Annotated in this window: 41 protein-coding genes and 1 tRNA gene (1 of these 42 running past the window's edge); 38 read left to right on the forward strand and 4 right to left on the reverse strand. The window is 65.7% G+C overall.

Annotated elements, in window-relative coordinates; translation table 11 throughout:
• Positions 1-350, forward strand: a 350-nt coding sequence (locus HPY83_14660) for an IS481 family transposase (protein NPV09185.1), incomplete at its 5' end; no start/stop codon positions are given.
• A gap of 437 nt (positions 351-787) precedes the next feature.
• The gene (locus HPY83_14665) at positions 788-3,034 is read left to right on the forward strand and encodes a response regulator (GenBank protein NPV09186.1); all 2,247 of its coding nucleotides are present in this window, start codon (positions 788-790) and stop codon (positions 3,032-3,034) included.
• Here HPY83_14665 and HPY83_14670 read toward each other — a convergent pair.
• Positions 2,979-4,226, reverse strand: coding sequence for a response regulator (locus tag HPY83_14670; protein ID NPV09187.1), 1,248 nt, complete (start codon positions 4,224-4,226; stop codon positions 2,979-2,981). The genes HPY83_14665 and HPY83_14670 overlap by 56 nt on opposite strands.
• A 189-nt stretch (positions 4,227-4,415) precedes the next feature.
• Between HPY83_14670 and HPY83_14675 the strand changes: the two genes are divergently transcribed.
• From HPY83_14675 to HPY83_14710, 8 genes are all read left to right on the forward strand, one after another.
• Complete coding sequence (locus HPY83_14675; protein ID NPV09188.1) at positions 4,416-5,612, forward strand: hypothetical protein; 1,197 nt, start codon at positions 4,416-4,418, stop codon at positions 5,610-5,612.
• Between the two features lie 2 nt (positions 5,613-5,614).
• Positions 5,615-6,574 (forward strand): carbohydrate kinase family protein, encoded by a 960-nt coding sequence (locus HPY83_14680; protein ID NPV09189.1) that lies wholly within the window; start codon positions 5,615-5,617, stop codon positions 6,572-6,574.
• A 144-nt stretch (positions 6,575-6,718) separates the two neighbouring features.
• Entirely contained in the window at positions 6,719-8,095 is a 1,377-nt protein-coding gene (locus HPY83_14685) for a hypothetical protein (protein ID NPV09190.1), read from the forward strand.
• A gap of 108 nt (positions 8,096-8,203) precedes the next feature.
• The gene (locus tag HPY83_14690; protein NPV09191.1) at positions 8,204-9,619 is read left to right on the forward strand and encodes an extracellular solute-binding protein; all 1,416 of its coding nucleotides are present in this window, start codon (positions 8,204-8,206) and stop codon (positions 9,617-9,619) included.
• 97 nt (positions 9,620-9,716) lie between these two features.
• Entirely contained in the window at positions 9,717-10,715 is a 999-nt protein-coding gene (locus HPY83_14695) for a sugar ABC transporter permease (protein NPV09192.1), read from the forward strand.
• A 40-nt stretch (positions 10,716-10,755) separates the two neighbouring features.
• Positions 10,756-11,634 (forward strand): carbohydrate ABC transporter permease, encoded by an 879-nt coding sequence (locus HPY83_14700; protein ID NPV09193.1) that lies wholly within the window; start codon positions 10,756-10,758, stop codon positions 11,632-11,634.
• A 128-nt stretch (positions 11,635-11,762) separates the two neighbouring features.
• Positions 11,763-13,172 (forward strand): hypothetical protein, encoded by a 1,410-nt coding sequence (locus HPY83_14705; GenBank protein ID NPV09194.1) that lies wholly within the window; start codon positions 11,763-11,765, stop codon positions 13,170-13,172.
• Positions 13,173-13,308: 136 nt separating this feature from the next.
• Entirely contained in the window at positions 13,309-14,496 is a 1,188-nt protein-coding gene (locus tag HPY83_14710; GenBank protein ID NPV09195.1) for a response regulator, read from the forward strand.
• Here HPY83_14710 and HPY83_14715 read toward each other — a convergent pair.
• A complete protein-coding gene (locus HPY83_14715; GenBank protein ID NPV09196.1) occupies positions 14,456-16,666 on the reverse strand; it encodes a hybrid sensor histidine kinase/response regulator in 2,211 nt (736 codons plus the stop codon). The genes HPY83_14710 and HPY83_14715 overlap by 41 nt on opposite strands.
• Before the next feature lie 245 nt (positions 16,667-16,911).
• Here HPY83_14715 and HPY83_14720 point away from each other — a divergent pair, with 245 nt between their 5' ends.
• From HPY83_14720 to HPY83_14795, 16 genes are all read left to right on the forward strand, one after another.
• On the forward strand, positions 16,912-18,192 hold the full coding sequence (locus HPY83_14720) for a DegT/DnrJ/EryC1/StrS family aminotransferase (GenBank protein ID NPV09197.1): 1,281 nt from the start codon (positions 16,912-16,914) through the stop codon (positions 18,190-18,192).
• A gap of 133 nt (positions 18,193-18,325) precedes the next feature.
• Entirely contained in the window at positions 18,326-19,732 is a 1,407-nt protein-coding gene (locus HPY83_14725) for a sugar ABC transporter substrate-binding protein (GenBank protein NPV09198.1), read from the forward strand.
• 83 nt (positions 19,733-19,815) lie between these two features.
• The gene (locus HPY83_14730; GenBank protein NPV09199.1) at positions 19,816-20,751 is read left to right on the forward strand and encodes a sugar ABC transporter permease; all 936 of its coding nucleotides are present in this window, start codon (positions 19,816-19,818) and stop codon (positions 20,749-20,751) included.
• Between the two features lie 20 nt (positions 20,752-20,771).
• Entirely contained in the window at positions 20,772-21,659 is an 888-nt protein-coding gene (locus HPY83_14735; GenBank protein NPV09200.1) for a carbohydrate ABC transporter permease, read from the forward strand.
• Between the two features lie 93 nt (positions 21,660-21,752).
• On the forward strand, positions 21,753-22,526 hold the full coding sequence (locus HPY83_14740; GenBank protein NPV09201.1) for a hypothetical protein: 774 nt from the start codon (positions 21,753-21,755) through the stop codon (positions 22,524-22,526).
• On the forward strand, positions 22,523-23,296 hold the full coding sequence (locus HPY83_14745; protein ID NPV09202.1) for an amidohydrolase family protein: 774 nt from the start codon (positions 22,523-22,525) through the stop codon (positions 23,294-23,296). The genes HPY83_14740 and HPY83_14745 overlap by 4 nt, the downstream gene beginning before the upstream one ends.
• Positions 23,297-23,333: 37 nt before the next feature.
• Positions 23,334-24,578, forward strand: a complete 1,245-nt coding sequence (locus tag HPY83_14750) for a DegT/DnrJ/EryC1/StrS family aminotransferase (protein NPV09203.1) — start codon at positions 23,334-23,336, stop codon at positions 24,576-24,578.
• Positions 24,579-24,698: 120 nt separating this feature from the next.
• Entirely contained in the window at positions 24,699-25,763 is a 1,065-nt protein-coding gene (locus HPY83_14755) for an iron-containing alcohol dehydrogenase (protein ID NPV09204.1), read from the forward strand.
• 29 nt (positions 25,764-25,792) lie between these two features.
• The gene (locus tag HPY83_14760) at positions 25,793-26,893 is read left to right on the forward strand and encodes a transglutaminase domain-containing protein (GenBank protein NPV09205.1); all 1,101 of its coding nucleotides are present in this window, start codon (positions 25,793-25,795) and stop codon (positions 26,891-26,893) included.
• A gap of 1 nt (position 26,894) precedes the next feature.
• Positions 26,895-27,866 (forward strand): hypothetical protein, encoded by a 972-nt coding sequence (locus HPY83_14765; protein NPV09206.1) that lies wholly within the window; start codon positions 26,895-26,897, stop codon positions 27,864-27,866.
• Positions 27,867-27,912: 46 nt separating this feature from the next.
• The gene (locus HPY83_14770) at positions 27,913-28,830 is read left to right on the forward strand and encodes a sugar phosphate isomerase/epimerase (GenBank protein NPV09207.1); all 918 of its coding nucleotides are present in this window, start codon (positions 27,913-27,915) and stop codon (positions 28,828-28,830) included.
• Position 28,831: 1 nt separating this feature from the next.
• Positions 28,832-29,836: a hypothetical protein gene (locus HPY83_14775; protein NPV09208.1), complete on the forward strand. Its 1,005-nt coding sequence runs from the start codon at positions 28,832-28,834 to the stop codon at positions 29,834-29,836.
• Positions 29,837-29,842: 6 nt separating this feature from the next.
• The gene (locus HPY83_14780; GenBank protein ID NPV09209.1) at positions 29,843-30,727 is read left to right on the forward strand and encodes a polysaccharide deacetylase family protein; all 885 of its coding nucleotides are present in this window, start codon (positions 29,843-29,845) and stop codon (positions 30,725-30,727) included.
• On the forward strand, positions 30,727-31,953 hold the full coding sequence (locus tag HPY83_14785) for a hypothetical protein (GenBank protein ID NPV09210.1): 1,227 nt from the start codon (positions 30,727-30,729) through the stop codon (positions 31,951-31,953). The genes HPY83_14780 and HPY83_14785 overlap by 1 nt, the downstream gene beginning before the upstream one ends.
• 442 nt (positions 31,954-32,395) lie before the next feature.
• A tRNA-Val gene (locus HPY83_14790) sits at positions 32,396-32,472 on the forward strand.
• Positions 32,473-32,747: 275 nt separating this feature from the next.
• Positions 32,748-34,478, forward strand: coding sequence for a threonine--tRNA ligase (locus HPY83_14795; GenBank protein ID NPV09211.1), 1,731 nt, complete (start codon positions 32,748-32,750; stop codon positions 34,476-34,478).
• Positions 34,479-34,556: 78 nt separating this feature from the next.
• On the opposite strand, the gene HPY83_14800 is transcribed toward HPY83_14795, so the two are convergent.
• Complete coding sequence (locus HPY83_14800; protein NPV09212.1) at positions 34,557-35,273, reverse strand: polyprenol monophosphomannose synthase; 717 nt, start codon at positions 35,271-35,273, stop codon at positions 34,557-34,559.
• Positions 35,274-35,409: 136 nt separating this feature from the next.
• Between HPY83_14800 and HPY83_14805 the strand changes: the two genes are divergently transcribed.
• The 11 genes from HPY83_14805 to HPY83_14855 all read left to right on the forward strand — a co-directional run bounded on the left by HPY83_14805 (position 35,410) and on the right by HPY83_14855 (position 53,824).
• The gene (locus HPY83_14805) at positions 35,410-36,375 is read left to right on the forward strand and encodes a DUF4349 domain-containing protein (GenBank protein NPV09213.1); all 966 of its coding nucleotides are present in this window, start codon (positions 35,410-35,412) and stop codon (positions 36,373-36,375) included.
• A gap of 114 nt (positions 36,376-36,489) precedes the next feature.
• Positions 36,490-37,905 carry an Asp-tRNA(Asn)/Glu-tRNA(Gln) amidotransferase subunit GatB gene (gatB, locus tag HPY83_14810; protein NPV09214.1) on the forward strand — a complete coding sequence of 472 codons (1,416 nt, stop codon included), beginning with the start codon at positions 36,490-36,492 and terminating at the stop codon, positions 37,903-37,905.
• Positions 37,906-38,023: 118 nt separating this feature from the next.
• On the forward strand, positions 38,024-39,286 hold the full coding sequence (locus HPY83_14815) for a Glu/Leu/Phe/Val dehydrogenase (GenBank protein NPV09215.1): 1,263 nt from the start codon (positions 38,024-38,026) through the stop codon (positions 39,284-39,286).
• Between the two features lie 779 nt (positions 39,287-40,065).
• On the forward strand, positions 40,066-42,279 hold the full coding sequence (locus tag HPY83_14820; protein ID NPV09216.1) for a DUF4129 domain-containing protein: 2,214 nt from the start codon (positions 40,066-40,068) through the stop codon (positions 42,277-42,279).
• Between the two features lie 105 nt (positions 42,280-42,384).
• Positions 42,385-43,998 (forward strand): S1 RNA-binding domain-containing protein, encoded by a 1,614-nt coding sequence (locus HPY83_14825; GenBank protein NPV09217.1) that lies wholly within the window; start codon positions 42,385-42,387, stop codon positions 43,996-43,998.
• Between the two features lie 250 nt (positions 43,999-44,248).
• Entirely contained in the window at positions 44,249-46,747 is a 2,499-nt protein-coding gene (locus HPY83_14830) for an ATP-dependent Clp protease ATP-binding subunit (GenBank protein NPV09218.1), read from the forward strand.
• Between the two features lie 86 nt (positions 46,748-46,833).
• The gene (radA, locus tag HPY83_14835) at positions 46,834-48,198 is read left to right on the forward strand and encodes a DNA repair protein RadA (protein ID NPV09219.1); all 1,365 of its coding nucleotides are present in this window, start codon (positions 46,834-46,836) and stop codon (positions 48,196-48,198) included.
• Between the two features lie 124 nt (positions 48,199-48,322).
• On the forward strand, positions 48,323-49,195 hold the full coding sequence (ftsY, locus tag HPY83_14840; GenBank protein ID NPV09220.1) for a signal recognition particle-docking protein FtsY: 873 nt from the start codon (positions 48,323-48,325) through the stop codon (positions 49,193-49,195).
• A gap of 20 nt (positions 49,196-49,215) precedes the next feature.
• Positions 49,216-50,314 (forward strand): peptide chain release factor 2 gene (locus HPY83_14845; protein NPV09221.1). Its coding sequence is split into 2 segments (ribosomal slippage): positions 49,216-49,287 and positions 49,289-50,314, totalling 1,098 coding nucleotides; the frame shifts between segments, so codons are not numbered across the junction.
• 115 nt (positions 50,315-50,429) lie between these two features.
• Positions 50,430-52,838 (forward strand): DNA topoisomerase 4 subunit A, encoded by a 2,409-nt coding sequence (locus HPY83_14850; protein ID NPV09222.1) that lies wholly within the window; start codon positions 50,430-50,432, stop codon positions 52,836-52,838.
• A gap of 221 nt (positions 52,839-53,059) precedes the next feature.
• The gene (locus HPY83_14855; GenBank protein NPV09223.1) at positions 53,060-53,824 is read left to right on the forward strand and encodes a metallophosphoesterase family protein; all 765 of its coding nucleotides are present in this window, start codon (positions 53,060-53,062) and stop codon (positions 53,822-53,824) included.
• Here HPY83_14855 and uvrA read toward each other — a convergent pair.
• Positions 53,783-56,674: an excinuclease ABC subunit UvrA gene (uvrA, locus tag HPY83_14860; protein ID NPV09224.1), complete on the reverse strand. Its 2,892-nt coding sequence runs from the start codon at positions 56,672-56,674 to the stop codon at positions 53,783-53,785. The genes HPY83_14855 and uvrA overlap by 42 nt on opposite strands.
• 406 nt (positions 56,675-57,080) lie before the next feature.
• Between uvrA and HPY83_14865 the strand changes: the two genes are divergently transcribed.
• Positions 57,081-57,671 carry the 5' portion of a hypothetical protein gene (locus HPY83_14865; GenBank protein NPV09225.1) on the forward strand. 723 nt of this gene lie beyond the right edge of the window, so only the first 591 of its 1,314 coding nucleotides appear in the window; it begins with the start codon at positions 57,081-57,083; the stop codon falls past the right edge of the window.

The following is a 57,671-nucleotide window of genomic DNA, read 5'->3' on the forward strand; positions in this document are numbered from 1 at the left end:
CCACCTTCCGCCATGACTACAACCACCTGCGCCCCCATGAGAGCCTGGACATGGACGTGCCGGCCCAGCACTACCAGGCCAGCCCCCGGCCCTACAACCCCACCCCTGCCCCCTGGCACTACCCCCCGGGGGTGGAGGTGCTGGCTCTCAATAGCCAGGGGATGCTACCCTACCAGGGACGTCGCTACTTCGTCTGTGAGGCCCTAGCTTGCGAGCCGGTGGGAGTGCAGCGCTTCGACAACAAGCTCCTGGTCAGCTTCCGCCACATGTTCATCCGCCAGATCGATCTAGCCACCAAGCACACTGTGCCTCTGGTGCAGCCGGTGTCCGATGTGTCAACCATGTCCTGATACATTGTGTCAGCGATGTCCTGATACCGGACACACAAGATTCGCCCCTACGGCAGGGATGGCAGGTGGGCGGTTTCGTGGCCGCGATTCGCCCCGAGATCAACCTTCACGCAGGCGTATCTCGAGGCAGGAGAGGGTCTCGGCGGTGCGGGCCCTGAGCCGGCGAGGACTGCGTCTCCGTGCTCCGCACGAGGGTCCCGGACCACTTCTCTCCTGGAGCCGACGGGCGCCGCGATGTTGCCGGCGGTCTGCGGTGCGCCCGGCCGGGGGCGTCTGGTATCATCGAGGGACAGGGCACCTGGGGCGCCCAACGGCGACAGATCGATGGACCTTACCGGGCCAGAGCCGGCGCTGATCCTTCGGACGGCGGGCTACGCGCCGGGAGGTGTGCGCCCAGAGGACGAGCACCTGCGCAACCAGGCGGGGAGGGGAGTGAGATGGCAGTCCCCGATGTTGCTGATCCCCTTGGCGGGGCCGATTCGGTTGAGGCGGCGCTGGCTGGCGAGGGGCGCCCCTGGGACGCTCTGCAGGGCACTCTCACCGTTGCTACCGCCTCGGCAGCCGGGCTGGGCTACCTGGGCTTGGTCTCCCTCATCGTGGCTCACCAGAGCGACCCCCAGTGGCGCCTCTATCTGGCTCCAGCGGTGCTTTTCACCGGTGGGGCGGTGGGTCTGGCCAGCCGGCGACCGTACCGCCTCCGGGCGGCCCTCCTGATCTTGACGCTATTTGCAGCCTGCTTGGTGGCGAACACTACAACCGATTGGCCCTACGCTCCGCTGCTCTACCCCACTCCCGTGTTACTGGCCGGCGTGCTCCTGGGGCCGGCGGCAGCGGGCGTGTACGCCGCTCTTGCCACTCTGGCGCTGCTGCGTCTGCCCGTGCCCGACCGCGTTCATGCGCTCGCCGCCCTGGGCCTGCTCTGGCTGCACACCGGGATCGTCTGGGCGGCAGTGGGCAATCTTTTCCGGACCGTCTGGCGCTCCCAGCGCAGTGAGGAGCGGGCCTGGCAGCAGGCTCGGGCCACCAGCCTGCGGCGAGGGGAGCTGGCCCGGGCCAAGAAGGCGTTGAGCGACATGTATGGCTTGCTGGAGCGCACCAACTACGAGTTGGCGGTGGCGCGGCAGGAGGCGGACGAAGCTCGGCAGATCAAGGCCCAGTTCGCCGCCAACATTAGCCACGAGCTGCGCACTCCCCTGAATCTGATCGTGGGCTTCAGCGAGATGATGTACCGCTCGCCCGAGGTATACGGCAACGTGCGCTGGCCGCCGGCTCTCAGCGCCGACATCCGGGAGATACATCGGGCCAGTCGTCACCTCCTGGGTATGATAGACGACATCCTCGATCTGTCCCGTATAGAGGCCCAGCGGCTTCCCCTCAGGCTCGAGCCCACCGACATCACCGAACTGGTGCGGGATGTGGCCGCCACCGCCGGGGGCCTCCTCCGGGGTAAGGAGGCGTCCCTCCGGGTGGAGACACCGGAGCGCCTTCCGGAGGTGCTGGTGGACCGGACCCGGATCAGGCAGGTGATGCTCAACCTGGTCAACAACGCCGTCCGGTTCACCGATGTGGGTGAGATCGCGATCGTCGCGGAGGCCCGGGACGGGGAGGTCTCGGTGGCGGTGTCCGATACTGGTGTCGGGATACCTCCTGGCGAGATCCCTGGCATCTTCGAGGAGTTTGGACAGGCCAGCGATTCCCTGTCCCACGGACGCGGCGGCGCCGGGCTAGGGCTGGCCATCTGTCGCCAGTTCGTCCGCCTGCACGGCGGGCACATCGAGGCGGAGAGCGAGGTGGGGCGGGGCAGCACCTTCCGTTTCTTCCTGCCCCTGCCCGATTCCGGGCGGGCGCTCTCGCGGCTGTCCTACTACGCCCCGGAGGGATGGTCGCCCCGGGTGCCCGAGAATCCCCTGGGACGGACGGCTCTCCTGCTCGGGCCGCGTCAGGCAGCGGACGCAGAGGGCGCCAGCGCCGAGGCGGTGCCCCTGCTGGCTCGCCGCATCGAAGGCTACCGCGTGCTGCCGGTGGAGTCTCTGGACCTTCTGGCAGCGAGGGTCGAGGCTGAGCACCCTGAGGGTATCATCGTCTTGACCGACCCGCTCCTGGGCGACCGCTTCGAGGCCGAGGCCATCTGGCGCGCGGCCGGAAGAGCCGACCTGCCCATCATCCGGTGCGAGCTTCCCCTGGAGGCCGAGGCGAAGCGCCACCTAGGTGTGGCCGACTACCTGGTCAAGCCGGTGGAACGGACTCGTTTGCTGGGCGCCATTCAGAAGGTGGCTCCGCATCCCGGCCAGATACTGGTGGTAGACGATGACCCCGGCTTCGTGGCCCTCATCGGGCGGATGATAGGCGCCGGGTTCCCTGGGGCCCGTCTTCGGCGTGCCTACTCGGGGGAAGAGGCCCTGGCCGCATTGCAGGAGGGGCTGGACCTGGTGATCCTGGACCTGATCATGGCGGATGTATCTGGGCTGGACGTGATCGAGGCCATGCGTCAGGATGAGCGACTGGCGCGGGTGCCGGTGATCGTGACCACTGGCTCCGGTTACGGAGAGGAGGTAGCCCAGACGCGGCCCGCCAGGATAGAGTTGCTCCTGAGAGCCCAGGCCGGCAGAGCCCAGCTGAGCACCTACGTCAAGGCGCTGCTAGAGGCGGCTCCGCCTGACTACTCTCGCCCAGCGCCGCCCTGATGGCGGCAAGCATCTGCTGCTGCGAGACCGGCTTCTTGAGGTAGTGCCGTGCTCCCAGAGCCGCTGCCAGTTCCGGCTCGTTGAGCACGGAGCAGACGATGACCGGGATCGTGCCCAAAGCCGCGTCGGACTGCAGCCTCTGCAGGAGCTGCCAGCCGTCCACCTCCCGCATCATGACGTCCAGCACGATGGCGTCCGGTCGGGCCTGATCGATCAGGGCCAGAGCCTGTGACCAGTCGGCGGCGCTGCTGACCGAGAAACCCTCCGCAGTCAGATAGCGTTCGAACAGCTGCTGCACTCTCTCGTTGTCGTCGATCACCAGCACGCGCGCCCCACGCGCCTGACCGAACTCCAGACGCACTTCTTCCAAGGGGCCGATTGCGGGGAACAGATGCACGGCGCCACCCTGACCCTGCATGAGCTCGGACACCGGCGTAAGCCGGGCATCCAGCCCGTGAGGGCCCTGGCGAAGGGTGGACGCGATGGGTGGAGTGACCATCAGCCGCACGATGAGCCGGTCGTGGCCGGCAGCATGCCGGATGGCGATGTGGTCCGGCCTGGGTAACACGAGGGCGCTCAGAGCCGCCAGCAGAGCCTGCCTGGTCAGCACCGGATCGGCCCACGCCCATACGGGTGCCGGCGGCAGGCTGGCCTCGACGTGGACGCCGTGGCCTCGAGCCAGGGCCTGAGCCGGTCCCAGTGCGTCCTGGATCAGGGGAGCAAGGTCCACCCTTCCCAACACGATCCCCAGGCTGGTCATCTCCTCCTGCAGCGTCTGGCTGACCGGCGGCTTCGTGTCCTGCCGCTCTTGCTGCCAGCGGTCGTATAGCATGCTGGCTGCGGCCAGGAGCCCTTTGCGATGCTCCCGCTGGAACTGGCGCAGGCTTATGTGCAGCTCCTCCATGATCTCTTCCGCCGGGAAGCCGTCCACGTAGCGACGAACCAGGACGCCATAGGGTCGCCACTCCTTGTCATTGCGCGAGAGACTGTCTCCCGGGTTCAACTGTTCCAGGGTGTCAAGCAGCAGGTTTCGGAGGGCGCGGGCGGAGTCGGTGGTCGTCTCGCCGGTGGATGCCAGAGCCACCAGCGGGTGCCGCTGCAGGTGGGCATAGTCGTAGAGGTGGGCGAGGGCGTCGCGCACCAACCCGACGAACTCTTCGGGCACGGCTGCCGGAACGGCCTCGGCGCTCATGGCTGTGGCCTCACGTCACGGCCGGTCCGCTGTGGCGGCAGAGTGGCGGGAAGTTGGCGCCAGACCCATTGAAGTGATCGCACACGTGTATTATACAGACTTGCGGAGACTAGTCACAGATAGACGCCCGGGCGCTGCCGCCGGGACAGGTTCTTGCAGTGCGGAGTTACCCGCCTGGGAGGTGGGGGAATGCCCGAGCTGCCCTCGTCGAGGGAGCGCCTGCTGGCCGCCATAGACCGGCAGCCAGTGGACCGAGTGCCCTGTGCCTTCATGAGCTTCTCCGCCCTGCGCGGTCGGGTACAGGACCCCTATGAGGCGGTCCTGCGCGAGCTGGAGATGGGGCTGGACGGGTGGCTCCTCATTCCCTCGGCCTGGCGGAATCAGCGCCCCAACCACCCCGACTTGCGCGGCCTGCCGGTACGACTGCCTCCCTCCGTGCGCACCGACTTGTGGTTGGAGCGACTTCCTGGGGAGCCCTTCCCCGTGTTCCATAAGGAGTACCACACCCCGGGCGGCACCCTTACCACCCTGGTGCGCAAGACGGACGACTGGCCCCATGGGAACTTCGTTCCCTTCGTGGATGACTACCAGATCCCCCGAGCCATCAAGCCCCTCGTCGGCGGCCGGAGGGACCTGGACGCGCTGCGCTCCGTCCTTCAGCCCCCGACCGAGGAAGACGTGCGGGAGTTCTACCGGGAGGTGGAGCGGGCCCGAACCTTCCGGGATGAGCACGGCGTGATGCTGGCCGGCGGATGGGGAGTAGGGGCGGACATGGCCGGCTGGCTGTGTGGCCTGGAGAACCTGATGCTCATGGCCATGGACGAGCCCGAGACCGTGGACGAACTCCTGGGCATCATCGCCGAGTGGAACGAGCAGCGCATGCGGGTGGTGCTGGAGGCCGGAGTGGACCTGTACGTCCGCCGGGGATGGTACGAGAGCTCCGACTTCTGGTCCCCGAACCTCTACCGGCGTTTCATCCTCCCCCGGGTCAAGCGGGAAGCCGAGCTGGCTCACTCCTACGGTGCCCGCTTCGGCTACATCATGACCACGGGGCTGCTTCCCCTGATGGATAGCATCGTCGAGGCGGGAGTTGACGTGAACCTGGGGCTGGACCCGCTGCAGCACGGCGAAGCGCCGCTGGCGGCGGCTCGGGCGGCGCTTGGGGGGAAGGTGTGTCTCTGGGGCGGGGTGAATGGGGCCATCACCGTGGAGGAGGGCACCGACGAGGACGTGCGACAGGCGGTGGCCTCTGCCCTTCAGGCCATGCAGGGCGTCAGCGGTTTCATCCTGTCGCCGGTGGACAACGTGACCGAGATCACCCTCAATGCCTGGCGGAACGTGGACACGTTTGTCGCCACTTGGCGGGAGCTGCGGAACGGCGGTTAGGCATGGGTCGCGAACAGGTGTCCCAGCGCCGCTTTGACGTCATCACCATAGGTGACATGTGCGTGGACCTGGTGCTGGACCTGGGCGAGGTGATGCCGCGATTCGGCCAGGTGGAGCAGTGGGTGCCGGACTACTACCTGGAGATGGGTGGGTCCACCTGCCTCTTCGCCTGTCAGGCGGCCAAGTTGGGGCTGCGGACGGCCATCCTCGGTCGGGTAGGCGACGATGCCTACGGGGAACTGGTGGTGCGTCGGCTGCGGGAGAGCGGGGTGGACACGGACCGTGTCGTCGCCGATAGCCGCCTCAAGACGGGGCTGGGAGTGGCCCTGTGCCGAGCGGGCGGGGACCGCTCCATCCTCACCTACGCCGGCAGCCTCAACGCGGTCTACCCATCCGATGTCACGGACGAGTTCCTGAGCAGCGCCCGTCACTTGCACTACGGTAGCTACTACCTTCAGACCAACCTGCTGCCGCGGGCGGCGGAGATCATGGCTCGGGCTAGGGAGTTTGGGCTCACAGTGTCGCTCGACACTAACTGGGATCCCGAAGGCCGGTGGGACGGCGGATTGACCCAGGCGCTGGCGCACGTGGACGTGATCCTGCCCAACCAGCAGGAAGCCCTGGCCATCACCGGCATGACGGATGTGGAGGACGCCGTGACTGCCCTTCTGACTCGGGTGCCGGTGGTGGCGGTGAAGCTGGGCGAGCGAGGCAGCCTGGCGGCGACTGAAGGAGAGCGCTCCCTGGTGCCGGTGCCGCCGGTGGCGCGAGTGGTGGACACCATTGGAGCGGGAGACAGCTTCGACGCCGGGTTCCTGGCCGGCTGGCTGAGCGGCCTCTCGCTCGCTCAGAGCGCCGCCATCGGCAATGCCTGCGGCCGCGCGACCACCCAGGCGGCCGGCGGCCTCCAGGGCCAGCTGCTCCTGCCGGACATCGCTCACCTGAGGGAGCTGATCGAGTGACCGTCTGATGGTGAGGGAGACCTCTCCACCGCGTTTGAGGAAGAGAGAGCCCGCCATCTGGTGAAAGCAGATGGCGTAGAACGGGGATCAGGTAGACGTCCGGCTCCCCCAGCTTGATGGTTGAGTTCGCCATAGGAGGCATGAATGACACCGCGGAAGAAGATCGTCCTCATCGGCGCCGGCAGCGCCGCCTTCACCCGGGGGCTGGTGGCGGACATGATCCTGGCCCGAAAGTCTTGGGACCTGAGGCTGGTGGATACGGACCCCACCGCTCTGGAGGTGGCCCGGGGCCTGGTGGAGCGCATGGTCGAGGCCAGGCAGGCGGACATGCGGGTGGAAGCGTCCACTGATCGCAGGGACCTGCTCCCGGGGGCGGACGTGGTGGTCACCACCATAGGGGTGGGGGGCCGCCGGGCCTGGGAGGCGGATGTCTTCATACCGCGCAAGTACGGCGTATACCAGCCGGTGGGCGATACCATCATGGCGGGCGGCATCTCTCGGGCCATGCGCATGATCCCGGCCCTGGTGGACATCGCCAACGACGTGGTGGCCCTCTGCCCTGAGGCCCGCTTCTTCAACTACGCCAACCCGATGACGGCCAACTGCTGGGCGGTACGTCGGGCCACCGACGCCGAGGTGGTGGGCCTCTGCATCGGCACCATCCATGTGGTGCACGAGCTGGTGCAGGTGATCGGTGCCCCGGCGGAGGAAGTGAGTGCCCTGGCTGCCGGCATCAACCACTTCACCTGGATCTACGACCTCCGCTGGAAGGGCGAAGATGCCTGGCCCCTGGTGCGCGCCCGGCTGGCTGAGGAGCGCTCCAGGGGAGGGCCGGAGGTCAGGGAGGACATCGCTCCTGGCGGCGACACCACTCAGGCTTCAGCCGCCTACCGCCACGTGGCCCACAACCCCTTCTGCTGGTCCCTCTTCGACACCTACGGGGCCTACCCGGCCGTCAACGACCGGCACGTGGTGGAGTTCTTCCCCGAGCGGTTCCCCGGGGGCAAGTACTACGGCAGGACGCTGGGGGTGGACATAATGGTGCTCGAGGACACCATCCGCCATGGCGACGAGGGCTACGCTTCCATGGCGGCCCAGGCCCGGGGGGAAGTGCCTCTGGACGGGCGGATATTCGAGCGTGGTGTGGGGGAGCACTCTCAGCTGGTCGAGATCATTGACAGCATAGATGGCGACAGCCGAGCCAACTTCTACGCTAACCTCCCCAACAACGGGGCCATCCCCAACCTGCCCTGGGACGCCATCCTGGAGATGACCGCGGTGGCTACGGGGAGGGGGCTGCTGCCCATTCAGGACACGGGTTATCCGGATATCCTGGCGGCGGTGCAGAGGCGGAAGATCGCGGGGACGCAACTGACCGTGGAGGCTGCCCTTACCGGCAGCCGCGAGCTGTTCGTGGAGGCGATACTGGCCGACGGGTGCATGGGCGACCGCGACGCGGCAAAGAAGATGGTGGAGGAGCTGATCGCAGCGCAGCGGCCGTACCTGCCCCAGTTCGCGTAGAGGGGCGGCCATGGGACGCCCGCCACGACTTCTTCCAAGGAGGTGGGTGGAGCGAATCGAGCGGGAGACAAGACAGGCCGTGCGAGAGCGAAGAGAGGAGGTGCGACGGTGACCCAAGAGCGACTGTCGAGAAGGGCCCTTCTTAAGGGTATGGGCGGAGGGATGGCGGTGCTGGCGCTGGCGGCTTGCGCTTCTGCGGGCCAGCCTGCACCCGTATCCGAATCTGCCGAGGCCACGCCGGCGGAGGGCGCGCCCCCGGTGGCCCCTGCGGAACGGGTTGACCTGGTCATGTGGACGGCGTGGGGCGGGCAGGACGACGTTGATCGGGTACGTATCATCCTCGACGAGTTTCAGGAGCTGCACCCAGGGATCATGGTGGAGCTCACTGGGGGCGGACCCGGTGGTGGTGACTACAACGAGCTGCTATTGACCCGCATTGCAGCCGGAAACGCTCCCGATGTCGCCAGCCTATTCACGCCGCCGGTGGGCTTCGCCGCTCGTGGCTCTCTCGATGTTATTGATGAGCTCATGGCAACGGCGGAGTACGCCAGGCCGGACAAGTTCTGGCAGCCGGTGCTCGATACCTGCAAGTTCCGCGGCAAGACCTACGGCCTGCCCTTCTCGGCCGCGAGCTACGGAATGTTCTACAATGTAGACTGGTTCGAGGAGGCGGGACTGCCAACCGACCGTGAGAGCTTTCCCCAGACCTTCGACGAGCTACGCGCCCTCTCAGCTCAGTTCGTGGCGTGGGAGGGTGATGAGCTCAAGACGGGTGGCTTCGTGCCCTGGAGTGAGCTCTGGACCTCGCCCGCCTGGTCGGGCTGCAACGGCGCCCAGTGGTTCGACTCGCGCAATGAGCAGTACACCATCAACGATCCGGGCAACATCGCTCTTCTCCAGTACTGGGTTGGGTGGTTGGACGAGCAGTACCGGGGCGATGTGGAGTACATTGCCAGCTTGGGCGCGTGGCATACCGGGCAGGATGGTAACTGGTTCCAGAAGGTCACTCCCCTCAGCCAGGGAGGAGCGTGGAATACCAGCTACTCGTACATGAAGTACGAGACCGCCGGCTTCCGCTGGGACGTCGCCAAGTTCCCCGTGGGCCCGGACGGCGAGAAGAGCCGTACCGCCTTCTGGCCCAACTGGTTCGCCATGCCCATCGGGGGCCCCCACAGGACCGAATCCTTCCTGCTGATGGAGTACATGTGCACCGTTGGCATGCCTACGTGGTATGCCGAGGTGTTCGATACTCCTGCTTGGCTGGATTTCCCGGACGACGTCATCACCCAGAACCTGATAGACAACGTGGGCGCGGACAAGGCGCTGGAGATGCATAACTTCTTCATTGACTACCTAGAGGACGCCGTGGAGGTCTGGACCTCGCCCATCGAGGACTTCGGCACCGACCAGATCAACCGCGCCATTGATCAGGTGATGCACAAGGTGAAGACGCCCCAGGAGGCGCTGGACGAAGCGCAGCAGATTGCGCAGACGAGACTGGAAGAGACACTGAGGAGCTTGTAGCTCGACCGCCCGCCCGGTGACGCGGCTTCCCCGGCGTGGCCGCGTCACCAGGCCGGGCCTACCGACCGGGGCGAACGCAGGGGTTCAGGAGCGGAGCATGATCGAAGCGGAAGCGCAGGCCAGAGCCGGAGTGCCCACCGACAGGGCGCGCCTCGGCCAGAGACGAGCGCGGCTCTTGCGTCAGAACGTGAAGGGCTACGCGTTCATCTCTCCCTGGATCATCGGCTTGCTGGTATTCAGTGCCTACCCGGTCCTGGCCTCGTTCTACTTCTCGTTCACCAAGTACACCGTGCTCAAGCCTCCCGTCTGGATCGGGGTGGCCAACTACGCAAACATGGTCACCCAGGATCCGGTGTACTGGAAGTCGGTGAGCAACACCCTCTACTACGGGTTGATCTCGGTGCCTTTGGGCCTAGCCTTCTCGCTGTTCCTGGCCCTGGTGCTCAACCAGGCCGTGGTCGGCATCGGGGTGTACCGGACCGTCTACTACTTGCCCGCCATCATGCCACCGGTGGCGGCCACCCTGCTATGGATGTTGCTCTTGGACCCCGGCAATGGGCTGGTGAACAGCGGGCTCCGCAGCCTCGGGATCGGCCGTCCGCCCGGCTGGTTCAGCGAAGCGGCCTGGGCCAAGCCGGCGCTGATCATCATGTCGCTTTGGGGCTCAGGCGGCACCATGCTTATCTTCCTGGCCGGCCTGAAGGACATACCCAAGACTTACTACGAGGCGGCAGAGATAGACGGCGCCAGCGCCTGGTACCGTCTGCTCAACATCACCCTGCCCTTGCTGACCCCGGTGATCTTTTTCAACCTCATCATGGGTATCATTGGTTCGTTCGGCGTCTTCACTTCGGCCTACATTGCGGGAGGTTCGTCGAGCGGCGGAGGCTACGGGCCGGGGGGCACGGCAGGAGGCCCCCTGGACTCGATGCTCATGTATATGCTGCTTCTGTATCGCAATGCCTTCCGCTACTTCGAGATGGGCTATGCCTCGGCCATGGCGGTAACCATGTTCGTGGCCATCCTATCTCTGACTTTGGTCCTGCTGAAGACATCCGGCCGGTGGGTGTACTACGAGGCGGCTGTCCCCTCGTAGCTCTCTGCGGGCCCCCGGTCGACTCGGGTAGGAGCGCGACATGAGCGTAGAGGCATTGGCCCTCAGACGGAGCCGATCCGGGGCCAGAACGGCCAAGAGGGTGGTGGCGCCGCTGCGGCACCTTCTCCTGAGCGGCGTGGCCCTAATATGGGTGATCCCGTTCCTCTGGCTGATCATAACCTCGCTCAAGCCGCTGGAGCAGGTGTTCACCCGACCGCCGAAGTGGATTCCCGAGCCCATCCTGTGGCGCAACTACATAGACGCCCTCAACAACCCCGGCTTCAACTTCGGCCGTCTCCTGCGCAACAGCATGCTCTACTCCGGTCTGTCCACCGTAGGCACCGCCATCTCCTGCTCGCTCGTCGCCTACGGGTTCGCCCGCATGCGCTTCTGGGGACGAGACGTGTGGTTCGTGGTGCTTCTGGCGACCATGATGATCCCCGGCGTGGTCACCATGATCCCCACCTACGTGCTCTTCCGGGTGTTGGGGTGGGTGGGCGGCTACGCTCCCCTGATCGTGCCCGCCTTCTTCGGGAGCGCCTTCTACATCTTCTTGCTGCGGCAGTTCTTCCTTAGCCTGCCCTGGGAGCTGACCGAGTCCGCCAGGGTGGATGGGGCGGGGGAGCTGCGCACATTCGGGAGCATCATGCTGCCGCTCATCCGCCCGGCGCTCATGGTGGCGGTGGTCTTCAACTTCCTGGGCACCTGGAACGACTTCATGGGGCCCCTCATCTACCTCTCCGACAACAGCAAGTTCCCCCTCTCGTTGGGCCTGTATGCGTTCCAGACGAAGTACCAGCGGGACTGGCACCTGATGATGGCCGCCTCCCTGGTGGTGACCATACCCATGATGATCTTGTTCTTCGCCGCCCAGCGGCAGTTCATCGAGGGCATCACCATCACCGGAATGAAGGCGTGAGTAGTGGGTAGTGGACAGTGGCCAGTGGTTAGTGGTGAGTGGGGCAGCGCTAACTGGCGGCCACATCGCTCCTGGAGAACATCTGCCACTCACCACTCACCACTAACCACTTCGCGGGAGCGTTTGCGTTGAGACTGCGAGCCGGCACAGCGGACGTCCTGAGTGAGGCCGAGGTTCATGCCATTCACAACGCCGCCCTTCGCATCCTGGAGCAGACGGGGATGTGGATCGAGAGCGACGACATCCTCCGCCACCTGGAGGGCTGCGGCGGCCGCGTCGACTACGCCCACCAGCGGGTGCGCTATCCGGCGAGGGTGGTAGAGCGGTTCCTCGCCGATAGCGACAAGGTGGATTGGGCCGCCATCCACCCTGGAGTCAGCGCCTCCGCAGGGGTCTACTACGGCCTCTATCACGACCCGGATTCCGGGGCCCTGGTTCCCTGGACGGAGGAGCGGCTGGCCGGATACTTCGCCCTGGCTCGGGCGCTGGAGCACGTGGGCGGACACAGCATGCTGGGCTGTCCGTTCTCGCCTGTTCCCCAGCTGGAGCCCCTGTACGAGAAGCTATACTGCTGGAAGTACGGGGGGCGCGAATCGGGCACCATCCACCTGGACGAGCTGTGCCCCTATCTCTATGACCTCTTCCAGTTGCGGGCCCAGCAGCTCGGCCGGCCGTTGAGCGACGTCTTCCGCGGGACGGTGTACCTGGTGCCGCCCCTCAAGCTCGGCCGCCACGAGGCTTACCAGTTTCTCTACTTCTGGAAGCGGGGGCTGCCGGTGCACATCGGGGACATGTACGCTATGGGCGCCACTTCGCCCGTGACCCTGGCCGGATCCATCGCCCTCAACCTGGCCGAGCACTTGGCCTTGGGCATCCTGCACCGGGCCTTCTTCGGGGGGACCGGCTTCAGGCTAGGGTCTTCGGTGTCCGTGATAGACATGCGCACCATGATCTACCCCTACGGCCGGCCGGAGATGGCCCTCACCAACCTCGCCACGGCTCAGATGGCCCGCCACTATGGGTTGCCCTTCGGCGGACACGCCGGGCTCTCGGATGCCAAGCTGCCGTCGGTGGAAGCCGGAGCGCAGAAGGCCCTCACCGCCATCCCCACCCTTCTGGCGGGCGGGCACGTGCACCTGGATGCCGGCCTGCTCAGCATTGACGAGGTCTGTTCGCCCCTGCAGATGATCCTGGACAACGAGTTCTGCGGCGCCCTCAAGCACCTGTGTCGGGATTTCGCGGTGACGGACGAGGAGCTGGCGGTGGACCTGGTGGATGAGGTAGGGCCGGGGGGGAACTTCATGGCCACCGAGCACACGGCGCGGCACTTCCGACAGGAGCACTGGGAGCCTGAGGTGTGGTCTCGCCTTATGGTCAGCCCCTGGTTGCGGGGAGAGGCGAAGCTGGACGTGGACTATGCTCGGGACCGTTACCACGACCTGGCCCTGGATCTGGATACCGCGCCCCGGCTCTCGGAGGAAGAGGAAGGGGATATACGCCAGGTGATCGAACGCGCCCGCCAGGAGCTCTCGTGGTAGACTGAGTCGTCCCGCGCCTCCGAGGGGCCGGCGGCGGTGCCGCTGCGGGCATCCCGCTTGGGGCCCGGCGCGACCTGCCGCTCGTGCCGGACACCGAAGGGACCCTCTGCCGGGCGCGGGGACAGGAGCGTGACCCATGCCGCAGTTGTCCCGGGAGCAGGTTCACGAGGCCCTGCGCTGGCTGTACGAGAGTGTGGAGCTCTGCCATACCGAGTTGGCGGCGGCCTTCCCTGAGACCGCCGCTGCTGGCCTCGAGGAGCAGGCGCTCCGGTTGCAGAGACTCCTGCTGCACGCCATCGAAGCCCTCTGTCCCGCTCGGCGTTACCCTTTTGGCTCGCTGGAATCCCGCTCCTACGACGTGCTCACCCTCCGGTACGTGGAGAACATGCCCATCCGGCAGATCGCGGAGGAGCTGGCCCTGAGCGAGCGTCAGGTGCACCGTGACCTATGGCGGGCTGAGGAACGGCTGACAGCGGTCCTGAACAGCCGGCTGCCCCCTGACAAGGATGAGCAGGGGGATGCCAGTCCCTTCGAGGACGAACTGGAGTACCTGCGCAGCCAGCCCACCCAGGTGTGCCTGGTGGATGTGCTCCGCTCCGCGATCCGCCTGGTGGAGCCGCTGACCCAGCAACTACCCGGCGAGGTGCGATTCGCGCCCGCCGACGAAGAGGCCTCCCTCGTCGCCGCCGACCAGGCGGTGCTCAAGCAGGTGCTGGCCCAGCTGCTGAGTGCCGCCGTTCAGGCTGCCAGCGGCGATGTGACCGCCCAACTGGCGCACGGTGAGGAGTCTGTCTCCGTCGAGCTACGGTTTGGGCTGGGTGACCGCCGCTTGCTGGAGACGCAGTTCCCCGCCGTTCAGCGTATCGCTGCTTCGCAGGGCTACCAGACCAGTCTCTGTGTAGACGCCACCGGTCAGGCGACGATGACGCTGAGCCTCTCGGCCTCTCCCCCGGTCCGGGTGCTGATAGTGGAGGACAACCCGGGGTCGGTCGAGCTGTACCGGCGGTACCTCGCTACCTCGAGCTGGCAGGTGCATGCGGTATCCGACCCACGCCACGCCTTCGCCGTGGCTCAGGAGCTGCAGCCGGACGTCATCGTTCTTGACATAATGATGCCCAAGATGGACGGGTGGAGCGTCCTGGAGCAACTGAGCAGGCGCGAAACCACCAGGAGCATCCCGGTCCTGGTGTGTTCCGTGGTGCAGGACGAGCGGCTGGGGCAGGCGCTGGGGGCGCGGGTCCAGCTGCACAAGCCGGTGTCGAGGGGTCAGTTCCTGGCGGCGATCAACCAATGCTTGCCGCGGACGCGGCCAGGTCCCCAGTAGCGGCGCCGGTGCGCTCTGAGAGGTTCAGCCTTCCGGTGGCACAGGCCAGCCCGGCGGCGATGAGGTGCACCAGTTCCCCCGGACGGAAGGGGCCGTTGCGGCTGATGTGGAAACTGGCCCCGCCCGTCTCCAGCTGGTCTTCCCCGGGCGTGGCGGCGGTGACGGCGACCACTCTGGTGGCTTCGAGGTCGCCATACTGGCGGAGGCGATTGGCCACCTCGAACCCGGAGATGTCGGGCAGGACTAGGTCCAGAAGGAGCAACCGGGGCCGGAGCCGGCGGAGCTTGCGCAGCGCCTCCTCGCCGCTGTAGGCGGCGATGACCTCGTGACGGGGGCCGGGCAGGGTCTCGATCAGTCTTCGCATCAGTTGCACGAAGCCGCGGTCGTCGTCCACCACCAGGATGCGGCTGCCGGCACCGTTGATGCCTGCCTCCGCCATGACGTGCGCCAACCCCTCCGCGGTGACCGGCTTGGTCAGCACGGCATCGAAGCTGCCCCGCGTGGAGAGCCAGTTGGCGCTGGGCAGGGGGCAGCGGATGAGGGGCAGGTCCGGGGACAGGCGCTCCAGCAGCGGCTCAGCGTCGCCGAATGCCTCGGCCCCGGCTGTCTGGTTGACCATCACCGCCACGGGCCGATGAGCCTCCAGCGCCGACTCGAGATCGCTCGGCCCGCCCACGGCGACGAAGTCGTACCCCTCCAGACGTCTCCGGAGGTAGGAGCAGGCGACACCGTCGTCGTTGAGCAGCAGCACGGCGGGGGCGACGGCAGGAACCGAGGTAGGCGAGGGCCGCCGCCCTAGGGAGACCTGCTTGGTTTCCGAAGGCAGGGAGAAGCTGAAGGTGCTTCCCGCTCCGACCTCGCTTTCGGCCCATATCCTTCCCCCGTGGAGCTGCACCAACCGCTTGGCGATAGCGAGGCCCAGGCCCTTGCCGGAATCCTCCTGAACCTTGGGCCGGCCGATTTGATAGAACTCGTTGAAGATGGTGGTCAGCTCCGACTGGGGTATGCCCGACCCCGTGTCGGACACCGATACCACCACCTCCTCGCCGGCGTCGGCCACGCGAACCACCACCCCGCCCTTCTGAGTATGGCGGATGGCGTTGGTGAGCAGGTTGAAGAGCACCTGGCGGATGCGGACCGGGTCCAGAGATAGGGGCGGTGGCGTGCCGCTGACCTCTACCCGGAGCTCGAGTCGCTTCTGCCTGGCCAGAGAGCGCACCAATTCCACGGCCTCCTCGGCGATGGCCACCAGATCCCCCGTCTCGCGCTGCAGGGGCAGGGCCAAGGCGTCGGCCCGGGCCAGGTCCACGATGTCGTCCACCAGGCGGGAGAGATAGCCAGCGTTGCGCTGGAGCTCGGCCAGGTCGCGCCGCAGCCCGTCGGGCCAAGCTGCCATGCCGTAGAGGTCGGGGTTGGAGTAGATCAGGCGGCTGAAGCCGAGGATGACGTTGAGGGGGGTGCGGAGCTCGTGGCTGAGGTTGGTGGCGAAACGGTGGCGCAGGTCGCGCAGGATGTCGGCCTCCCGGCACACCAGGGCCAGCTCCAGGTTGGTCTTCTCCAACAGGCGGTACGAGAGGTTGAGGTCCTTGATGGTGCGGCCAAGCTTGCCCCGCTCGTCCCGGAGTTGTTCCGACATGGCCACCGCTTCCAGCGTCTGGCGGGAGTAGCGCCATAGGAGGTCGTAGAGGGGCCGGAGGGCCAGCCAGATGCCGGTGGAGAGGGCCAACACCAGGGCGGCGGAGGAGGCAGATGGCTCCTGGCTGTGGAGTAGGGCGGCGCCCAGGGCGCCCACCACGGGCGCGGCTCTGGGCTGGAGGACAGCCCCCGCGGCCAGAGCCGCGCCGACGAAGATGAGGGCGGCCGCCGCCGGGCTGACCCAGGCCAGGTGGGCGGTGCCCAGCGAGAAGATCAGGGTCACGAAGAGCCAGCCGGCTAGGCGGGGGCTGGCCTGGGAGAGGGCGACGTTCAGGAGGAGCAGCAGGGTGAAGGCGATGCTCAGCCATTGAGTGACAGAGGGAGCGCCGCTGGCGGTCACCTGCTGCCACCAAGCCAGGCTGGAGAAGGCGAAGCTCATCCAGAGGAGCGAGCTCAGAGTGGTGTGGCGGATCTCCTCGGCGCCGGCGCGCTCGGCCCTCGCTACCTGCTCGGGTTGTAGTTCCGCTGCCTGCATGGCGCCCTCCCTCTCCGGCGTGAGACCGCACCCGGCGGCCGGGTGCAAGTGCCGACACGCAGTTGCATGTCAGGTACGCGTCCTATCGGCGTCAGGTTTTCGCGGCGGTGGCGGTCTCCATCGGCCTATAATGGTGGTGTCATCGCGGAGCGTAGGCGGTCTGGATGCGGACATTGTGCGCGCGGACGGCCGCGGTTGGCAAGCACCACCTGCATCTAGACTGGCGAGCGGGGCGGGGAGGAACGATGGCGGAGAAGCTGGCGATAGAGGGAGGGCCGAAGGCGGTCAGGGTAGGGCTAGAGGACCGCTGGCAGGTGGCGGGGGAGCGGGAGAAGGGCTACGTGAATGCGGTGCTGGAGGATCTGAGCACGGCCTACTCCCAGTTGGAGCTCTTTGAGGAAGAGTTTCGCCGGTTTGTGGGCACCAAGCACGCTTTGGTGATGTGCAACGGTACCGCCACCCTGCACTCGGCCATCTTTGCCGCTGGGGCCCGTCAGGGCACGGAGGTGATCGTGCCCTCGGTGACCTGGCACGCCTCCATCACCCCCATTTTGCACTGCGGGGCCACGCCGGTGTTTTGCGATGCCGACCCCGAGACCTACTGTGCCGATCCGGAGGATGTGGCCCGGCGTATAACCGAGCGCACCGTGGCCATTGTGGTGACGCACGTGTATGGCAACCCGGCGGACATGGACGCTCTGCGTGACCTAGTGAAGGGCACCAGCATCAAGCTGATCGAGGATGCTTCTCACGCCCATGGGGCCACCTGGGATGGGGCTCAGGTGGGGAGCGTGGGGGATGTGGGGTGTTTCAGTCTGCAAGCTTCCAAGGCGGTGACGGGGATCGAGGCGGGGGTAGCCACCACCGACGATGACGAGCTCTATGATGCCATGGTGGCCTTGGGCCACTATGGGCGCTGTGAGCGGTTGTTTGTGACCGAGCGGTTCAAGGAGTTGCGCAACATGGGGTTGGGCATCAAGTACCGGGCCAATCCTTTGGCGGTAGCCATGGCGAGGGCGCAGTTAGAGCGGCTGCCGGAGCTCAATGAGAAGCGGGGGGCCTGGTTTGGCCAGCTTGACCAGTTGATGGCGGGCATTCCTGGGGTAAGCGTACAGAAGACCTACGCCAAGGCCAAGCGGGGAGGGATGCTGCTTTACACTGGCCGGATAGACCCGGAGGTGGTGGGGGCGCCGGTGGACATAGTGCTTAGGGCGTTGGTGGCGGAGGGGGTGAGGACCACCCCTGGGATCACGCCCTTTGGGTATGGGGTGATGCACCTAGAGCCCTTGTTCAACCACTTCTCGTTTGAGGGGTTGGGGGGTCCGTGGGGGGATCTGCCTGTGGGGGCGAGGCGGCCGATGAAGCGGGGGGACTTGCCGGTAAGCGAGGCCATACATGATACCGCCTTTTGGCTCACCACTCCGGTGGACCCGCCGCAGGAGTGGGTAGAGCAGACGGCCTATGCTTTCCGCAAGGTGGCCGGGCAGGGGGAGAGGCTGGCGGAGCTGGCGAAGGCGGCGGTCTAGCGATCGAGCCCGGCGGGGATATCGGGTGGGAAAGGAGGTGTGAGCGGGGATCGAGCCGTACGTCCTGGAGTCGTAGCTATGGCGGTGCACTGCAGCCGACGTAGGTCGCCGAAAGGGTAAGGAGGGCAGGAAGATGGAATCGGCCAAGATGTATTCACGGCGTAGGGCGCTGAAGATCGGTGTCGGCATGCTCGGCTTGGGTGGTCTGGCGGCCTGTGCGCCCGCGGCCACACCCCAGGTGGTGGAGAGGGAAGTCACTGTCATAGTCCAGGGGACCCCGCAGATTGTGAAGGAGACCGTGGTAGTGCCGGCTGCTGCCGGTCCTGTCAAGATCCGCTGGGCGGTGAAGACCTGGGACGAAATGCGGATGAAGGTCATTGACGACTGCGCCCAGGAAGTCATGAAGCTGGACCCAGGTATCGAGGTAGTGGTAGAGCCCAGGCCGGGCCAGGGCTATTGGGAGAAGCTGCAGACCGAGTTCGCCGGAGGTGTGGCTCCGGACGTCACGTACAACCAGATGAACTGGGTCATCCCGGGGGCGGCCAGGGGGATGTTCCTGGACATCAAGCCCTTCATGGAGCGGGACAACTGGACCCTGGAGGACTACTGGTACCCCATGGACCTCGAGTGGGAATGGCAGGGCGGGCTGTACGGCACGCTCATGGTGGCTAACGGCCAGACCCTGTGCATCAGCACCACGCTCATGGAGCAGGCTGGCCTCGATCTTCCGGACGAGGACTGGACCTGGGACGACCTCCTGACCTACGCCAAGGCGATGACGGACAAGGAAGCGGGCCAATGGGGCCTCCTTGGGGCAAACTCCGCACCACCATATTGGTTGTGTGCCTTCATCCACGGCGCTGGTGGGTCAGTGCTCAATGAGGACTACAACAAGTGCACCATCACTGATCCAGTGGCAATGGAGGCAATCCAATGGGTCGCCGACCTGATGTTCACACATGAAGTACTTCCCACACCGGCTCTGCTTGAGGGTATGGAGAGTCCGTTCCTAACCGGCAAGGCCGGTATGTCTTTTGAGCTGGTGACCGCGGCCAGTACCATCCGTCCCACTTTCGAGGAGCAAGGCTTCGGTTGGCAGTACGTGCACATGCCCAGGCACCCCGTCACAGGGCTTCGTAGCGTTCAGATGGGATCGAACGTCTGGTCCATCATCGCTAACACGCAGTTCCGCGACCAGGCCTGGACTCTGTGCAAGTACCTCGGGGATGTCGAGGGTCAGAAGCGGTGGATGCTGTTTGGGCTGCCCGGCCAGCGGAGCCTGATAGCGAGTGACGAGTTCCTGTCCATGTGGGGTGATCAGGACATCACCATCCCCATTGCAGACCTCGACTGCTGCGGTCACGATTACTACCCGACCTCTGACTGCGGCGAGTGGTGGGGTCTGATGAACCAGGAATTGAGCGTCATCTGGACGGGCGAGGCCACAGTGGAAGAGGCCTGCCGGCGCGCTTGCGAGAAGTGCGATGAGGTCTTCGCACGTCGGCCTCCGCACTACGAGAAGAACCCTCAGGTGAGTTAGCTGGCCCGACGTCGCTGAGCCGGCTAGATGGGGGCCCGAGCCGCGTTCTCGGGTCCCCTGCCCGCAGGAGTGGAGGTTCGATCATGCAGGTAGCCGCCTGGCAGCCGCGGGTGCGTGGGATGTCGTCGAGCGCCAGGAGAGAGGAGTTGGAGGGGTACCTCTGCATCTCGCCCTGGCTCCTCGGCCTTCTCATCTTCACCATTGGGCCGATCCTGGCCTCGCTGTACCTCAGCTTCACCGAGTATGAGGTGGTCAAGCCGCCTGTATTCACCGGGTTGGCCAACTACGTGATGCTGGCCCGGGATGATCTGTTCTGGCAATCACTGAAGGTTACCAGCATCTATACGTTCGTGTCTGTGCCCCTCCGTATTACCCTGTCGTTCGCCATCGCGCTGCTCATGAACCAGCAGGTGAAGTTTCTGGGGCTCTTCCGCACTGCCTACTACATGCCGAATCTGGTGCCGGCGGTGGCCTCGGCGATTCTCTGGGTATGGATCTTCCAGCCCCAGTTCGGTCTCCTCAACGGTTTCCTGCGGGGCATGGGTATAGAGAACCCGCCTCCCTGGTTGGGAAGCACCAAATGGGCGCTTCCCTCCCTCATACTCATGAGCCTGTGGGGCGTGGGCGGTCCAATGTTGATCTACCTGGCTGGTCTGCAGGGCATCCCGACGGAGATGTACGAGGCGGCCGAGATAGACGGCGCGGGGCGAGTGTCGCGCTTCCGCCACGTAACACTGCCGCAGATGTCACCAGTGGTCTTCTTCAACCTGATTATGAGCATTATCGGGTCATTCCAGGTCTTCGCCGCCGGATACATCATGACCGGGGGCGGGCCTCGGTACGCAACCTACTTCTACGTGCTCTACCTGTACAACAACGCCTTCAGCTTCTTCAGAATGGGATACGCTTCTGCCCTGGCCTGGATTCTCGCTATCATCATCCTGTTTTTCACTGTACTGGTGTTTCGGTCATCAGCAGCCTGGGTCTACTACTCCGGCGAACTCAAGGGGAGGGCGTAGTGGTCACGGACGAGAGGCAGATGTCGGTCTCGCGCCCTGCCGCCTACAGGCCTGCGCCATCTCTTTGGGCGCGCAAGTCGGTGCAGCGAACGGTCGGCCGGTTGGTACTCTATCCCGTTCTTGTGGGCGGAGCGGTCATCTTGTTGCTCCCGCTGGCCTGGCTGCTTTCCAGTTCGCTGAAGCCTCTAGGGCTGATCTTCGTAGTTCCTCCCCAGTGGATCCCTTCGCCTATTAGGTGGCAGAACTACGTCGAGGTGTGGCAAGCCATTCCCATGGCGCTCTTCGCCCGCAACACGATTACCATCACCTTCTTCGCTGTGCTGGGCACGGTCGCATCGGCCTCGATCGTGGCCTTCGGCTTCGCGCGGTTGCGTTTCCGGATGCGGGACGTGCTGTTCCTTGTCCTTCTCTCGACCATGATGATCCCCGGTCAGGTCACGTTGATTCCCCAGTACATACTCTTTCGCACCCTTCGTTGGCTTAACAGCTTCCTTCCCCTGATCGTGCCATCCTACTTTGGCGGAGGCGCGTTCAACGTCTTCCTGCTGCGCCAGTTCTACATGACTCTGCCTCTGGAACTGGATGACGCCGCCCGCATTGACGGATGCAGCACCTTCCAGATCTACCGTCGGATCATCCTTCCGCAGTCCAAGCCTGCGCTGGGCGTGGTGGCCATCTTCGGGTTTATGGGACACTGGAACGAGTTCTTTGCCCCCCTCATCTACCTGAACTCGACCGAGAAGTACACCCTGGCTCTGGGCCTCAACTTCTTCCGCTCGGTTGAGTACAGCGCCTGGCACCTGCTGATGGCCGCTTCCCTCATGACGGCCCTGCCGTGCATAGTGGTATACTTCCTGGCCCAGCGCTACTTCATACAGGGGATCGTCTTCACCGGCATCAAGGGCTGATGTCAGTCGGAGGACACCGGACAACCCCGACCCGGCCGGCATGAGTTCGCCTGCCGCATCAGGGCATCCGGGTCGCCTTCCAGGAGCTCAAACATGACTCACCCCCTCCGCTTCCTCGACGTCAACTGCGCCATCGGACCCTACTACAACCCACCGACAGGCCACGACTGGTCGCTCGCCGGGTTGCTCGCCAAGATGGACCACCTGGGCATCGCCGAGGCCTGCCCCGCCTGCCTCCTAAGCCGCGACCTGGACCCGGCCACCGGCAACGAGTGGCTGGTCCAGCACGCCCCCGCCTCCGACCGCATCCACCCGGTGTGGACCGCCGCGCCCCACCATACGGGCGAGTTCCCTGCCCCCGAGGACCTTCTCACCCTCATGCGCCGGCACGGCGTCCGGATGTTGCGGCTCTGGTTCTATCCCAGCGCCTTCCTGGATCGGCTGGACCTGCCCTTGCTGGGGGAGCTCTTCGATGCGCTGGCTCAGCACCGGGTCCCCCTCCTGCTCGACGTGTCGGAGCCGAACCTGCTGCGGGTCTCCGACCTGGAGCCGGTCCTCCGCGGCTGGCCCGCGATGCCGGTGATCCTGAGCGTGCCCAAGCAGAGCCAGAACGAGCGCTGGTTCTACTACCTGTGGGAGAAGTATGACAGCTTCCACCTGGACCTGCCCGGCTACCAGATCCTGGGAGGTATCGAGGCCGTGGTGGCTCGCTTCGGCCCTGCCAGACTGGTATACGGCTCAAGGTACCCCTACTTCACCCCCCTCCAGTCCATGCTGCAGCTCATCTACAGCGAGGTAGAGGAGGAAGCCAAGAAGGCCATCGCCGGGGATACGGTGCGTCGGCTGCTGCAGGAGGTGGGGCTGTGAGCGCCATCATGGAGCGAGCTCTGCGGGGAGAGTCGCTGGCCGGCCTCGGGCTCATTGACTTCCACGTCCACCTGGGGAAGTGGTCCGGTCTCAACATACTGGCCCACCATCCGGAGGAGATCGTACGGCGCGCTATGGCCCTCGGGCTGGAGCGCATCGTGGTCAACGGCGTGATCCATCCCCAGCTCACGGCGAGCAACGACCTGGTGGGCGACCTGGTCCGGCGCTATCCGGGCTTCGTCATTGGCCTGGCGGTCACGAACCCCTACCAGCACGACATGGCCCACGAGGTCCGCCGTTGCTTCGACGAGCTAGGTATGCGGGGCGTGAAGCTGCATGCTATGCATGAGACCTACCAGTCGCCGCAGCCGCTCCTCGCCTACCGGGAACAGTGGGAGAGGCTGTTCGCCTTCCTTTCCGACCGCGGGGCCCCGGTGCTCTACCACGGAATCGTGACCGAGGATATGATCCGGTCCTGGCCGGACGTGCCCTTTGTGATGGCGCACGGGGTGAGCAGCCCGGAGCAGATGGTGAGGCTGAGCCGGTACCCCAACTTCCACGTGGACACGGCCTCCACCCAGAACCCGTACTTCGCCGTGACGCGGGCGGTGAGCCTGCTGGGCGCGTCGCGCGTGATCTGGGGCACCGACGCCCCCTGGGATGACTTCGCCCAGCGGCTGGGAGTGGTCCTGGACACGGACCTGCCGGTGCCGGACCTGCTGGCCATCCTGGGCCGCAACGCTGCCCGCCTGCTAAGACTCGAGGAGTAGCCCCTTCACGGAGCGGGGCTGCAAGGAGAAAGTGACTATGGCAACCGTGACGGTAATGACGGCCGAGGACCGCCGGGAAATCCTGCGCCGGGGCTCTAGCGGCCCCGTGCACCAAGGCCTCATCCCCCTAGGCGGCTGGTACGGCCAGGAGGAAATGGACGCCATCCGACAGGTGTTGGAACACGGCGCCCGCTACTGGGTGGGTTTCGGGGGCGGGCCGTACGTGTCCAGGTTCGAGGAAGAGTTCGCTGCCTACGTGGGCACCAAGTACGCCCTGGCCGTCAACTCCTGCGGCACCGGGCTGGACCTGGTGATGAAGATCCTGGACCTGGAGCCGGGCGACGAGGTGATCACTACCCCCATTACCTACATCGCCACCAGCCATGCCATCATGGCCGCCGGCGGCACCCCCGTCTTCGCCGACATCGGCGATGGCACCTTCAACATCGACCCCGAGCACGTCGAGCGCAAGATGAGCCCTCGTACCCGAGCCATCCTGCCGGTGCACAACAACGGCCTCTCGGCGGACATGGACGCCCTGCTGGACATCGCCGAGCGCCATCCTCACCCCAAGCATGGCCCGGTGCCCGTCTTCGGCGACGCCGCCCGCGCCTGCGGCGCCGGCTACAAGGACACCAAGGTAGGCAAGAGGGGCACGGCTAACGTCTTCTCCTTCCAGACCTCCAAGAACATGACCACCCTGGGTGAGGGGGGCATGATCACGACAGACGAGGAGTGGGTGGCCCGCCGCACCCGCCGGCTGCACACCTTCGGCTGGGACCGCTGGGAGGGCGAGAGCGTCCTGGTCGAGCCCGGCTTCAACTACCGCATGACCGGCATCCAGGCGGCGGTGGGCTCGGTGCAACTGGCCAAGCTGGATCAGATGAACGAGAGGCGGCGCGAGCGGGCGGCCAGGCTAACCGCGCTGTTGCAGGCGGCCGCGCCCGGCATCCAGACGCCCATCGAGCCGGAGGGGTACACCCACATCTACTACGGCTACACGGTGATGGTGCCCAAGGAGTGGGCGGGGGAGAAGCGGGACCGGTTCATCGAGCGGATGCAGCAGGACTACCAGGTGGGCGGCGTGGTCATGAACTTCGCCGTCACCAAGTACCCCATGCTGCGAAAGCTGGGCTACGACCCCCAGGACACCCCTCGGGCCCTGGAGCACGGCGACAGGCTCTTCTGCCTGCCCCTGCATCCGCAGCTGACCGACCAGGACCTGGAATACATCGCCGCCGCCGTAGGCGAGACCTTCGACAAGATGGCAATGGAACGCTGATGACCCTGATACTACGCGCATTCACGCTGATCACGAAGAGATGATGGAAGATCAGCGGAGATCAACGCAGTATCAGCGTTCATCAGCGTTCCATTCGCGGGGTGTCCAGGAGAGACGCCGATGATCAAGACCATGCGCAGCCCGCAGTACTTCGTGGTGGGGGCCGGCGCCAGCGGGCAAGTAGGAGAACACGCGGCCCAGTTCGGCACTCGGGCCCTGGTGATCGGGGGCAACCGTGCCCTGGAGGCGGCCAAGCCTACCGTGCTGCCCAGCCTGGAGGCCGGCGGCCTCACCTACCACCTCGAGCAGGGAGATCACGTCCGCAAGACGCTCGACTCGGTGAACCATCTGGTGGCGATTGGACGCCAGCAGAAGGTGGATCTGGTGATTGGCTGCGGCGGTGGGGCGGTGATGGACTGCGGCAAGGCCGTGGCTCACGATCTGGGGGTCCAGTATATCGCCCTGCCCACCACGGCCGGTGTCAACGCCGCCGGCACTTCGGGCGCGGGGATCGAAGGGGATCCCGGCCCCCGGCGTCGCTGGTACCAGGCGGTGGACGTGGTCATCGCCGACACTGCCATTATCGCCCGAGCCGGCGGCCGTTACCTGGCCTCGGGCATGGGGGATGCTCTGCCCTCCAAGTACGGGGCTCAACTGGCCCAGTGGCGGGGAGCCCCGGACGTCACCGCCAGCCGGCTGGCCTTCGCCCGCCTGTGTTCGGATACGATACTGGCCGACGGCGCGCGCGCCTATCGTGCCTGCCAGCGGGGCATGCCCACCGAGGAAGTGGATCGGGTGGTCGAGGCAGTCCTCTATCAGTCTGGGATGGGGGGCTTCGGCATGGGGGGTGACCACGTGCTGCATCCGGCTCGGATGCCGGGCGCCCGGGCAGACGTCATCCACGGAGAGTGGGTGGCCTTCGGTCTGCTGGTGCGGGTGGTACTGGGAGGTGAGTTCAGCGAGGATCTGCCCGCCCTGATCGCCTTCGATCGCTCGGTGAACCTGCCTACCACCTTCGCCGACTTCGGGCTGCACGACCCAGGCTGGCCCGACGTGCTCGAGGAGGCACGCCGGATCGTGGGGCCGGCGGGGCAGGCGGACTACGGCATTGGCCGGCCGGTGACGCCGGAGGACGTGTGCGAGGCCATGTTCGAGGTGGACTACCTGGGGCGGACCCTGGCCTGATCTGCGGGTCGCCACTTCAGGAGGAGAGAGTGGAAAGACGGGAGGTGCCGGGCGAGTTCCGGGTGATCAAGTATGAGGTGCCTGACTTCCGGGGCGATTACCACTGCATGGACTACGGCGACCCCAACGACGCTCGAATGGTGGCGCTAAGGGACGAGTTCGGGCTCGAGGCGGTAGTGGCGGGCGTTGAGACGGAGTTCGAGGGGTTCCTGGCCCTCAAGCGCTGGGTGCGCTCTCGCTGGGATCACGGCTACTCCCACCACAGCGTCGAAGTGAAGGATGGCCTGGACATCCTGCGGCAGGCGGCCAGGGGAGCGCAGTTCGCGTGCGGGCATTACGCTCGCACCTTCGTGGATTGCGCCTGTGCTCTGGGCTGGCCGGCCCGGGTCATCGGCATCTGCATCGAGCACGGCGAGTACCCTCGGGACTACAATGTGGGCAATGTCGGGCACAGCGTGGCGGAGATCTGGTCCAACGAACACCGCAAGTGGGTGGTTATGGACCCGGACGTCAACGTCTACTACCGCCGCGACGGCGTACCCCTCAATGCGCTCGAGATACGGGATGCCTGGTTGCGCCGCGAGGCAGACCAGGTGGAGATGATCCAGGACGAGCCGCTCTTCGTCATTCCAGGAGAGCGAGCTCTCCACGAGCTCAAGCGAGACGGGGCATACAGCTCCTGGACGCTGGAAGCCCTTCCCCTGCTCTTCGAGCGCTTCGGCAGGCATCGGGTGATGGACTACTACGCCCGGGTGCTGATCAACGGCTGGGAGTGGGTGGACGAGCGGGTGTTGCCCACGTTCATCAGCCACTTCAGCCCTCATGCGGTGAAGCCCACCGGCAACCCGGACCACCTCTACTGGAGCCTGAACCTGGTGCGTTTGGCGGCTACCCCCAGTTGGGAGGGAGGGCAGTCCCGGCTCAGGATCGAGCTCGAGCACTGCATGCCCTACTTCGACCACTACGAAGCCCGACTCAATGGAGATGGGTGGCTCCGGGTCGAGGAGTCGTTCGACTGGCCCATGCATGAGGGGGTCAACCGCCTGGAGTGCCGGGCGGTGAACGTACGGGGGCGGCCGGGGCCGGTGAGCCGGATGGACGTAGCCCACGCTCGCGCGCTGGAGTGGTAAGGTGAACGGCGGGCCTGCGCCTGCGGCTTCCGTAGAGCCCGCGTACGAGTGGACCCCAGTCACCCTCGAGGCGCCCTTCGCCCCTCGCGATGGCGCCGGGGCCCTGTCCTTCCGCGGCCGCATGTGGCTTCTGGGCGGCTGGAACCCGAGGGACAAGGTGCACTTCCCTCGTATCTGCAACAGCGAGGTATGGTCCTCGGCCGACGGGCTCGACTGGAGGCTGGAGACACCGCAGGCTCCATGGGAGGGCAGACACACGGCCGGATACGCGGTGCACCGGGGCCGGATGTGGATCGTGGGCGGCGACGCCAACCAGGGCCACTACCAGAATGACGTGTGGAACAGCGACGATGGCATCCACTGGGACCTGGTGTGCGACCGGGTGCCCTGGGCCGATCGGGTGCTTCACTGCACCGTGGTCCACGATGGTCGCATCTGGGTCATGGGCGGCCAGAGCATGCCCCTCAAGGTCCCTGGGCCGGATGTGTTCTACAACGACGTTTGGTGCTCTGAGGACGGAGTCGCCTGGCAGCGCATCATGGAGCACGCGCCCTGGCCTTCTCGAGGGATGATCGGAGGTAGCGCCGTGCTCCGCGGACGGATGTGGCTGTTGGGAGGAGGTACCTACGACACCCCTACCACGCCCACCCGGAGGTTCTACCAAGACGTCTGGAGCAGCCCCGACGGCATCGAGTGGACGAAGCACGTGGAATCGGCGTCGTGGGCGGCTCGGCAGTACCACGAAGTGGCCGTATGGGACGGGAAGCTGTGGGTGCTGGAGGGCTACGACGGCTATGGCAACCGCAACGACGTTCACTACTCTACCGATGGCGTCAATTGGCACGAACTGCCCGGCACGCCCTGGGCGCCCAGGCACGCGGCCAGCGTGTTCGTCCATGACGGCGCCCTCTGGGTGGTCGCCGGCAACAACATGTTCTCGGACGTGTGGAAGCTGACTCGGCGCGGCGCGTGACCCGGATTGGCATGCCCCGGCGACCAGACCATCCGCGGAGGTGACCATGAAGGTGGCACTGCACTCGATCAGCTATGCCGGCCTGTTCTATCGGGGGCCGGGCTTGAGCCTGGAGGAGATCATACCCAAGGCGGCCGCCCTCGGCTATGAGGGAGTGGAGGTGATGGGCAAAGCACCCGTGTGCTCGCCCTTCGACTTCGACGAACGGCGGGCGCAGCGGGCGGTGGAGCTGGCGCGGGAGCATGGTGTTGACCTGTGCTTCTTCGCTGGGTACTTCGACCTCAACCGCCCGGACCGGGTCGAGAGGGAGAAGGAACTCGTCTTCGCCCGCGAGAGCCTGCGGCTGGCGGGGCAGCTGGGATGCCCCTATGTCAGGGTGTACGCGGGCGGCGATCACGTGTACGAGGGAGCCACGCTCTGGCAGCAGTGGGACTGGACCATCGAGGGCATCACCAGGCTCCTTCCAGTGGCCCAGGAGGCAGGGGTGCGTTTGGCGCTGGAGGTTCACACTGGAGTGGCCCAGAACGTGGACACCATCCGAGCCATGATGCTGGAGGTGGGGTGGGATGCGGTGGACATCTGCCTGGATGCCCCGTTGCTCTATCTGCGTGGCGAGCCCATCGCCGAATCGGTGCGCCTGTTCGGGGGCAAGATCGTCCACTCTCATGCCACCGACCTGGAGATACTGCCTCCCATGATCCGCTACCACGACGTCCGCGGGCTGGCCATGAGCGAGTCTCCCCGAGTGGCCAGCCGCCTCATGGGACAAGGCAAGGTGCCCCAGGAGGAGTTCATGCGCGCCTGCTACCAGGTGGGCTACGACCGCTACTTCGCCTACGAGGTGTGCACTCCGTTCACGGTGGAGCATCGCCCTCCGACCATGGAGGACGTGGACCGCATGGTGGCCCAGGCCGCCGGTTGGCTTAAGGACAAGCGCGATGCCATCGTGAAGGAGGCGATGTAGATTGGAGAGCTTCAGAGGCAAAGGAGACCACCGATCGCTCGGCCGGGGCATGGGCCTCGCCTTCCGGGGCACCATCCACCGCATTCTGGCCGAGATGAAGGTGGTGGAGAAGCTGACCCCGGTCAGTGCGGGCCGAGTGCGCCTTATGGAGGAGCGCGTGGGTCGCGCCTACCCTCACCTGCTCGATGAGATGCAGGGGATCGCCGAGGGGGCGGGCCTGGACTATCTGCAGGTGCTGGCCTACAACTTCCTCACCTCTGTCAACTGGGCCTGCACCAATGTGGCCTTCTGCGATGGGGACCACGGGCCGATCATTGGCAAGACGAACGACATCGGCGAGGATCGGGCCTACTACCACGTCCTGGCCGACCTGACCTTCCCCTCCGGGGCCAGGCTGTTACATTTCACCTGGCCGGGCACGATCTGGTCCAACGCTGGCATCAACTGCCACGGCATTGGCCAGGCTGGGGCCAGCGTGGGCACCGAGTCGGTGAACGGGCGAGGGCTGGAGAGTAACCTGCTCCAGAGAGTGATCCTAGAGGAGAGCACCTGTCTGGAGGAGGCGGTGGAAATCGGCATGGCCTACCCGGCCAAGAACCACGCCGCCAACATCACCCTGGCCGACAGTGAGAGCGTGGTGGTGCTGGAAAAGGGAGTGGGGGAGTCGGGGCTGCGCTTCCCTCGCGGCGAGGCCATCTTTGCCACCAACCACTGGGTCACCGGACGTATGGCGCCCGTCTGTCATTTCTCCTCGGCGGAGTTCGAGCAGAACACTCGCGCTCGTTGGAGCAACCTAGAGCGGCTGGTGAGGGAATCACAGGGGCGGCATACGACAGACCGCATTAAGGAGATCCTCTGCGATCATGCCAGCCCCGGGGCCATATGCCAGCACGGGCCCCTCATGCACACGACCGTGGCTTACGTGCTGCAGCCAGGGCCGCGTCGCGTCGAGTTTGCCTACGGCAAGCCATGTGAGACGGGGTTCCGTCAGTTCAGTATGGAGTAGGCGTCTATGAGCAAGGCCGTGCTCTACGTCGTAGTCAGCATGGACTGCGAGCGGGTCACCGCGGAGTCCCTCATCGGAGGGACCGAATCCTGGGATATGAGCCGCCGGGCGGTGCTCGGGCTGGCGGAGATGCTGGAGCAGGAGGGCTTTCAGGGTACGTTCCTGCCTACGCCGGATACGGCGGCGCGACAGGCATCGCTCTTCGCGGAGGTGGCCGGGCGAGGGTTCGAGGTGGGGCTGCAGTTCCACTGCCGCAGCTTCGGCGATCTCCGCTACGATCAGGTGCTGGGGCACTACAGCCGCGATCGGCAGCGGGAGATCCTCTCGCTGGCCAAGGACGCTTGGGAGCAGGCGCTGGGACGGCCCATGCTCACCTACCGTTCCGGCTTTCTCTCGGCCAGCGACGATACCTTCCCCATCCTAGCTGAACTAGGGGTGAAGCAGACCTCCTGCAGCAAAGCCGGTCGGTATCGGCCTGACATCGGGGCCCGCTGGCTGGGGGCTCTGCCGTACGCCCACCGGGCCAGCGCCACTTGCCGTCTGGAAAGCGGGGACCTGGACTTGGTGGAGGTACCGGTTTCGTCTCACCCAGGGGAGAGGTTCTCTCTGGAGCCGCGGTTCGACCCCAAGGACCCCCGGCCCGATAGCGCCTACGCCCCGGAGGTGTACACCGGGATCGTGGACGCGTGCCTACACGAGATGGCGCTGCTGTCGCCCAAGGTGGCCACTTTCGTCATCCTCACCCACAACACGCTCGACTACGGGTCCAGCGAAGAGCCCCGGCGGGCACTCATGCTGGGGATGCTGCGCCACCTCAAGGCCAAGCAGGAACAGGGCTGGACTCTGGTGCCGGCGGGCCTGGGCGACGTGCGCAGGGCTCTGCTGGGCTGATGGCGGCGACACCCGACCCCCTGGAGACAGCTCGCAGCTACTGGGACCGGATCCGAGGGAGGTATCCCGAAGTGCGGGCGCTGATCCTGCGGAACCCGCTGGCGGACTTCGTTCCCGGGATCAGCGACCTGGACCTGCGCCTGGTGGCCGATCCCGACCCGGAGGGGGACTGGCAGGCACTGACGGAGGCTGTCGCAGAGGTGCATCTAGAGCGACTGAGCGAGGGCCCGGCGATGTGGCGCCTGCTGGAGCACCCTCCTGGCGCCTGTGTCACCTTGGGCGAGGCACTGAGTTCGCAGCTGTTCCATCCGGAGATGCGCCAGTGGCAGCGTTGCTGCGGCGACGCTGCCACGCTCGACCTGCTCGAGGACCACATCGCCACCGCTCCCTGGTCCGCGCAGGACGATCTGTACTGGGAGCGACGGTTGCGCGGATATCTGGGCCCCTGGGGGCCGCCTGAGGATCGGATCAACCTCGCCGCAGGCATGGGCAATCGGTACCGGCTCCATGCCCTCCTGATGCTGCATACGCTGCCTGCCCTCCAAGCGGCCTATTGCCTGCTCCACCAGAAGGCGGTTCCGGGCAAAGCGGCGGCGCTGAAGGCATGGCAAGCCCTCAGGCCAGGTGATCCGCTTCTGACCGAGCTGGCGGATATGCTGGCAACGGGCTTCAGGAGCCACCTGCACATCCGGCCGGAGGCTTTGGAGGCACTGCAGGGGCGCTGTCGTCGCCTGGTGGACGAGGTGGCCGCCGAGGCCCTGAAGCGCGGCTCACAGCGCGGCCCCGAGAGACCTGCCGGTGACGGGGCTCATCAGCCTGTTCTGGACCTCTTCGACGCGGTGCGGTACTCCCGGATGCGCCCGGCCCACTACCGGTCGTTCCTCCTGGCGCCCGAGGGGTTCCAGGTGGACTTCTTCCTCGTCAACGAGGTAGCCACGCTGCGCCGGTCTATTGTAGAGCCAGTCGTTAGGGCTCTGTGGTCTCCGGGCCAGAGATTGGGGACTGGCGACCGTGAGGCCGAGAGCGATCCGCTGAGGCGTCTGTGCCGGACGGGGCCCGAGGAGCGAGCGGTCACGGCAGCGCTGATTGCCGCCCGTGCTAGCCCCTCCCCGGCCGAGGCGCGCCAGATTCTGGGGCGGCTCCTTGGCCTGTACCCCTTGTTCCACCGCGTTCTCGAGCGGGCACTGGCAGCCAACTGCTACAGCCCCCGCCCAGACTCGGTGTGACGGAGGCGGCACGTCTGGCCGCCGTCGTTCGCGCTTCCGGTCAGAGCCTGTAAGGTAGTCGTACACGAGTCGGCGGTAGAGCTGGGGCTGGTAGGAACCCGTCTGCCTGAGCCCGAGCCCATGCCTCTGTTGGAGTAACACCTCAGGGTCGGCGGGACGAGCCCTGAGACGACCATCCCGGCTCAGGCCCTTGGCTCCGCTCAGACTATGGGAGCAGGCCCCGACTGCACCACGGCTACAGCTTGCTTGGGGGAGTGCGCGCGCCCAAGCGCGCCCCGCCTCCACCTACCCACCGAGCCTGGTGCACCTTCCATCGAGGGATGCGCCCGCCCACGCGGGTCCACCTTTCCGATGCCATCTGAGCACGCTCGTCGCCCCGATCCTGAGCGCCTGCGTTCGACTTGACCCTGCGCCGGGCGGCGCCTATAATGAACCTCACTGAGGGCGGTTAGCTCAGCTGGCTAGAGCGCCACGTTGACATCGTGGAGGTCGTAGGTTCGAGCCCTATACCGCCCACCACTAGTGGAATAGCGCAAAGCGCGGAGCGGGACGAGTACCCGGCTAAGGCTCGCCAGGGAGGAGGGGTCACCGACTGAAAGCCCGTCCCGAGCGTAACCGGCGAACACCACCCGTGAGTGGATCTCGGAACGGCAACGCCCAGTATGGGATCACGGACTCCCCGTTATCGGAGCCAGAGTGCTGGGATACCAGAAGTTGGGTGGAACCGCGCGAGCTTTGACTCCCGTCCCAAGGGGACGGGAGTTTTGGCGTGTAGGCGTAGGGAGGCAGATGGGATGGAGAACGGCAGACAGGAGAGGGTGCGACACTCGCTGGCGCACGTGATGGCAGAGGCGGTACTCAGCCTCTTCCCTGAGGCGAAGCTGGGCATCGGGCCGGCCATTGACACCGGCTTCTACTACGACTTCGACCTGCCCCGGCCGCTGACCCCAGAAGACCTGCAGGAGGTGGAGCGGCGAATGCGTCGCATTCTGGAGGAGGGGCGCCGCTTCCAGCGCCGCGAGTTGTCGCGGGCTGAAGCCGAGCAGCTATTCGCCGATCAGCCCTACAAACTGGAGTTGATCGCCGATCTCCCCGAGGATGAGCCTATCTCCACGTACACCCAGGGCGGTTTCGTGGACTTGTGCCGCGGGCCGCACGTGGAGTCCACTAGCGACATAGACCCTCGGGCCTTCAAGCTGCTATCCATCGCTGGTGCCTACTGGCACGGGGACGAACGGCGGCCCATGCTGCAGCGCATCTACGGTACCGCCTGGGAGACGGAAGAGGAGCTGGAGGCCTACCTCAAGCGCCTGGAGGAGATCGAGCGCCGCGATCACCGGCGGCTGGGGCGCGAGCTGGACATCTTCTCCATAGACCCCGACATCGGCGCAGGGTTGGTGCTCTGGCACCCCAACGGGGCCATCATCAGGCACCAGATCGAGCGCTTCTGGGTGGACGAGCACCTGAAGCGGGGATATCAACTGGTCTACACCCCGCACATCGCCAGCGAGCGCATCTACCAGATCTCGGGCCACCTGGAGACCTACGCCGATAGCATGTACGCCCCGATGGAGATAGAAGGGCAGCCCTATCGGGTGAAGCCGATGAACTGCCCGGCCCACGTCCGCATCTTCCAGTCGCGCACTCGCTCCTACCGGGACCTGCCCATCCGGTATGCCGAACTGGGCACGGTGTACCGATTCGAGCGCAGCGGTACGCTGCACGGAATGCTCAGGGTGCGCGGGTTCACCCAGGATGACTCTCACATCTTCTGCCGACCCGACCAACTGGAGGCCGAGGTACACGGTGTGCTCGACCTCACTTTCTACATGATGGACACCTTCGGCTACACGTACAAGGCCTATCTCGCCACTCGCCCGGAGAAGTCCATAGGGAGCGACGAGCAGTGGGAATTCGCCACTCAGGCCCTCCGCCAGGTGCTGGAGGACCGGGGCATGGACTATGAGGTGGATGAGGGTGGCGGCGTGTTCTATGCCCCCAAGATAGACATCAAGCTCTGGGACGCGGTGGGGCGGGAGTGGCAAGGGCCCACTTGCCAGGTAGATCTGAATGAGCCGGAGCGGTTCGACATAACCTACGTCGGCGACGACGGCCGCGAGCACCGGGTGGTGATGGTGCACCGTACTGTCTTAGGCTCGATGGAGCGGTTCGTGGGCGGGCTCATCGAGCACTACGCGGGGGCGTTTCCGGTGTGGCTGGCTCCCACCCAGGTGGTGGTGATACCCATCGCCGACCGGCATGTGGACTACGCCGGCGACGTGACTCAGAGCTTGCGGGCCGCGGGGCTGAGGGCGCGGCTGGACGACTCGCCCGAGCGGATGAACGCCAAGATCCGAAGGGCCCAGCTCGAGCGGGTGCCCTACATGCTGGTGGTGGGAGATCGGGAGGCCGAGGCCGGGGCGGTGGCGGTGCGGCTGCGGAGCGGCGAGGACCTGGGGGCGATGCCCCTGACCGATTTCCAGGAGATGGTTCTAGAGGCCGACCGCAAGCGAGTTCGGGTCTGACAGAACTCCGATGGCGCTGATACTAGGTTCATTCTCGCCGATCCTTCCTTCGCTGTTCCCCCTCCGATCAGCGCCGTATTAGCGCCATCCGGCTTCCATTCTCCTGGCGGCTAGGCGGACGACGGTGTACATGGCGGCGGCGATTTCCCGCCGGGAGATCTTCGACCTGCCTCGGCGCCGGTTCTCGAACACGATGGGCACTTCCCCCACCCTGGCCCCGTTGCGTTGGCACAGGTACAGCATCTCTATGAGAAACGAGTAGCCGTCGGAGAATATGGCGTCCAGAGGCACCCGTCGGAGCGCCTCGCCGCGATAGCAGCGGAATCCAGCGGTGCAGTCGTGGGCATGTAGGCCCAGCATCACCCGGGCGAAGGCATTGGCGCCCCGGCTGAGGAACCGGCGGGGAAGGGTGCAGTGCAGGGTACTGCCTCCGCTGACGTACCGGGAGCCGATGCAGAGGTCGCACTCATCCATGGCCGCCACCAGATCGGGTATGTAGCGGGGGTGGTGGGAGAAGTCCGCGTCCATGGTGATGATGGGGTCGCAATCCCGCTGCAGGGCTCTGCGGATGCCGGCGATGTGAGCCGTGCCCAAGCCCAGCTTGGCGGGTCGGTGGATGGCTTCCACCCCGGGGGCTCTGGCCGATACGGAGTCCACCAGCTCTCCGGTGCCGTCCGGCGAGTTGTCGTCCACCACAATGACCTGAGAGGGCAAGGGCAAGGCCAGGATGCCCTCAATGAGAGGGACGATGTTCTCGCGCTCGTTGTAGGTGGGAATCACCACGGCTACGGGCATGAGCACCTTCCAGGAGGCGAAGCGGTGTGATTCTAGGAGGGGGAAGGGCGGCAGGCAAACCGGGGACGGAACCCCGATGGCGCTGGGTCCGTCTGTACATCAGTGGGGGCCGGAATCCCCATCGGAGGCTTGTCCCATGAAACGAGGCAACTTGCTGTTTCTTGTGATACTGCTGGCACTGGCCGCAAGCGTGCTCATCTCGTGCGGGTCGGCGTCGGCCCCCGCTCAGAAGCCGGTCGAGCAGGCGGACTCGTCGTTCGGGGTGGCTAGGGAGGTGGCTCCTGCGCTCCCGACTCAGGTGCCGGCGCCAGTCGAGATGCCCCGGCAACCCGCCATGGGTGAGGCTTTCATCCCGGCGGCGGAAGACCGCATGATCATCCGTACCGGGGAGATAGTGGGCCGCTTCCAGGACGTCCGGGAGGCGGTCGAGGAGGCTCAGTCCCTGGTGCAGGGGGCTGGGGGGTACGTTGTCACCTCCAACGTGTGGGCCAGCGGCGACGACCTGAACGCCAACATGAGCGTCAGAGTGCCGGCCGAACGGTTCGACGACATGATGGAGTCACTAGCGGGGCTGGCAGCCAAGGTGGAGCGCACTAGCACCAGTGGTGACGACGTGACCGAAGAGTACTACGACTTGGAGGCCCGGCTCAGGGCCTTGCGGGCGACCGAGGAGCAGTTGCTGCTGCTTCTCGAGGACGTGCGCGAGCGCATGGAGACGGCCGAGGACATCCTGGCGGTGTACCGAGAGCTGCAGAACATCCAGTCGCAGATTGAGCAACATGAAGGCAGGCGCCAGTTCCTGGAGCGGATGGTTGCCATGTCCACCATCAACCTCACCCTGCTGGCCGTGGAGGCCGAAGCTCCGGTCATATCCGGCACCTGGAACCCCATGTCTACCTTGCGCTCTGCTCTGCGTGCCCTCACTGACACGGGGCAGTTCCTGCTGGACGCACTGATCTGGATCGTCTTCTACCTAGTTCCCGTGCTGGCAGTCATGCTCATCCCGCTTGTCCTCCTGATCGTGGGCATCAAGGCAGTGGTGCGAGGTCGAGCCGCTCGACGGGCCTCGGCCAGTGGCCAGGGAGAAACGCCGGCTACCTAATGGCTGCCATGGGGCCGGCATGATATACTGAGCCTCGCCGTAGGGGCCGGGTGGACCGCTGTCTCGGCCCCAGCTTTGTCCGGGGGAAGCCAGGTGTACGAGCCAGTCATCGGGATGGAGGTGCACGTCCAGCTCACGACTGCCTCCAAGATGTTCTGCGGGTGTAGCGCTGACTATGCCTCCGCCCCGCCCAACACGCTCACGTGCCCGGTGTGTCTGGGCCTCCCGGGAGCCCTTCCCGTGATCAACCGCAGGGCGGTGGAGTTCGCCATCATGACCGGGCTGGCGCTGAACTGCCGGGTGCCTCACCTCACCAAGTGGGATCGGAAGAACTACCCCTATCCTGATCTTCCCAAGGGATACCAGATCTCTCAATACGACATGCCGGTGACCCGTGGCGGCTGGTTGCTGGTGCGCTCGGAGGGCATCGAGCGACGCGTTGGCATCCGGAGGGCACATCTAGAGGAAGACACCGGCAAGTTGGTACACGCTGGGGGCCGAAGCTACGTGGACTTCAACCGTTCTGGCGTGCCGCTCTTGGAGATCGTGAGCGAGCCGGACCTGCGCTCGGCGGAGGAGGCGCGCCAGTACTTGGTACAACTGCGTACCATTCTGCGGTACTTGGGGGTGAGCACGGGCAACATGGAAGAGGGGGCCATGCGGTGCGAGGCCAACATCTCCCTGCGGCCCGTGGGAACCACTGGCCTTCCCGCTACCTACGTCGAGGTCAAGAACCTGAACAGCTTCCGGGCGGTGAAGGCGGCCTTGGAGTACGAGATCGAGCGCCAGGCCCGGGTGCTCGACAGCGGAGGGCAGGTGGAGCGGGTCACCGTAGGCTGGGACGAGGCCCGCGGGGTGACCGTGGTCCAGCGCACCAAGGAGGAAGCGCACGACTACCGCTACTTCCCCGAGCCGGACCTCCCTGCCCTGGAGGTGGGAAGAGATTGGGTGGAGGAGCTGCGTGAGCGGCTCCCCGAGCTCCCCGACGCTCGAGCGGAGCGGCTGTCCCGCCAGTACGGCCTGTCCGCCTACGACGCTGCCGTGCTCACGGAGGAGCGGGAACTGGCGGATTACTACGAGGACGCCGTGGCGACGGCGGGCGATGCGGGGCGGGCCAAGGCCCTGGCCAACTGGATCACGGGGCCGTTGTTCCGGCTGATGAACCTGGCCAGTGTGTCCATCGGAGAGGTGAAGGTGCGTCCGGGGCAACTGGCCGAACTGGCCGACCTGGTGGAGCGGGGGGTGGTGAACCTCACCACCGGCCGCCAGGTGCTGCAGGACATGTTCGAGAGGGGGGTGCCGGCCTCGGCCATCATTCGAGAGAAGGGGCTGGCCCAGATCACCGACGAGAGTCGGCTGGAGGAACTGGCGCGGGAGGCGGTGGCGAGCAACCCGAGAGCGGTGGAGGACTACCGCGCCGGCAAGACGCAAGCGGTGAAGTTCCTGTTGGGCCAGGTCATGCGAGCTACTGGCGGTCAGGCAAGCCCGCAAGCGGTGGAAGAGATACTCAGGCGGATCCTAGAGCAGTAACCAAAGGACCCCTTGGGGAGAGGGCTCAGCCGGCAGGCAGGCCACCTGCCGGCTTGGTGCGCCTGGCTCGGTTGGGAGTCCTGGCGGTAGATCAGACACCTTGGAGGGTGTAGCTGAGATGGAAGGCAATGGCGAGGCGAATCTGAACGCTTACCAGATGGCGCTGGAGCAACTCGACGAAGCAGTGGCTCACCTCGATCTCAAGAAGGGCATTGTGGAGGTACTGCGACGTCCGAAGCGGGAGCTGACGGTCAACTTCCCCGTCCTGATGGACGATGGCGAAGTGCGCGTCTTCACCGGGTATCGGGTGCATCACTCCACCGTGCCGGGGCCCTCTAAGGGCGGGCTGAGGTACCACCCCAAAGTGGACCTGGATGAGATCCGGGCCATGGCCATGTGGATGACGTGGAAGTGCGCCGTGGTCAACATCCCCTACGGTGGGGCCAAGGGTGGGGTAGTCGTGGACCCGCGGGAATTGTCCGAGCGGGAACTGGAGCGACTCACTCGGCGCTACGCCACCGAGATTAGCATCCTCATGAGCCCCGATGGCGACATCCCGGCGCCGGACGTGAACACTAACCCCAAGGTGATGGCCTGGATCATGGACACCTACTCCATGCATCGGGGCTACACCACGCCGGCGGTGGTGACAGGGAAGCCAGTGGAGGTGGGCGGGTCACAGGGTCGGCTCATGGCCACTGGACGAGGGGTGGCCTTCTGTGCGGCCCAGGTCCTGGAGCGACTGGGCATGCGCAGGGAGGGGGCGACTGTGGCCCTGCAGGGCTTCGGCAACGTGGGCAGCTCCACCGCCCTACACCTGCACCAGCTTGGCTGCAAGATCCGTGCGGTGAGCGATGTCTACGGGGGCGTGTTTGATGGAGATGGCATAGACATCCCGGCGCTATATGCTTACGCTCGAGAGACGGGAACCGTCAAGGACTTTCCGGGGTGCCAGCCCATCACCAATGCCGAGTTGCTGTCCCTGGATTGCGACGTCCTGGTTCCCGCAGCACTGGAAGGACAGATTACTGCCCGCAACGCCGATGCCGTGCGAGCCCGGGTGATCGTCGAGGGTGCCAATGGGCCGACCACTCCCGACGCGGACCGCATCTTAGCCGAGAAGGGTGTGGTGGTGGTCCCTGACATCCTGGCCAACGCTGGCGGAGTGACGGTGTCCTACTTCGAGTGGGTCCAGGGTCTGCAGTTCCTGTTCTGGGAAGAAGACGAGATCAACGCTCGCCTGGAGAGGATCATGGGCCGATCCTTCTCGGAGGTGTGGCGGATGGCTAAGGAGAAGGAGGTCTCGCTCCGGCTATCGGCCCTCATGCTGGCGGTGCAGCGAGTGCACGACGCCACTCTGATCCGCGGCATCTACCCTTAGTCGTTCCGGCCGCTCTCTGGCGCGCGGACGCGAGCTCAAGGTGCCGCCTCCCACGGAGGCGGCACCCGCAGTACCCCACCGCCAGTGTCGCGACAGACCATCCCGAATGTGAGCCCGCCTCGGCGATCCGCTCTTCTCCGGGTCTGAAGCGCTTACCGCGGGGCAGCTCTGGATACGCCAAGTAGTCCGGCTCTGCAGACACACCGAGCGCTGGACCTTGCATCGGCCGCCGGTGATCTCCCGCGCGTGGGCGCGCGGACTCCTCAAGCGCTTGTGGCTGGGACACTGTAGTACGCCATCGTTCTGTGCCCGGCACCACGGCGGAGGCAGGTGCGCCTCAGCCCGGGGCAAGGTACAAGCGGACGCGAGGGCGTCGGCCTGAGCGTCCGCTCCTGACTCGAGGAGTCCGCGTCCCCGGACGCGGAGTGCGCCTCTTCTGCAGGCCGAGCGCTGTGGGACCACGCCATGGCGCCCGGTCCTCACTGGAGGAGTCCGCGTCGCCAGACGCGGGGTGCGGCTCATCTGGACGCCGAGGGCTAGTTCCGCGCACCGCTTCTGCAGCCTGCACAGGTCCCACACTTGCCCGGTGCTGAGACGCACCGGGAAAGGCCCGAAACTTGACACGTTTGGTAGTATTCGTTGGTAGGGTTGACCCGGTGGGGCTGCGGGAAGGGATGGGCTACAGCAGCAGCGCCCATGTATCTTGCTAGTGATCGCGTGCGTGCAATACAGTGAGTTGTAGTTGGCAACTGGCCAGATCGGCGAGGTGGAGTTAGGCAGTGGATCGAGACCGTCTGAGCGCGTCTGGGGTGGCAGTGCCGATACTGCTGGTGCTTGCGGCCCTGGACGTAGCACTGGCTCTGTACGAAGCTGGCTGGGGGCCCGGCCTGTCCATGCTGCCTTGGCTGCTCATGGGGTCGGTGCTGTTCAGCGTATTCCTGGTTCGCTCGGCGCTGGCGCACTGGGCGCTTCACGTGGCCTCTGGAGCGGTGGGTTTCCTGGCCACTGTTGTTGGGACGGCACACTTCGTCTTTCCCCAGCTGAGGCTTGGCGATGCCGTTCAGCTGACGATGTACCGGCTGGGAGCCTGGGCAGAGACGGTGCGTCTGGGCCTTCCCTCTCAGGACTCTTTGCCCTTCACGTTCATACTGGCTCTCTCGCTCTGGATGGCGTTCCACTTCAGCACCTGGCTCATCTATCGCGCCGGCAGGGTTTGGTGGGCGGTAGTGGCGCCGGCCATCGCGCTGATGCTCACTACGTACTATTCGCCGGACACCGGCCATGGATACGTGGTGATCTATGCCTTCTGCGCCCTGCTACTGATTGTACGCGTGTCGGTTCAGGGCCTGACGGACGACTGGCGCAGGGCGCGGATTCCCCACGACCGGACCGTGGGCGAGGACTTCATCGTGGATGCTGCCTACATCGTGGCGGCTGTGCTCATTATTGCCTGGCTCCTGCCCCCAGCGGCCCTCGAGCAGAGAGCGGCCAACCTGTGGGTCCGATTCGAGCGTCCCTGGCGGCAGGTGCAGCAGCGGTGGACGGAGCTCTTTCCCACCCAGGGCGGCACCGCCTCTTCGGCCCAGACGGGCCTGTACGGCGACTCGCTGGTGATGGGCGGGCCGGTGCGGCTGGGCCCGGAGGAGCTGTACGAGGTCTCGGGAGGCCCGCCCAGCCGCATGCAGGGTATGATCTACGATCTCTACGATGGGCGGCAGTGGTGGTCCACAGCGTCGTCCATAGGGCTGCTGGAGCCGGGTGACTTCCCCGCCTCAGAGGCGTTCCTGGGCCGGGTGTTCGTGGACCAGGCCATCCGAGTGCTGCGTGACACCCGGGCCCTCCTCGCGGCGCCTGCGCCCAAGTGGTTCGATCTTCCGGTGAAGAGCGAGCACGTCTCCTTCGCTTCGCAGCCCGGCGTGAATGAACTGGACATCTATGCCGCCACTTCACGGCGGGTGTTGGCAGCGGGTGAGATGTATCGGGCTATGTCGGCTGTGAGCGTAGCCACCAAGGAGGAACTACGCCGGGCAGGGAGCTACTACCCCAGCTGGCTTCCTGACGCCTACCTGAACCTGCCCGCTTCGCTTCCGCAGCGGGTGCGCGACCTGGCCGCAGAGATCACCGCGGAGGCGTCTAACCCCTACGACAAGGCCGAGGCGATCGAGGCCTACTTGCGCCAGCTAGACTACAACACGGAGGTCGCGGCGCCGCCACCCGGTCGGGACGCGGTGGACTACTTCCTGTTTGACTCACGTGAGGGCTACTGCAACTACTTCTCCTCGGCCATGGCGGTGATGGCCCGCAGCGTTGGCATACCGGCCCGCGTGGCGGCAGGCTATGCCCCCGGCGCCTACGATGCGGAGCGAGACTTGTACGTCCTGAGCGCGTCAGGCGCTCATGCCTGGCCTCAGCTCTACTTCCCCCGCTATGGCTGGGTGGATTTCGAGCCCACCCCTTCGCAGGCGCTGGTCGCCCGGCCGGAGCCCGTGCTTCCAGAAGAGGAGACCGAGCGACCACGGCCCACGGTAGAGCCGGGAGGATTGGATCAGTATCCCCCGGAGGACCTGGAGATGCTCGGTGGCGGGGGAGCACTGAACTACGTTCCGCCCCAGGATACCCCGCGCTGGCCTCTGGCCACGGGAATGGCGCTGCTGCTGGTGGCTGGATCGGTCTTGGTGTTCTGGTACTGGCCTCGTCGGAACATGAGTGCGGCCGAGCGGGTTTACAGCGACCTGGTAACGGCGGCGCGGCTTCTGGGGGTGCGCCCGCGGGCGTACGAGACTCCCCTGGAGTATGCTGAGAGGGTCTCGCGCCGAATCCCTGACGTGAGTCCGGAGGTGGACCAGATCGTGAGGGGATTCTGCGTCTCGCGTTACGGGTCGAGGCGGATAGCATCGCCGGAGGACGCGGTGGCCATGCGGGCGGCATGGCACCGGGTGCTGCGGGCCATCGGGCGGGCAGTGCCCCAGAGGCTGAGCGGGCAGGCTGCTTGAGGCTGAGAGAAGGTGAGCTGCCGGTCGCCAGGGATCAGTCTCCCGGTTCTGGAGAGACCAGAAAGCTCCCGATAGTCATTGCCATCCTGCGGCGGATAGGCTATAATGCAGCTAGAAGTCCGTGAGCGCAAGGGGCAGTGGTCTATGCAGCAGGAAGAGATGGCCGGTCGTGAGCCTTCTGAGACGACGATCGAGCACAGTGCAGCCGAGGAGGAACTCACGCCGCGCGTCGCTGAAAAGGCGAATGGGAGCGAAGAGCCACCCGAGCCTGCGCCTCAGCTGGAGGCAGAGGGTTCAGAGACCGTCGGGCCTTCGGTGATTGCCGGAGAGCAGGAAGCTGAGGCCCCCCCTAGGACAGCGCCGCAGCCGGACTTCGAACCTGTCGTCAGGGAGGACGGCGGAGAGGGGCAAGCGGTTGAGAAGACCGCAGTGGCCCCTGAGGCTCTGCAGCAAGAGGATTTCGAGCTTCCTGTCGGTGAAGACGAAGACGGCAAGGGCGAGCAAGAGGCTGAAGCTAAGGCCGAGGAGAAAGCCGAGCCCGCTACCATGGCCGAGCTCATGGAGGAAGCTCTCGATGAACTGCCTCGTTTCCGAAGAGGAGACTTCGTGCGAGGCACCATCATCAGCAAGGGGCCGGACGAGATCCTGATCGATATTGGGGCCAAGTCGGAAGGTGTGGTAGCCGGGCGCGAGCTGGAGCGGATGGGGCAGGCGGCAGTGGACGCCCTCAAAGAGGGCGATGAGGTGCTGGCCTGTGTGCTTCGCCCGGCCGACCGCGAGGGAAGGGTGCTTCTCTCCCTCACCAGGGCCCAGCTCGAGAAGGATTGGCGCAAGGTGGAGCAGCTCCACCAGGCGGGAGAGCCCATCGAGCGGACAGTATCGGGCAGCAACAAGGGTGGTGTGATCGTCCGTCTGGGGCGAGTGCGTGGCTTCGTACCCGCTTCACAGCTGAGCCGTGAGCACCGCGCCATGGCGCCGGCTCGAAGCGAAGAAGGGGAAGAGGCTGACGGTGAGGACCGCTGGTCGTACCTGATTGGCGAGAAGCTCCTGCTCAAGGTGGTCGAGGTGGACCGCCGGCGCAACCGGCTGATCCTCTCCGAAAGGGCAGCAGGCCGAGAGTGGCGCCGGCAGCGGAAGGAGGAGCTCATAGAGGAACTGCGGCCGGGTCAGGTGGTGGAAGGCCGGGTCAGTACACTCTGCTCTTTCGGTGCGTTCGTAGACTTGGGTGGCGCCGATGGGCTGGTTCACCTCTCCGAGCTCGCCTGGCAGCACGTGAAGCACCCCAGTGAAGTGCTGCAGGTCGGGCAGCAGGTGAAGGTGCAGGTCCTCAGTGTAGACAAGGAGAGGAGCCGCATCGGGCTGAGCATCAAGAGGCTTCAGCCCGAGCCCTGGGAGACGGTGGGCGATCGTTACAGTACCGGGCAGCTGGTGGAGGGCACCGTTACCAAGCTGACCGACTTTGGAGCCTTCGCCCAGTTGGAGGATGGCATCGAGGGTCTCATACACGTATCGGAGTTGTCTGACCGTCGGGTGAGCCATCCGAACGAGGTGGTTCAGGAGGGTGACAAAGTCACACTCAGGATCATCAGAGTAGAGCCAGAACGGCGGCGCATAGGACTCAGCTTGAAGCGGGTCACGGATCCCGACTACCTGGGTATGGACTGGCAGTTCGCCGAGGAACTCGAGGACTGGGACGTAGATCTGGACGGAGATAGCTGAGTCAGGGAGTGCCACTACATTCGGTAGCCTGAGCGCCGCCATATAGCAGCGGGAGCAGCGCTGGCAAGCAAGGGAGAGCCTGTTGCTGGACCTCTGCCGCGGGCAAGGGCGCACGTCACTTCTTCAATAGGAGCGCAAGGAACGCGGGGCCAGAGGCGGCTAGCCATCTGGCCCCGCGCGCTAGACTCAACTGAGATCAAGACCGGAGGACGGCCGTTGACGATTCGCCAACCTCAGAGGGTAGAAGACTATGGCTGACAACGCTGAACGTTTCTTCACCAGATTAGCGCGCCGCGTACTGATGCTGGCCCAGGAAGAAGCGGAGCGGCTCAATCACAGTTACATCGGGACCGAGCATCTGCTGGTGGGGCTGGTCAGAGAGCGCGAAGGCGTGGCGCACCAGGTCCTAGTTGACCTTGGTGCCCGGCCGGAGAGAGTACGTGAGGCAGTAGAGCGCCTGGTCGGCAGAGGCGAGAGCCGGCCGACCACACCCCTGACACTGACGCCGCGCAGCAAGCGAGTGTTGGAGCTCGGCGTAGACGAAGCCCGGCGCATGAACCGAAAGCAGGTTGACACTGAGCACCTACTGCTGGGGCTGGTGCGCGAGGGCCAAGGGGTGGCTGTCGATATCCTTCGGTCACTCGGGATTTCACCGTCGAGGGTGCGCGCTCGCGTCCTCCAGGCGGAGAGCACCAGCGCTTCCGAGGAGAGACCTGAAGTGCGACAGCGACGGGAAACGAAGACACCGGTTATGGATCAGTTGGGGACGGATCTCACTACGCTGGCCGACACAAACTCGCTAGACCCCATCGTGGGCCGGCAGAAGGAAATCGAGCGGGTTATCCAAATACTCTCTCGTCGAACCAAGAACAACCCTGCTCTCATCGGCGAGCCCGGAGTGGGCAAGACGGCCATCGTGGAGGGGCTGGCCCAGCGCATGGTGAGCGGCGACATCCCAGATAACCTGCTGAACCGCCGGGTGGTGATGCTGGATGTGGGCTCTCTGGTAGCCGGCACTATGTACCGAGGCCAGTTCGAGGAGCGGCTCAAGAAAGTCATCGAGGAGGTCAAGAAGACCCAGACCATCCTGTTCATTGACGAGATGCACATGCTGGTGGGAGCGGGTGCCGCCAACAGCAGCGTGGATGCGGCCAACATCCTGAAGCCGGCTCTGGCCCGCGGCGAGGTCCAGTGCATCGGCGCCACTACCCTCAACGAGTATCGCAAGCACATCGAGAGCGACGCCGCCCTGGAGCGCCGCTTTCAGCCGGTGATGGTAGATGAACCTACTGTCGAGGAAACCATAGAGATACTGCGCGGCATCAAGGAACGTTACGAGGAGCACCACCGCCTGCGCATCAGAGACGAAAGCCTGGAGCACGCCGCTCGGCTGGCGGCTCGTTACATACACGACCGGTACCTCCCCGACAAAGCCATTGACGTCATAGACGAGGCAGCCTCCCGAGTGCGCATGTATCGCGGCCAGCAGCAGACCACCCTCCAGGACGCGATGCGGAACCTAAAGGCGCTCCAGCAGGAGAAGGAAGAGGCCTTCAGCGCCCAGCGGTTCGAGGAAGCGGCTCGGCTCCGGGCCCAGGAGCGGGAGCTCCGTGAGGAGATTGAGGAGCTCCGTATGGTGGAGCCGACGCACGAGAAGGGGCTGGAAGTAACGCCGGAGGATGTGGCCGAAGTGGTGGCCATGTGGACAGGTGTGCCTGTAGCCCGGATCGCGGACGAGGAAGGGGAACGCCTCCTGAAGATGGAGGACGCCCTGCACAAGAGGATCGTAGGACAGGAGGAGGCCATCTCAGCGGTGGCCAGAGCGGTCCGTCGGGCTCGGGCTGGGCTGAAGGACCCCAAGCGCCCGATTGGCTCCTTCCTGTTCCTGGGGCCCACCGGCGTCGGCAAGACGGAACTGGCCAAGACGCTGGCGGAGTTCCTTTTCGGGAGCGAGGATGCGCTGCTGCAGCTTGACATGTCTGAGTTCACCGAGCGCCACTCGGTGGCTCGGCTGGTAGGCGCTCCTCCAGGGTACGTGGGCTACGAGGACGCCGGCCAGCTCACTGAGGCGATCCGGCGGCGGCCGTACAGCGTGGTGTGCTTCGACGAGATCGAGAAGGCCCATCCCGAAGCGCTGAACATGCTCCTCCAGATCATGGAGGACGGACACCTATCTGACGCCAAGGGCCACCAGGTCAACTTCCAGAACACCGTTGTCATCATGACCTCGAACATTGGGGCCGACGTCATCAGCCGGCAGGCGCAGATCGGGTTCAGTCTGGCGAGGAGTCACAGCGAGGAGCAACAGGCCAGCGACTACAAGGACATGCGCAACAAGCTGTTGAATGAGCTGCGTCGCACGTTCCGGCCCGAGTTCATCAACCGCATAGACAGCGTCATCGTCTTCAAGCCCCTGAGTGAGGAGGAGATCGAGCGGATCGTGGAGCTTGAGGTGGCCAAGGTGAGCGAGAGGCTGCACCAGCAGCACATCCGGGTCACGGTTACTGACTCGGCTCGCCGCCATCTGTCGGAGCAGGGCTACGACCGCAACTTCGGCGCCCGGCCACTGCGGCGGGTGATACAGCAGACCATAGAGGATGAGCTGTCGGAAGCCTTCCTCAAGGGGGAAGTGCAGGAAGGCGACTGGGTGGAGTTCGACTACGCCGACGACGAGATGCGGTTCACCATCCGTGAGGAGGGCGAGGGCGGAGACCAGGCAGAGAAAGAGCTGCCGGCGGTTCTCAGCTAGCCGGCCGGCGCATCGGCCCGGGAGAGACAAAACCGCGGAGGGCACGTGCCCTCCGCGGTTCCTGTGTGAGGGGAGCGAATAGAGAAGTGACGAAGGCTCGGGTTTCGTACGTCTGCACCAATTGCGGCGCCCGTGCTCCTGGGTGGCTGGGCCGATGTCCCCAATGTGGCGAGTGGAACAGTCTGGAGCAGCAGATGACGGCTCCTGCGGAGACTGGAGGCGAGCAGCCACGCAGGGCGCGGGGGCGGGCAGTGCCGCTGAATGCCGTCTCGGCGGAGGAGGAGCACCGGCTGCCGGTGCCCATGGCGGAGCTGGAGCGGGTGCTGGGCGGAGGACTGGTGCCCGGAGGGGTGGTGCTCCTGGCGGGAGAGCCGGGCATAGGGAAGTCCACGCTGGTGCTGCAACTGGCGATGTTCCTGGCCCAGGGAGAGGGGCAAGTGTTGTACGCCTCGGGGGAGGAGTCGGTCCGGCAGGTGGGGCTGCGGGCCCGGCGCCTGGGCACGGCCTCAGAGGGCCTGCTGGTGCTATCGGATCCTTCGGTGGAGACCATCGTAGAGGAGATCGAGGGAGCAGGGTACACCCTGGCAATAGTGGACTCGATCCAGGCCGTCAGGCTGGAGGAGAAAGCGGGTTCTGCCGGCAGCGTAGTCCAGGTGCGGGACAGTGCCGCCGCGCTGTCGCGGGCGGCCAAGGAGGCCGACACGCCCTTGATCCTCATCGGACACGTGACCAAGTCGGGAGCGATCGCCGGGCCCAGGGTGCTGGAGCACATGGTGGACACAGTGCTCCACATGGAGGGCGACCGATACCACGCCCACCGCATTCTGCGAAGCGTGAAGAACCGGTTCGGCAGCACCAACGAGGTGGGCGTGTTCGAAATGACCTCCGAGGGACTGCGGGAGGTGGTGGATCCGTCGGAGGTGTTCTTGGCCGAGCGGCTGCTGGGAGCCTCGGGCTCGGCGGTGGCAGTCACCATGGAGGGCACCAGGCCCATGCTGGTGGAAGTCCAGGCGTTGACGTCTCGGTCGAGCCCCGAGAGGGTGCGCCGCACGGGCAACGGCTTCGACTTCCGCCGTTTGCTTCTGCTCACCGCCGTGTTGACGAAACGAGTGGGGTTGCCCCTGGGGCAGCAGGACGTCTTCGTCAACGTGGTGGGAGGTCTCAGCCTGAACGAGCCGGCGGCGGACCTGGCCGTGTCCATGGCCATTGCCTCGGCGGCGCTGGACAAGCCGATCTCGGCCGATGTTGCCCTGCTGGGCGAGGTGGGGCTGTCGGGGGAGGTTCGATCGGTGGGGCAGATCGAGCGTCGCATCCAGGAAGCGTCGCGTCTAGGGTTCCAGACCTGTCTAGTGCCCCGCTCGTACGGGCGCAAGCCCCGCCCGGTGGGCAGGGCGGAGCTGGTACCGGTGCGCAGCTTGCAGGAGGCCATGCAGGTTCTGGGGCTGCGTTAGGTGCGGATGGCATCCTATGCTATAATGGAAAGCGCCGCGGCTCGCCGCGGCGCAACCATGTTCGGAGAAAGCGGTGTTTGGACGGAAGAGCTCGATAGGCGACGCCCTGGCCAAGACGCGACGGATGCTGCGAGGGCGCATCCAGGGCATCCTTGGTGCCGGCGACATTACCGAGGAAATGTGGGAAGACCTGGAGGAGACTTTGATCCAGGCCGACGTGGGCGCCGGTGCAGCCGTGGGGCTGGTGAAGCGGGTGCGCAAGCGCGTCGCTGACGGCGAGGCCTCTTCGGCGCCGGAGGTGGAGGCGCTGCTCAAGCAGGAGATGCTGGCCGTGCTGGGCCGGCAGGCCGAGCACGCCGATGAGGAACCCCGGCTGCTCACCGTGGTTCTCATCGTGGGCGTCAACGGATCCGGGAAGACCACGACCGCGGCCAAGCTGGCCCGCTACTACACCGGCAAGGGGCACAAGGTGATGCTGGCCGCCGGAGACACCTTCAGGGCGGCGGCCATTGACCAGTTGCGCATCTGGGCGGAGCGGGCCGGCGTGGGGGTCGTCGCTCACCAGCCCAATTCGGATCCGGGCGCAGTGGTGTATGACGCCATTCGGGCCTGTCGTGCCCGAGGGGCAGACGTGCTAATCGTGGACACGGCTGGGCGATTGCACACCAAGTACAACCTGATGGCCGAGCTCAAGAAGATCGCCGACGTGGCTCGCCGAAACGTGCACCGGGCCCCACACGAGGTGTTCTTGGTCCTAGACGCGACTACGGGCCAGAATGCCATCCAGCAAGCCCGGCACTTCCGGGAGGCGGCTGGACTCACCGGGGTGGTCCTGGCCAAGTTGGATGGCACCGCCAAGGGGGGAGTGGTGTTCTCCATCGCCGAAGACCTGCAAGTGCCGGTTCGGTTCGTGGGCACCGGTGAGAGCATAGACGATCTGGCTGTCTTCGATGCCGAGGCGTTCGTCAACGGCCTGTTCGAAGGCGGCAACGAGTAGAGTAGAGTGGAGGAATGGCAATGACTGCAGTGGAGCTTGAGGACCGGGTGAGAGACCTGAGGTCAGAGATAGACAGCTTACTGGTGCGTCTTTGACGTAGCTGGCAAGCGTGCCCGCATAGCGGAACTGGAGGAGCAATCGTCAGACCCCGAGTTCTGGCAGGACCCATCGGCGGCGCAGGCAGTCATGCAGGAGCTGTCCGAGTTGAGGGAAGAGGTGGAGCCGTGGGAGAGCCTTGACCGGCAGGCGTCCGACCTGGAGGAGTTGCTGGCACTGGCCGACGACGAGGAGATCCTGCAGGATCTGATTCGCGAGGTGGATAGACTAGAATCCCGGGTCGAAGATATGCGGCTGGCCCTGATGTTCGGGGGCCAGCATGACCGCTCCGATGCTATTGTGGCCATCCACGCCGGAGCGGGGGGCACCGAGTCGCAGGATTGGGTGTCCATGCTGCTGCGGATGTACCTGCGTTGGGCCGAGAACGCCGGCTTCAAGACCGAGATGTTGGACGTCTCCGAGGGGGAAGAGGCGGGGCTGAAGAGCGTCACTTTCCAGGTGTCGGGGCGGAACGCGTACGGCCTGCTGAAGGCTGAGCGGGGCGTCCACCGCCTGGTGCGGCTCTCACCGTTCGATGCCGCTCACCGGCGCCATACCTCCTTCGCGCTGGTGGAGGTGATGCCTGACATAGAGCGCGAGGTCGAGGTTCAGATCAACCCGGATGACCTGCGGGTGGATGTGTTCCGCTCGGCCGGGGCCGGCGGCCAGAACGTGCAGAAGAACGCCACCGCCATCCGGATCACCCACCTTCCCACCGGGCTGGTGGTCTCCTGCCAGAACGAGCGCAGCCAGGCGCAGAACCGGGAGACGGCCATGAAGGTACTGCGAGCACGCCTCTACGACATGGAGATGCGTAAGCAGGAGGAGGAACTGGCTCGGCTCAAGGGCGAGCACGTGGATGCGGGCTGGGGGAACCAGATCCGGTCGTATGTCCTGCACCCCTACCAGATGGTCAAGGATCACCGTACAGACGAGGAGACGGGCGACGCCGTCGGAGTGCTGGAGGGGGACCTGGACCGCTTTATCCAGGCGTACCTGCGAGCCAGCGTAGGCGAAACGTAGCTTCGGCTCGGTTATTGCAGTAAGAACACAGCGACGGACGACAGGCCCGTCGCTGTCGTGTTTCCCGGGGTTGTGCTACAATGCGAACATATGTTCTACGAGGGGGAGTGACATAGTGGCTGAGCGAGTCACGCCGGTGGGGATCGAGAGCGAGATGCGGCAGTCCTACCTGGACTACGCCATGAGCGTCATCGTCGCTCGCGCTCTGCCCGACGCTCGCGATGGGCTGAAGCCGGTGCAGAGGCGCATCATCTACGCCATGGGCGAGATGTCGCTCCGGCACGACACGCCCTATCGCAAGAGCGCCCGCATCGTGGGCGAAGTCCTGGGCAAGTACCACCCGCACGGCGAGGCAGCAGTCTACGAGACCATGGTGCGGATGGCTCAGGACTTCTCCCTGCGCTACCCGCTGGTGGACGGCCAGGGCAACTTCGGGTCTGTGGATGGGGACTCGGCGGCGGCCATGCGCTATACCGAGGCTCGCCTGGCGGCCATCTCGCGGGAGATGCTGCAGGACATAGACAAGGACACGGTGGACTTCAGCGCCAACTTCGATGAGTCGCTTCAGGAGCCGGACGTCCTGCCTGCGCGGCTGCCCAACCTGCTGGTCAACGGGTCCTCGGGCATTGCGGTGGGCATGTCCACCAACGTCCCGCCTCACAATCTGACAGAGGTGTGTGACGCTCTGGCGTACCTGTTGGACCGCTACGACAAGGCCGAGGATGTGGACGTCGAAGACGTGATGCGGTTCATCCGTGGGCCCGACTTCCCCACCGGCGGCATCCTCTACTCCGGGGGGACAGAAGGCGCCGACGGAGATAACCCTCTGAGGCGCGCCTACGCCACCGGGCGTGGCCAGGTCCGACTGCGGGCCAAGGTGATGGTGGAGGAGGGCGTCCGCGGTGGCAAGCGGCTGGTTGTGACCGAGCTGCCCTACCAGACCAACAAGGCCCGCCTGATCGAGCGAATCGCCGAACTGGTGCGAGCAGAACGGCTGACGGGGGTGGCCGACCTAAGGGACGAGTCGGACCGCGACGGCATGCGGTTGGTGGTGGAGACGACCCGCTCTGCTGATCCCAGGCAGGTGCTCGCTGATCTGTTTCGGCTAACGCCGATGGAAACCACTCTCAGCATCATCCTGCTCGCCCTGGTGGACGGAGAGCCCCGCACCTGCTCCCTCAAGCGGCTGCTCCTGGAGTACATCGAGCACCGACTGGTCGTCACCCGGAGGCGCAGCGAACACGACCTGGCCCGCGCCCGGGAGCGGGAGCACGTTCTGGCGGGACTTCTCATCGCCCTGGCTAACATAGACGAGGTCATTGACACCATCCGCCGCTCGCGCACGCCGGAGACGGCGCGGGCCAACCTGATCCGTCGGTTCAGGCTCACCGAGGTGCAGGCACAGGCGATACTCGACATGCAGCTGCGTCGCCTGGCCTCGCTGGAGCGCAAGAAGCTGGAAGAAGAGCACGAGCAGTGTCTGGCTACCATCGCTGACCTGGAGGAACTGCTGGCAGACCCGGCCAAGATGCGCGCCCTGATCAAGCGGGAAGTGCAGGAACTGAAATCCCTCTATGGGGACGAGCGCCGCACCCAGATCCTGCCCGGCGCCCCCGATACCGAGATACTCACCGTAACCGACCTGCTTCCCGACCGTGAGGTGCTGGTCCTGGTGGACGGACAGAACCGGGTGGCGCAGCAAACGCTTCCCCAAAGGCTGCGGATTCCGCGCGGTGTAGTCCTGGCCTCACTGGCCAACTTGAGGGACCGGATCGGGTTCGTGACCGAGGGCGGGAGTATGCTGGTGACGCCCGTCCACCGCCTGCCGGAAGGCCAGCCCGGGGATGCGCCCGGCCTCTACTCCGACAACGGAGCTGCAAGCCGGATAGTATCCCTGGTGCGGCTCACGCCGGCCGATGAGGGAAGGGCGCTCCTGCTGGCAACCGCCCAGGGCAAGGTCAAGCGGATAGACTGGACCACGACGTCGGTGGGCTGGAGCCCCGTGCTCCGCCTGGACGACGGCGACGGAGTCGTGGCCGCGGTGCTGGCCGGCGATGGGGAGACCGTGGTGTTGGCGTCATCCGCGGGGCAGGCGATCGCCTTCGAGGCCGATCAGGTCCGGGTGACGGGGCTGTCGGCGGGAGGAGTGGCAGGCATCCGCCTGGGCGATGGCGAGCGGGTGGTGGCGGCGGCGCCGCTGACCGGTGCTCAGCACCTGATGGTCCTCAGCGCCAGGGGTAACCTGAAGCGGGTGACACTGCGGGGTTGGCGAAGCCAGAACCGCGGCGGCGCCGGCATAGTGCTGATGGCGACGGACGAGAAGACGGGAGAAGTGGCAGGCGCCGCGCCGGTGGGCGAAGGCGACCGGGTACTGCTGGTAGGGTCCCTCGGAACGGCCGAGGTGCTGGTGGCCAGGTCGGTGCCGGTCATGGGCCGGAACACCAAGGGTCGGGCTTTGGCGAAGCTCAAGAAGCGGGAGAGAGCGGTGGCGGTGATGACGCTGCCTGAGGCGCGGCGAACCTAAGCCGCTGCCCGCGCCATCTGGTGAGGCCAAGTTGCGGACTTCTCTGCAAAGAGCCTGCCCTGAGGTTGCCGAAGGGAAGGGGAGCCTGACACCCCTCTCCCACAGGCGGGAGAGGGATCGGAGGAGAGGGCCTGCGGTTCGACACTCTCTTCGCGGGGACCGAGGGGGAGATTCCTGCCGGTCCCTCGATTGGCAGCCCGGAACGACCCTAGTAGTATGCGATGAAGAAGCTGAGGGAGGCCATAGAGCACTTGCGCTGCCTGGTGATCGCCGACGTCCACGCCAACCTGGCGGCCTTCGAGGCCGTTCTGGCGGACGCCGGCCCCTTCGACGAGGTCTGGTGTCTGGGCGACCTGGTGGGGTACGGCCCCGACCCGAACGAGTGCGTGGAGCGGATACGCGAAATGAAGCACCGGGCCGTCGCGGGCAACCACGACTACGCTGCGGTGGGCCAGGTCAGCCTCAGGCACTTCAATGACAGCGCCCGCATGGCGGCGGAGTGGACGGCTGCCACACTCGAACGGGACAACCGGATCTACCTGCAGTCGCTGCCCTTGCAGCAGGAGATCGGCGACTACACCCTGGTGCACGGCAGTACCCGCTCTCCCGTGTGGGAGTACATTGATAGCTCCCAGGCCGCCCTCGAGAACCTCGACCTGCAGCCGGCGCGCTACTGCCTGGTAGGGCACACCCACGTCCCGGTGGTGTTCCGCGAGACGACCGGCCTCATCCGCCGGGCGCGGGAGTGGCGCCTTCGCGGTGACCTTACGACCATCCACCTGGACGCCGCCAAGACCATCCTGAACCCTGGCAGCGTGGGTCAGCCGCGCGATGGCGACCCGCGGGCGGCCTACATGCTCCTGGAGCCGGACACGGGTCTGGCCGAAGTGCGCCGGGTGGAGTATCCCATCGAACGCACCCAGGGGCGCATAGCGGCCTTCGGCCTACCCGAGCGGAACGCGTTCCGCCTCGCTCTGGGTCGGTAGCGCCACTGACACGGTCTCCGCTTCCTCAGCCAGGACGGAACGCAGGTAGCGGCCGGTGAAGGATCCTTCCTGACGCGCCACCTCCTCCGGTGTCCCCGCCGCCACGACGCGGCCCCCGTCGTCCCCGCCTTCCGGCCCCAGGTCAATGATGTAGTCAGCCGTCTTGATCACGTCCAGGTTGTGCTCGATCACGATCACGGTGTTGCCCGCGTCCACCAGACGGTGCAGCACGTTGAGCAGCTTCTGGATGTCGGCGAAGTGCAGGCCGGTAGTGGGCTCGTCGAGGATGTAGACCGTGCGGCCCGTGGCCACCCGGCCCAGCTCCTTGGCCAGCTTGATCCGCTGGGCCTCGCCGCCGGAGAGGGTGGTGGCAGGCTGTCCCAGCTTGACGTACTCCATCCCCACGTCCCGCAGCGTCTCCAGCACGCGCACCAGGGGCTTGTGGTTGGCGAAGAACTCCAGTGCCTCCTGCACTTCCATGTCCAGCACCTCGGCGATGTTCTTGCCCTTGTACCGGACCTGGAGAGTCTCTCGGTTGAAGCGGGAGCCCTTGCAGGCGCCGCAGGTGACCCAGACGTCGGGCAGGAAGTGCATGGAGACGCGCTTGGTGCCGTAGCCCTCGCACTCCTCGCAGCGGCCGCCCCGGACGTTGAAGGAGAAGCGCCCCGGCTTGTAGCCGCGAGCCTTGGACTCCGGGAGCTCGGCGAAGAGCTTGCGGATGTAGTCGAACGCCCCGGCGTAGGTGGCCGGGTTGGACCGGGGGGTGCGGCCGATGGGGTCCTGGGTGATGTTGATCACCTTGTCCACGTGCTCGATCCCCTCGATGCCCGAGTGCCTGCCCTCCCGCCGCCGGGCGTTGTGCAGCCGGTTGTTCAGGGCGGGGTAAAGGGTCTCGCTCACCAGCGATGACTTCCCGGAGCCGGAGACGCCGGTGACGCAGATGAAGTTGCCCAGAGGGAAGGCTACGTCCACCCGCTTCAGGTTGTGATGGCGCACGCCTCGGAGCACGATGCTGTCCCCTCCGACGGGACGCCTCCCGTTGGGCGAAGTGACGCGGAGCTCGCCTCGGAGGTAGCGACCGGTCAGCGAGTCCTCAGCGGCCGCGACGTCGGCGGGCGAGCCCGCGACCACCACGTACCCACCCCGCAGGCCCGCCCCAGGGCCCAGGTCCACGATATAGTCGGCGGAGCGGATGGTCTCCATGTCGTGCTCGACTACGATTACGGTGTTGCCCAGGTCGCGCAGCTGCTCCAGCGTGTCGAGGAGTTTGCGGTTGTCGCGCTGATGGAGCCCGATGCTGGGCTCGTCCAGGATGTAGAGCACGCCGACCAGGCCGGAGCCGATCTGGCTGGCCAGGCGGATGCGCTGACCCTCTCCGCCGGAGAGCGAGGGTGCCAGCCGGTCCAGCGACAGGTAGTGCAGCCCCACATTCATCAGGAACCGGAGGCGCTGCTCCACCTCCTTGAGCACCTCGCCCCCGATCTCGGCCTCCTCGCCCCTCAGGTCCAGCCCTCTCACCCAGTCCAGCGCTCCCGCGACGGTGAGGCGGGTGACGTCGGAGATGGTGCGATCGCGGATGGTGACGGCGGCGCTCTCCGGGCGGAGGCGCTTGCCCTCACAGGTGGGGCAGGTGTGGCGGCCCATGAAGGAGGCGTAGTAGCGGCGCATGTTCTCGGACTTGGTCTGGGCGTAGCGGCGCTGATAGCTGGGAATCAGCCCCTCGTACTCCCATTCACCCGAGCCCGAGCCCCGGTCGCCCTGCCACTCGTAGCGGATGCGGAAGCCCTTGCTCCCGTAGAGCAACGTCTTCCGGAAGCCCTCAGGTAGGGAGCGCCAGGGCGCCCTGAGGTCGGCCTGGAATGCCTCAGCCAACTGGCTGACCACCCGGTAGCGCCAGCCCCGTCGCTCCTTGAGAGGGCCCCAGGGGCGGATGGCGCCCTGGTAGATGCTTAGATCCTCGTCCACGAAGCGCCGGGGATCGAACTCGGTCTTGTAGCCCAGGCCGCTGCAGTCGGGGCACATCCCCAAGGGGCTGTTGAAGGAGAACATGGCCGGCGTGAGCCGGGGGAAGCTGATGCCGCAGTGGGGGCAGGCGTAGTCCTGGCTCAGCAGCACCTCGGGGCGATCCTCGAACACCAGGATGATAAGGCCGTCGGACAGGCCCAGGGCGGTCTCGATGGAGTCGGAGAGGCGGAGGCGGAACTCATCGCTCTCCTCCACTACCAGCCGGTCCACCACCACTTCGATGTTGTGACGGTAGTTCTTGTCCAGCGACAGCCCCTCGGTCAGGTCGGTGAGGTCGCCGTCTATGCGCACCCGGCTGTAACCCTGGGCGCGGAGGGCGTGGAAGGTGTCGGCGAAGGTACCCTTGCGGTTGCGGGCCACGGGGGCGAGCACCTGCATGCGCTTGCCCTGCCCGAGCTCGACGGCGGAGTCCACCATCTGCTGCACCGTCTGGGCGTTGACCTCCCGGCCGCAGCGGTAGCAGTGGGGGATGCCGATGCGGGCGAAGAGCACGCGCAGGTAGTCGTAGATCTCGGTGACGGTGGCTACAGTGGAGCGGGGGTTCTTGCTCACCGCCTTCTGCTCGATGGCGATGGCGGGGGAGAGGCCGCCGATGAAGTCCACCTCGGGCTTGTCCATCATGCCCAGGAACTGGCGGGCGTAGGCGGAGAGGGACTGGACGTAGCGGCGCTGGCCCTCGGCGTAGAGGGTGTCGAAGGCGAGGGAGGACTTGCCCGAGCCGGAGACGCCGGTGAATACGATGAGGCGGTTCCGGGGAAGCTCCAGGTCTATGTTCTTGAGATTGTGATGCCGGGCGCCACGGATGACGATGCGATCCTGGTACATGACTCCATTCCGAAGGGCTGAAGTAGGCATCGTTGTGGGGAGGCTCGAGCCGCGATTATAGCACAGATGTTTCGATGCCACACTTGGGGGTTTCACCGCCGAGGTCGCGGGGGGCGCGGAGAGGGAGGGGGAAAGAGCCGATCCCGGTGAGGCAGAGGCTCCAGCGCAGGGGAATAGCGTCTTCCAGGAATACAAGCAATGAACTGCTCTACTCCGACAGAAGTACACAGACAAAGTACCATTGACGGCGCGATTCAGGAGTGACTATAATGGAGCCCGATCATACCGTGTCCGTGCAACAATGAACCGGAATACCGTGAGCGAGGAGGTACACTATGCGATAGACCCCCGCGCAAACATAACAGTCACTGTCAGCGGACCGGGACGAGCCCGGAGAAGGAGGTCTATGATCATCTCCAGACGCGCCGATATGGGAGCCCTCTTCTCGATAGTGGTGATGCTGCTGGTCGGGTGCACCAGCGCTACTCCCGCCAGTATCGCGTCACCTACCTCAACGCGACCACGGGAGAGCCCGCAGTCTCCCGCTCCCCCCGCACGTGCCACGATGGCGCCAACTCCGGCGGCCGAGGTTCGAGAAGTTGTCTCGCCCGTGTCGCCTCTGCCTACGCCGTCCGCTTCTCCCACGCGCAGGCCGGCGCCGACCCCCACTCCCACCATTGCCTGGCCCACCTGCGAGAGCTTCCCTGCCACCATCAGCTTCTTGCGGGACAACAACATCTGGCTCCTGGACGCCCAGTCCGGCACCGAGCGGCAGTTGACCTACGAGCCGGAGGGAATGGGGCTCGGCTATGCGCCCTCACCTGACGGGAAGTGGATTGCCTACGTCACCTGGTCTTTCCCCGACTGGGCCCTGAAGCTGGTCTCCACCGAGAGCGGGGAGGTCCGGCTCCTGGAGGAGAGCCGCAGGCCGCGGATTCCCGGTTCACTAGCCTGGTCCGATGATAGGCATCTCCAGTACCACGTCCTGATAGGGACG

It is taken from the genome of Anaerolineae bacterium, assembly GCA_013178015.1.
In the GTDB taxonomy this organism is placed as follows: Bacteria; Chloroflexota; Anaerolineae; order DRVO01; family DRVO01; genus Ch71.

Bases quoted from the DNA above. Each gene is read 5' to 3' on its own strand.
- HPY83_14710 (NPV09195.1), top strand. From the start codon at position 13,309: ATGCCGCAGTTGTCCCGGGAGCAGGTTCACGAGGCCCTGCGCTGGCTG.
- HPY83_14700 (NPV09193.1), top strand. From the start codon at position 10,756: ATGAGCGTAGAGGCATTGGCCCTCAGACGGAGCCGATCCGGGGCCAGA.
- HPY83_14695 (NPV09192.1), top strand. From the start codon at position 9,717: ATGATCGAAGCGGAAGCGCAGGCCAGAGCCGGAGTGCCCACCGACAGG.
- HPY83_14855 (NPV09223.1), top strand. From the start codon at position 53,060: ATGAAGAAGCTGAGGGAGGCCATAGAGCACTTGCGCTGCCTGGTGATC.
- gatB (NPV09214.1), top strand. From the start codon at position 36,490: ATGGAGGTGCACGTCCAGCTCACGACTGCCTCCAAGATGTTCTGCGGG.
- HPY83_14795 (NPV09211.1), top strand. From the start codon at position 32,748: ATGGAGAACGGCAGACAGGAGAGGGTGCGACACTCGCTGGCGCACGTG.
- HPY83_14740 (NPV09201.1), top strand. From the start codon at position 21,753: ATGACTCACCCCCTCCGCTTCCTCGACGTCAACTGCGCCATCGGACCC.
- HPY83_14755 (NPV09204.1), top strand. From the start codon at position 24,699: ATGATCAAGACCATGCGCAGCCCGCAGTACTTCGTGGTGGGGGCCGGC.
- HPY83_14785 (NPV09210.1), top strand. From the start codon at position 30,727: ATGGCGGCGACACCCGACCCCCTGGAGACAGCTCGCAGCTACTGGGAC.
- HPY83_14825 (NPV09217.1), top strand. From the start codon at position 42,385: ATGCAGCTAGAAGTCCGTGAGCGCAAGGGGCAGTGGTCTATGCAGCAG.
- HPY83_14805 (NPV09213.1), top strand. From the start codon at position 35,410: ATGAAACGAGGCAACTTGCTGTTTCTTGTGATACTGCTGGCACTGGCC.
- HPY83_14735 (NPV09200.1), top strand. From the start codon at position 20,772: ATGTCGGTCTCGCGCCCTGCCGCCTACAGGCCTGCGCCATCTCTTTGG.
- HPY83_14730 (NPV09199.1), top strand. From the start codon at position 19,816: ATGCAGGTAGCCGCCTGGCAGCCGCGGGTGCGTGGGATGTCGTCGAGC.
- ftsY (NPV09220.1), top strand. From the start codon at position 48,323: ATGCTGCGAGGGCGCATCCAGGGCATCCTTGGTGCCGGCGACATTACC.
- HPY83_14675 (NPV09188.1), top strand. From the start codon at position 4,416: ATGCCCGAGCTGCCCTCGTCGAGGGAGCGCCTGCTGGCCGCCATAGAC.
- HPY83_14720 (NPV09197.1), top strand. From the start codon at position 16,912: ATGGCGGAGAAGCTGGCGATAGAGGGAGGGCCGAAGGCGGTCAGGGTA.
- HPY83_14715 (NPV09196.1), bottom strand. From the start codon at position 16,666: ATGCAGGCAGCGGAACTACAACCCGAGCAGGTAGCGAGGGCCGAGCGC.
- HPY83_14725 (NPV09198.1), top strand. From the start codon at position 18,326: ATGGAATCGGCCAAGATGTATTCACGGCGTAGGGCGCTGAAGATCGGT.
- HPY83_14815 (NPV09215.1), top strand. From the start codon at position 38,024: ATGGAAGGCAATGGCGAGGCGAATCTGAACGCTTACCAGATGGCGCTG.
- HPY83_14750 (NPV09203.1), top strand. From the start codon at position 23,334: ATGGCAACCGTGACGGTAATGACGGCCGAGGACCGCCGGGAAATCCTG.
- HPY83_14770 (NPV09207.1), top strand. From the start codon at position 27,913: ATGAAGGTGGCACTGCACTCGATCAGCTATGCCGGCCTGTTCTATCGG.
- HPY83_14680 (NPV09189.1), top strand. From the start codon at position 5,615: ATGGGTCGCGAACAGGTGTCCCAGCGCCGCTTTGACGTCATCACCATA.
- uvrA (NPV09224.1), bottom strand. From the start codon at position 56,674: ATGTACCAGGATCGCATCGTCATCCGTGGCGCCCGGCATCACAATCTC.
- HPY83_14830 (NPV09218.1), top strand. From the start codon at position 44,249: ATGGCTGACAACGCTGAACGTTTCTTCACCAGATTAGCGCGCCGCGTA.
- HPY83_14685 (NPV09190.1), top strand. From the start codon at position 6,719: ATGACACCGCGGAAGAAGATCGTCCTCATCGGCGCCGGCAGCGCCGCC.
- HPY83_14670 (NPV09187.1), bottom strand. From the start codon at position 4,226: ATGAGCGCCGAGGCCGTTCCGGCAGCCGTGCCCGAAGAGTTCGTCGGG.
- HPY83_14800 (NPV09212.1), bottom strand. From the start codon at position 35,273: ATGCCCGTAGCCGTGGTGATTCCCACCTACAACGAGCGCGAGAACATC.
- HPY83_14780 (NPV09209.1), top strand. From the start codon at position 29,843: ATGAGCAAGGCCGTGCTCTACGTCGTAGTCAGCATGGACTGCGAGCGG.
- HPY83_14665 (NPV09186.1), top strand. From the start codon at position 788: ATGGCAGTCCCCGATGTTGCTGATCCCCTTGGCGGGGCCGATTCGGTT.